56 protein-coding genes (2 of these 56 cut by a window edge) are annotated in these 57,351 nt (G+C 53.0%); 35 read left to right on the plus strand and 21 right to left on the minus strand.

Features of this window, described 5'->3' with window-relative positions:
• The 3 genes in view from G3M78_14480 to tpx are tightly spaced (at most 24 nt apart) and all read left to right on the plus strand, a layout consistent with a single transcriptional unit that may run on beyond the window.
• Positions 1–322, plus strand: partial view of a hypothetical protein gene (locus tag G3M78_14480; GenBank protein QPJ66541.1) — the 3' end only. It extends 1,022 nt beyond the left edge of the window; only the last 322 of its 1,344 coding nucleotides appear in the window; its start codon lies off the left edge, out of view; the stop codon is at positions 320–322.
• Entirely contained in the window at positions 319–2,700 is a 2,382-nt protein-coding gene (locus tag G3M78_14485) for an endonuclease MutS2 (protein QPJ66542.1), read from the plus strand. Before G3M78_14480 ends, G3M78_14485 begins: the two co-directional genes overlap by 4 nt.
• 24 nt (positions 2,701–2,724) lie before the next feature.
• The gene (gene tpx / locus G3M78_14490) at positions 2,725–3,303 is read left to right on the plus strand and encodes a thiol peroxidase (GenBank protein ID QPJ66543.1); all 579 of its coding nucleotides are present in this window, start codon (positions 2,725–2,727) and stop codon (positions 3,301–3,303) included.
• 20 nt (positions 3,304–3,323) lie between these two features.
• Here the strand turns inward: tpx and G3M78_14495 are convergent, their stop codons facing one another.
• Together G3M78_14495 and xth are read right to left on the minus strand one after the other, a co-directional pair.
• Positions 3,324–6,251: a peptidase M16 gene (locus tag G3M78_14495; GenBank protein QPJ66544.1), complete on the minus strand. Its 2,928-nt coding sequence runs from the start codon at positions 6,249–6,251 to the stop codon at positions 3,324–3,326.
• 53 nt (positions 6,252–6,304) lie between these two features.
• Positions 6,305–7,075 carry an exodeoxyribonuclease III gene (xth, locus tag G3M78_14500; protein ID QPJ66870.1) on the minus strand — a complete coding sequence of 257 codons (771 nt, stop codon included), beginning with the start codon at positions 7,073–7,075 and terminating at the stop codon, positions 6,305–6,307.
• Positions 7,076–7,224: 149 nt separating this feature from the next.
• Here xth and G3M78_14505 point away from each other — a divergent pair, with 149 nt between their 5' ends.
• Complete coding sequence (locus G3M78_14505; GenBank protein ID QPJ66545.1) at positions 7,225–8,208, plus strand: ABC transporter ATP-binding protein; 984 nt, start codon at positions 7,225–7,227, stop codon at positions 8,206–8,208.
• Positions 8,205–9,161, plus strand: a complete 957-nt coding sequence (locus G3M78_14510; GenBank protein ID QPJ66546.1) for an ATP-binding cassette domain-containing protein — start codon at positions 8,205–8,207, stop codon at positions 9,159–9,161. Before G3M78_14505 ends, G3M78_14510 begins: the two co-directional genes overlap by 4 nt.
• A 12-nt stretch (positions 9,162–9,173) precedes the next feature.
• Here G3M78_14510 and G3M78_14515 read toward each other — a convergent pair whose 3' ends face one another.
• The 10 genes from G3M78_14515 to G3M78_14560 form a co-directional block, all read right to left on the minus strand.
• A complete protein-coding gene (locus G3M78_14515) occupies positions 9,174–9,569 on the minus strand; it encodes a nuclear transport factor 2 family protein (protein ID QPJ66547.1) in 396 nt (131 codons plus the stop codon).
• A 15-nt stretch (positions 9,570–9,584) separates the two neighbouring features.
• Entirely contained in the window at positions 9,585–10,211 is a 627-nt protein-coding gene (locus tag G3M78_14520; protein QPJ66548.1) for a TlpA family protein disulfide reductase, read from the minus strand.
• Positions 10,168–10,887 carry a cytochrome c biogenesis protein CcsA gene (gene ccsA / locus G3M78_14525; protein ID QPJ66549.1) on the minus strand — a complete coding sequence of 240 codons (720 nt, stop codon included), beginning with the start codon at positions 10,885–10,887 and terminating at the stop codon, positions 10,168–10,170. Before ccsA ends, G3M78_14520 begins: the two co-directional genes overlap by 44 nt.
• On the minus strand, positions 10,884–11,030 hold the full coding sequence (locus G3M78_14530) for a CcmD family protein (GenBank protein QPJ66550.1): 147 nt from the start codon (positions 11,028–11,030) through the stop codon (positions 10,884–10,886). The genes ccsA and G3M78_14530 overlap by 4 nt, the downstream gene beginning before the upstream one ends.
• Before the next feature lie 5 nt (positions 11,031–11,035).
• Positions 11,036–11,716, minus strand: a complete 681-nt coding sequence (locus tag G3M78_14535; GenBank protein ID QPJ66551.1) for an ABC transporter permease — start codon at positions 11,714–11,716, stop codon at positions 11,036–11,038.
• A 39-nt stretch (positions 11,717–11,755) separates the two neighbouring features.
• Entirely contained in the window at positions 11,756–12,490 is a 735-nt protein-coding gene (locus G3M78_14540) for an ABC transporter ATP-binding protein (GenBank protein QPJ66552.1), read from the minus strand.
• Between the two features lie 33 nt (positions 12,491–12,523).
• Complete coding sequence (locus tag G3M78_14545) at positions 12,524–12,838, minus strand: hypothetical protein (protein ID QPJ66553.1); 315 nt, start codon at positions 12,836–12,838, stop codon at positions 12,524–12,526.
• A gap of 3 nt (positions 12,839–12,841) precedes the next feature.
• Positions 12,842–13,321, minus strand: a complete 480-nt coding sequence (locus tag G3M78_14550) for a hypothetical protein (GenBank protein ID QPJ66554.1) — start codon at positions 13,319–13,321, stop codon at positions 12,842–12,844.
• Between the two features lie 5 nt (positions 13,322–13,326).
• Positions 13,327–15,339 carry a heme lyase CcmF/NrfE family subunit gene (locus G3M78_14555; GenBank protein QPJ66555.1) on the minus strand — a complete coding sequence of 671 codons (2,013 nt, stop codon included), beginning with the start codon at positions 15,337–15,339 and terminating at the stop codon, positions 13,327–13,329.
• A 99-nt stretch (positions 15,340–15,438) separates the two neighbouring features.
• Positions 15,439–15,927, minus strand: a complete 489-nt coding sequence (locus tag G3M78_14560; GenBank protein ID QPJ66556.1) for a cytochrome c maturation protein CcmE — start codon at positions 15,925–15,927, stop codon at positions 15,439–15,441.
• A gap of 363 nt (positions 15,928–16,290) precedes the next feature.
• On the opposite strand from G3M78_14560, the gene G3M78_14565 reads away from it, so the two are divergent.
• From G3M78_14565 to ftsZ, 16 genes are all read left to right on the plus strand, one after another.
• Positions 16,291–16,689: a division/cell wall cluster transcriptional repressor MraZ gene (locus tag G3M78_14565; GenBank protein ID QPJ66557.1), complete on the plus strand. Its 399-nt coding sequence runs from the start codon at positions 16,291–16,293 to the stop codon at positions 16,687–16,689.
• Positions 16,690–16,745: 56 nt separating this feature from the next.
• Positions 16,746–17,684: a 16S rRNA (cytosine(1402)-N(4))-methyltransferase RsmH gene (gene rsmH / locus G3M78_14570; protein QPJ66558.1), complete on the plus strand. Its 939-nt coding sequence runs from the start codon at positions 16,746–16,748 to the stop codon at positions 17,682–17,684.
• Positions 17,677–17,994, plus strand: a complete 318-nt coding sequence (locus G3M78_14575; protein QPJ66559.1) for a cell division protein FtsL — start codon at positions 17,677–17,679, stop codon at positions 17,992–17,994. The genes rsmH and G3M78_14575 overlap by 8 nt, the downstream gene beginning before the upstream one ends.
• A gap of 2 nt (positions 17,995–17,996) precedes the next feature.
• A complete protein-coding gene (locus G3M78_14580; protein ID QPJ66560.1) occupies positions 17,997–19,745 on the plus strand; it encodes a penicillin-binding protein 2 in 1,749 nt (582 codons plus the stop codon).
• Entirely contained in the window at positions 19,745–21,313 is a 1,569-nt protein-coding gene (locus tag G3M78_14585; protein QPJ66561.1) for a UDP-N-acetylmuramoyl-L-alanyl-D-glutamate--2,6-diaminopimelate ligase, read from the plus strand. Before G3M78_14580 ends, G3M78_14585 begins: the two co-directional genes overlap by 1 nt.
• Positions 21,306–22,718: a UDP-N-acetylmuramoyl-tripeptide--D-alanyl-D-alanine ligase gene (locus tag G3M78_14590; GenBank protein QPJ66562.1), complete on the plus strand. Its 1,413-nt coding sequence runs from the start codon at positions 21,306–21,308 to the stop codon at positions 22,716–22,718. The genes G3M78_14585 and G3M78_14590 overlap by 8 nt, the downstream gene beginning before the upstream one ends.
• 3 nt (positions 22,719–22,721) lie before the next feature.
• Positions 22,722–23,807, plus strand: a complete 1,086-nt coding sequence (locus tag G3M78_14595; protein QPJ66563.1) for a phospho-N-acetylmuramoyl-pentapeptide-transferase — start codon at positions 22,722–22,724, stop codon at positions 23,805–23,807.
• Between the two features lie 3 nt (positions 23,808–23,810).
• Positions 23,811–25,157 (plus strand): UDP-N-acetylmuramoyl-L-alanine--D-glutamate ligase, encoded by a 1,347-nt coding sequence (murD, locus tag G3M78_14600; protein QPJ66564.1) that lies wholly within the window; start codon positions 23,811–23,813, stop codon positions 25,155–25,157.
• 3 nt (positions 25,158–25,160) lie between these two features.
• Positions 25,161–26,276, plus strand: coding sequence for a putative lipid II flippase FtsW (ftsW, locus tag G3M78_14605; GenBank protein ID QPJ66565.1), 1,116 nt, complete (start codon positions 25,161–25,163; stop codon positions 26,274–26,276).
• 15 nt (positions 26,277–26,291) lie between these two features.
• Positions 26,292–27,437 (plus strand): undecaprenyldiphospho-muramoylpentapeptide beta-N-acetylglucosaminyltransferase, encoded by a 1,146-nt coding sequence (gene murG / locus G3M78_14610; protein ID QPJ66566.1) that lies wholly within the window; start codon positions 26,292–26,294, stop codon positions 27,435–27,437.
• On the plus strand, positions 27,428–28,804 hold the full coding sequence (locus G3M78_14615; protein ID QPJ66567.1) for a UDP-N-acetylmuramate--L-alanine ligase: 1,377 nt from the start codon (positions 27,428–27,430) through the stop codon (positions 28,802–28,804). Before murG ends, G3M78_14615 begins: the two co-directional genes overlap by 10 nt.
• A 33-nt stretch (positions 28,805–28,837) precedes the next feature.
• Positions 28,838–29,893, plus strand: a complete 1,056-nt coding sequence (gene murB / locus G3M78_14620) for a UDP-N-acetylmuramate dehydrogenase (protein QPJ66568.1) — start codon at positions 28,838–28,840, stop codon at positions 29,891–29,893.
• Positions 29,894–30,055: 162 nt separating this feature from the next.
• Positions 30,056–30,946 (plus strand): D-alanine--D-alanine ligase, encoded by an 891-nt coding sequence (locus G3M78_14625; protein ID QPJ66569.1) that lies wholly within the window; start codon positions 30,056–30,058, stop codon positions 30,944–30,946.
• Positions 30,943–31,842, plus strand: coding sequence for an FtsQ-type POTRA domain-containing protein (locus G3M78_14630; GenBank protein QPJ66570.1), 900 nt, complete (start codon positions 30,943–30,945; stop codon positions 31,840–31,842). Before G3M78_14625 ends, G3M78_14630 begins: the two co-directional genes overlap by 4 nt.
• Positions 31,843–31,865: 23 nt before the next feature.
• Positions 31,866–33,098, plus strand: coding sequence for a cell division protein FtsA (gene ftsA / locus G3M78_14635; GenBank protein ID QPJ66571.1), 1,233 nt, complete (start codon positions 31,866–31,868; stop codon positions 33,096–33,098).
• 21 nt (positions 33,099–33,119) lie between these two features.
• Entirely contained in the window at positions 33,120–34,286 is a 1,167-nt protein-coding gene (gene ftsZ, locus G3M78_14640) for a cell division protein FtsZ (GenBank protein QPJ66572.1), read from the plus strand.
• A 55-nt stretch (positions 34,287–34,341) separates the two neighbouring features.
• On the opposite strand, the gene G3M78_14645 is transcribed toward ftsZ, so the two are convergent.
• Positions 34,342–35,067: a sterol desaturase family protein gene (locus G3M78_14645; protein ID QPJ66871.1), complete on the minus strand. Its 726-nt coding sequence runs from the start codon at positions 35,065–35,067 to the stop codon at positions 34,342–34,344.
• A 73-nt stretch (positions 35,068–35,140) separates the two neighbouring features.
• Entirely contained in the window at positions 35,141–35,917 is a 777-nt protein-coding gene (locus G3M78_14650; GenBank protein ID QPJ66573.1) for a DUF547 domain-containing protein, read from the minus strand.
• Positions 35,918–36,154: 237 nt separating this feature from the next.
• Between G3M78_14650 and G3M78_14655 the strand changes: the two genes are divergently transcribed.
• Together G3M78_14655 and G3M78_14660 are read left to right on the plus strand one after the other, a co-directional pair.
• Positions 36,155–37,045, plus strand: coding sequence for an HAD family hydrolase (locus tag G3M78_14655; protein QPJ66574.1), 891 nt, complete (start codon positions 36,155–36,157; stop codon positions 37,043–37,045).
• 46 nt (positions 37,046–37,091) lie between these two features.
• Positions 37,092–37,691, plus strand: coding sequence for a hypothetical protein (locus G3M78_14660; protein QPJ66575.1), 600 nt, complete (start codon positions 37,092–37,094; stop codon positions 37,689–37,691).
• Positions 37,692–37,698: 7 nt separating this feature from the next.
• Here the strand turns inward: G3M78_14660 and G3M78_14665 are convergent, their stop codons facing one another.
• Positions 37,699–37,986, minus strand: coding sequence for an HNH endonuclease (locus tag G3M78_14665; GenBank protein QPJ66576.1), 288 nt, complete (start codon positions 37,984–37,986; stop codon positions 37,699–37,701).
• Between the two features lies 1 nt (position 37,987).
• Positions 37,988–38,455, minus strand: a complete 468-nt coding sequence (locus tag G3M78_14670; GenBank protein ID QPJ66577.1) for a DUF1566 domain-containing protein — start codon at positions 38,453–38,455, stop codon at positions 37,988–37,990.
• 173 nt (positions 38,456–38,628) lie between these two features.
• On the opposite strand from G3M78_14670, the gene G3M78_14675 reads away from it, so the two are divergent.
• Positions 38,629–39,081 carry a tetratricopeptide repeat protein gene (locus G3M78_14675; GenBank protein QPJ66578.1) on the plus strand — a complete coding sequence of 151 codons (453 nt, stop codon included), beginning with the start codon at positions 38,629–38,631 and terminating at the stop codon, positions 39,079–39,081.
• A gap of 10 nt (positions 39,082–39,091) precedes the next feature.
• On the opposite strand, the gene G3M78_14680 is transcribed toward G3M78_14675, so the two are convergent.
• A complete protein-coding gene (locus G3M78_14680; GenBank protein ID QPJ66579.1) occupies positions 39,092–39,955 on the minus strand; it encodes an HDOD domain-containing protein in 864 nt (287 codons plus the stop codon).
• Between the two features lie 198 nt (positions 39,956–40,153).
• Between G3M78_14680 and G3M78_14685 the strand changes: the two genes are divergently transcribed.
• From G3M78_14685 to G3M78_14715, 7 genes are all read left to right on the plus strand, one after another.
• Positions 40,154–41,320, plus strand: a complete 1,167-nt coding sequence (locus G3M78_14685; GenBank protein ID QPJ66580.1) for a threonine-phosphate decarboxylase — start codon at positions 40,154–40,156, stop codon at positions 41,318–41,320.
• A gap of 2 nt (positions 41,321–41,322) precedes the next feature.
• Positions 41,323–42,276 carry a cobalamin biosynthesis protein CobD gene (cobD, locus tag G3M78_14690; protein ID QPJ66581.1) on the plus strand — a complete coding sequence of 318 codons (954 nt, stop codon included), beginning with the start codon at positions 41,323–41,325 and terminating at the stop codon, positions 42,274–42,276.
• A 7-nt stretch (positions 42,277–42,283) separates the two neighbouring features.
• Positions 42,284–43,678 carry a cobyrinate a,c-diamide synthase gene (locus tag G3M78_14695; GenBank protein QPJ66582.1) on the plus strand — a complete coding sequence of 465 codons (1,395 nt, stop codon included), beginning with the start codon at positions 42,284–42,286 and terminating at the stop codon, positions 43,676–43,678.
• A 141-nt stretch (positions 43,679–43,819) separates the two neighbouring features.
• Positions 43,820–44,053, plus strand: a complete 234-nt coding sequence (locus tag G3M78_14700) for a hypothetical protein (GenBank protein ID QPJ66583.1) — start codon at positions 43,820–43,822, stop codon at positions 44,051–44,053.
• A gap of 32 nt (positions 44,054–44,085) precedes the next feature.
• On the plus strand, positions 44,086–44,496 hold the full coding sequence (locus tag G3M78_14705; protein QPJ66584.1) for a DUF1844 domain-containing protein: 411 nt from the start codon (positions 44,086–44,088) through the stop codon (positions 44,494–44,496).
• Between the two features lie 6 nt (positions 44,497–44,502).
• Positions 44,503–45,231 (plus strand): YkgJ family cysteine cluster protein, encoded by a 729-nt coding sequence (locus tag G3M78_14710; GenBank protein QPJ66585.1) that lies wholly within the window; start codon positions 44,503–44,505, stop codon positions 45,229–45,231.
• A 68-nt stretch (positions 45,232–45,299) separates the two neighbouring features.
• Positions 45,300–46,313, plus strand: coding sequence for an alcohol dehydrogenase catalytic domain-containing protein (locus G3M78_14715; protein QPJ66586.1), 1,014 nt, complete (start codon positions 45,300–45,302; stop codon positions 46,311–46,313).
• Between the two features lie 12 nt (positions 46,314–46,325).
• On the opposite strand, the gene G3M78_14720 is transcribed toward G3M78_14715, so the two are convergent.
• Positions 46,326–49,988, minus strand: a complete 3,663-nt coding sequence (locus tag G3M78_14720) for a 5-oxoprolinase (protein QPJ66587.1) — start codon at positions 49,986–49,988, stop codon at positions 46,326–46,328.
• A gap of 60 nt (positions 49,989–50,048) precedes the next feature.
• A complete protein-coding gene (locus G3M78_14725; GenBank protein ID QPJ66588.1) occupies positions 50,049–51,023 on the minus strand; it encodes an MBL fold metallo-hydrolase in 975 nt (324 codons plus the stop codon).
• A gap of 457 nt (positions 51,024–51,480) precedes the next feature.
• On the opposite strand from G3M78_14725, the gene G3M78_14730 reads away from it, so the two are divergent.
• The 4 genes from G3M78_14730 to G3M78_14745 are packed head-to-tail and all read left to right on the plus strand — an operon-like array spanning position 51,481 to position 55,866.
• Positions 51,481–51,966: a transcription elongation factor GreA gene (locus G3M78_14730; GenBank protein ID QPJ66589.1), complete on the plus strand. Its 486-nt coding sequence runs from the start codon at positions 51,481–51,483 to the stop codon at positions 51,964–51,966.
• Between the two features lie 14 nt (positions 51,967–51,980).
• A complete protein-coding gene (gene trmB / locus G3M78_14735; GenBank protein QPJ66590.1) occupies positions 51,981–52,613 on the plus strand; it encodes a tRNA (guanosine(46)-N7)-methyltransferase TrmB in 633 nt (210 codons plus the stop codon).
• Between the two features lie 43 nt (positions 52,614–52,656).
• On the plus strand, positions 52,657–54,855 hold the full coding sequence (lpxC, locus tag G3M78_14740) for a UDP-3-O-[3-hydroxymyristoyl] N-acetylglucosamine deacetylase (GenBank protein QPJ66591.1): 2,199 nt from the start codon (positions 52,657–52,659) through the stop codon (positions 54,853–54,855).
• A gap of 18 nt (positions 54,856–54,873) precedes the next feature.
• Positions 54,874–55,866: a methyltransferase gene (locus tag G3M78_14745; GenBank protein ID QPJ66592.1), complete on the plus strand. Its 993-nt coding sequence runs from the start codon at positions 54,874–54,876 to the stop codon at positions 55,864–55,866.
• On the opposite strand, the gene G3M78_14750 is transcribed toward G3M78_14745, so the two are convergent.
• Positions 55,863–56,792 (minus strand): DMT family transporter, encoded by a 930-nt coding sequence (locus tag G3M78_14750; GenBank protein ID QPJ66593.1) that lies wholly within the window; start codon positions 56,790–56,792, stop codon positions 55,863–55,865. The two genes, G3M78_14745 and G3M78_14750, sit on opposite strands and share 4 nt — an antisense overlap.
• 5 nt (positions 56,793–56,797) lie before the next feature.
• Positions 56,798–57,351 carry the 3' portion of an imidazole glycerol phosphate synthase subunit HisH gene (gene hisH, locus G3M78_14755; GenBank protein ID QPJ66594.1) on the minus strand. Its footprint extends 76 nt past the window's final position, so only the last 554 of its 630 coding nucleotides appear in the window; its start codon lies beyond the right edge, outside the window; it ends in the stop codon at positions 56,798–56,800.

Genomic DNA, 57,351 nt, shown 5'->3' on the forward strand with positions numbered 1-57,351 from the left:
AAAAATCGGCACTTTGTTCGCGCTTTTCAAAGGCGACAACCTCATTGAAGTCATGGGAAAGAACGTCGTCGAATGCGAACTGTATCTGAGCGAGGACATGATCGATTTCGACAAACCCGTGATCGTCACGCGCCAGACCATCGAAGACAGCAACAATCAGTTGATTCCCGGCCCCAAGCTCCCCGGTTATCATCAACGGGCGCGAAAGGATATCGGCGTTCTCCTCCGCCACTTCAAGGAGCGACGCGATCCCGAACTATTGTACGACGCTAAAATAAATGTCAGTTGGGAAGAAAGCGTCGGATTTGCTCAACGGCAATGACATCGACTCCTTACGAATCGGCCGCCTATTGGCTTGAAAAATCCAGACGCCTGCTGGGCTGGAACCTGATCCGCGACGCGCTGGCCGCTTACGCGCATTCGGAATCCACCCGCGAACTCTGCGCCACGCTGGAGCCTGCGGAGAGCCGCGAAGACGCTCAAACCCTGTCCCTCGAAACCGAGGAAATGCATGCCCTGCTGGAATCCGCCGAGGGCTTTCCCATCGCTCCCTTCGAGAACATGGAGCGTCTGCTGGAAGAAATCACCGACCAGGCCTTCATCGAACCGGAACAATGCCTGAACGTTAAAAAATTCCTCACCACAGTCGGCTCCGTCAAACGCCGGGTGGACAAACGCGAGCGAGCGCCTTTCCTCAAAGTGTACGCCGAACGACTCGATTCTCTGGGCGCCGTTTTTTCAGAACTGAACCGATGCATTGGCGACGATGGAGAGATCCGCGACGACGCATCGCCGGAATTGAAACAGGCCATTCGCGACGCCCAGCAAGCGCGCCAGAAACTGGAAGACTCCATTCGCAAAATGATGGCGAGCGCGACTCTCAAAGACGCCTTGCAGGACGATTATTTCACCGAACGGGAAGGCCGTCTCGTGTTCCCGGTGCGCACCGATCGCAGAACCAAAGTGCAGGGAATCGTTCACGACAGTTCCGCCAGCGGTCAGACGGTTTACATGGAACCTTCGACGCTGGTTCCTTTGAACAATCAAATGAAGATTGCGCGCCTCACCATCGAACGCGAAAAGGCGCGAATTCTCCAGGCCCTGGCATCTCTGATCCTGCAACAACATGGAACGATGATGGCAAATCTCGACGCGCTGATTCATCTCGATCAAATCCATTCACGCGCGCGACTGGGACGCGTCATGAACGCGACGCCCTGCAAACTCAACGATAACGGCCCCATGCATTTGCTTCAGGCGCGCAATCCAGAATTGCTTCTAAACCGAAGCCCCGTAGTCGCCAACGATATCTGCTGGGACGACACGGTCGGCACGCTCATCATCTCCGGCCCCAACACCGGAGGCAAAACGGTGACGCTGAAAACTGTCGGCCTGTTTTCTCTCATGGCGCGCGCGGGCTTGAGACTGCCCGTCGCCGAAAACTCGGAGATGCCGTTTTTCTCCCAGGTCTTCGCCGACATCGGAGACGACCAGAACATTCAGGAAAATCTCTCCACCTTTTCAGGACATCTCAAAAAAATCATTTATATTCTCGAACAGGCGTCGCCTGAAGCGCTCGTCCTGCTCGACGAATTGGGAATCGCCACCGACCCGCTGGAAGGCGCGGCGCTGGCAGAGTCCATCCTTCTCGAATTAAAGGACAAGGGCGCGACGACGCTGGTCTCCACGCATTACCTCGAACTGAAAATGATGGCGCAAACCCAAGCCGGGTTCCTCAACGCCTGCGCCGAGTTCAACCCGGAAACCCTCGCGCCGACCTACCGCCTGTTATTTGGAACTCCGGGGCAGAGCGCCGCTCTCGATACGGCAACGCGACTGGGACTGCCGGAGGCCATCATCCGCAAGGCGAGACTGATTTACGAACGCGGCGACAATCGCGCCGACGCGCTCTTGCAAACCCTGACCCAGCAACGCCTCGAACTGGAAAAGAAAGAAGCTCTGCTGAGAGAAGAGTTGGAAAAAGCGCAACGACTGGCGGAAGAGCAACGGCAAAGCGCCGAGCGTTTGAAAGAACAGGAAAGCGAATTCAAGAAAAATAAAGCCAAGCGTTTGCAAGCGCTGATACGAGAGGCCAAATCGCAAATCCGTCAATGGATGCTGGAAGCTAAAGGCAATCGCACGGCTCCGAACCTGAAAAAGATCGAGAAAAAAATTCACGAACTGGGCCGCGTTCCGGCGGCGCCTGCCGAAGCGCCCGCTGGCTGGGATCGTCCGGCGAACACCTTGAAGCAAGGGGACTCGGTATTGATCAAGAGCTACGGTAAAACCGGAGTCCTGCTGGACTCGCCGCAGGAGAAGAAAAAAGTGCGCGTCCAGATCGGCAACATGGTGTCCGTGGTGGAGTCCGCTCACCTGCTCGGCTCCAACACTCATCGCGCCGCACAGGTTTCGCAAGCGGAGTCGAGCGTCAAGGTTCATGCGGAAACCTTCGGTCAGGCAACCACGACCTGCGATTTGCGCGGTATGGAATCCGACGAGGCGCTATCGACTCTGGAAACCTTCATCAGCCGCGCCATCGTTAAAAAGACGGGACGTCTCACCATCATTCACGGGCACGGTCGGGGAACGATCAAAAATCTGGTTCGGGATTATTTAAGCGAAACGGGGATCTGTAAAAATTTTGTTCCCGGAGGTCGCTGGGAAGGCGGCGATGGCGTGACCATCGTCGAAACGGAGTAAGCAATCACTCACAGGGAGAAACTCATGATCGCATTAACGCGTATTTTCGGCTCGATTTTTCTACTCGCTTTATTGACCGCCCAAACGGTTCAGGCGGAAACGCCGCAGGTCTCTCTGCGCGGCAAGGCGCTGACCCTGCAGGGACAAACCATTCAGGTCGGGCAACCTTTACCGGACATCGCCTTGCCGGACACGGGACTGACCATGCGCCCACTGCGCGCATTCAACGGCAAAGTCACCATCCTCAGCGTGGTGCCGTCGATAGACACCCCGACCTGCGAGGAACAAACGCATATCCTCAGCGAAAAAAATGACGGCTTGGATGCTTCTGCGAATTTAATCACCGTCAGCCGGGACCTTCCTTTCGCGCAAAAACGATTCGCCAAGGAAGCCAAAATCCACAACCTGACTTTTCTCTCCGATTACCGGGACGCCGCGTTTGGAAAAAACATGGGTTTGCTCATTGAAGAAAACCGACTGCTGGCGCGCGCCGTCATGGTTCTGGACAAGGACGGCATCGTTCGTTATCTGGAAGTCGTCTCGGAACTGAGCCAACTGCCAGCAATGGCGAAAGCCTTTGAAACGGCGCGCGGCCTGCTCTAGCAATCAGAAGCGGAACGCGATTATTTGATCAGCTTTTCCACACGGTCGAATAATCCGTCCGCCTGTTTGATTTTTTCTTCACCGCCCAGCACGCAGATCATTCCCTGTTCCTTGACCTTCTGGAACAGACCGGCGTAATTGCGAAGGTCCGCCAGCGTGGTCGACAACAACTGATCGCGGTGTTTTTGTTTCAATGCGTGGGTTTTCCCGGACAAATGCTCGATCATCGCGATGGAGCCTTTGCGATCCGCGCTGAGCGGCGGGTCGAGCCGCCCCACGCAACCGATGATGATCTTGGTCAACTCATCGTCGCTCATCTCCAGGTTTTCCAGGTAAGAAGCGACGCCGTCATAGGCGTTGAGCGTCTCCTTTAAATTGGGATCGCGATAAGAAACGAAATTGAAATCGCCCGTCAGATAATCAAACGAACTCATGCTCCCGTATGCGCCGCCCTGCACGCGCACGCGCTCCCATAGATAACTGGAGCCCAACAAGGATTTCAACACCGACCATTGCCCGCTGAATTCAAAACCCAGGTCGTACAGGTTGGCGCCTTTGCCGACGTACTGAACCGAACTGGCGGTGAGAAAACCTTCATTGACCGGGGTTTTTGGGAATTCGAGTTTCACCGGCTCAGCCGCGACTTCCGGCAGAACGTCCTGCAAGCCTGAAATACCCGCCTCAAATTTTGCATAGTCTTCCGCTTCAGAAGTCACGTTGACCAGCATATTGTCTTTCGCAAACAAAGACTGCGCTAGCTCGAGAAACTCCGCCGCAACCGCTTGCGGATCTTTCTCAACGCGCTCCAGAAGCTCTTCGAGGAAACGGTAATAAGCAATGCCGTCGGTCAATTCATTGTAGAGCCCCAGTTTCGATTGATACGATTGCAGGCGCGACAGAACATACTGATTGCCGTGCGGAACCAGAGAATCTTCCATGTCCGATTTACTACTGCGAATCATATCGATCAGGCGTTTGGAATTCGAAAAATTATATTCTCCCAGAAGTTCTTTCAAAATCCCAAACAGGTCGTCGAGTTTCTCCATCAAGGCGCGTCCGCTAAAAAACAGATACGACACGATTTCGTTACGATCCCCTACCGGCGAGCAGGTGAAATGCCAACTGCGAACGCCACCCGTATGGATGCCTATATGTTTGGACATCGCCGCGTAATCGCGCTTGTTCGTTCCCATGCCCAGAATCATACGACCCAGAAGGGAAATATAAGGAATTTTTTCGAGCGGCACGCATTCCGTGTTGAAGCCGATCTGGATATAGGCGATCTTGTTGGTGAACAGGTCGTGAAACATGATCTGTGGGGACGATTCTTTTTTGATCTCGATAGGAAACTGTTCGCTTTCGCGCCCAATATCGTCGAGACTCAGCAGAGGAAGCGTCGCCAGCGCTTCAGGAGAATCAGGTTTGACCTGCAACTCCTGCAAGGTCTTTGTATCGTTCACCAACTGCTCCAACTCATCCGGCTTCAGTTTGGATTTCACATTCTGCAACTGCGCTTTGACCCTCGCATCCATCGCGTCGGCCATACCCGCGCGCGGCGTCATCACAATGCGGCTCTGATTGTTATTCGTGAGGAAATGCTCTCGAATCAAATTTTCAAAATAACCGTTCGTTGACTCCTGTTTGATCTTGGTCATCAACTCGTCGTAACGCAAGGGCATGAAGGGGTCCGCTTCATAAAGCCAGGAAGTCATGGACTGAATATTGTAGACGATACCCTTGGAGAAACCGCCGAAGTTCGCTTCGCGCAGTTTGAAGTCGATCGAATTGACGGCGGAAAGCACCATGTCCTCTTCAATGCCGTTATTGACCAGATCCTTCAGCACGTCTTTAACCAGAGTGATGATTTTCTCTTCGTGTTCTTTTTCCGTTCCCTTCAAACCCACCGCAAAAATCGTTTCCAGACGGTTGTCGTCAAAGCCGCCGCCGATCACTTCGCTTCCCAGACCGGAGTCGATCAGGGCCTTTCGCAAGGGCGATGCGGAAGTCCCCATCAATAGATAGCTGAGAATATTGAAAGCGAGGCAATGCTCGTGGTCCGTCGCCAGACCGAGCTTGTAGCCAAGGATCACAAAGGTTTTATTCTTGACGCTTTCATCGTTCGTGATCGGGTATTCCAGTTCACTGCGACGCGGCTCGGCAAAAGGCGCCTGTGGGCTGAGCGCCGAATTGACGGGAGCCTTGGAAAAACCTTTCAGATAATTTTCCTGCAGATACTCCAGATACTCCAAGGTGTCGCCATCGCCGTAGAGGAAAAAACGACCGTTGGACGGATGATAATATTTCTGGTGAAACTCCTTGAATTCTTCGTAAGTCAGATCAGGAATCGCCGCCGGGTCGCCGCCGGATTCATACCCGTATGCCGTGTCCGGGAACAGGGAATGCGCCAGATGGCGGTCGAGCAGGCTTTCAGGGCTGGAGAACACGCCCTTCATTTCGTTGAAGACCACGCCCTTGTATTCCAGCTCCTCCTGCACGGTCTCCAATTCATAATGCCAGCCTTCCTGCTTGAAGGTGTTTTCGGTCAACACTGGATACAAAACCGCGTCCAGATAAACGCCCATCAAATTGAAAAAATCTTTTTTGTTTCGGCTGGCGACGGGATACATCGTTTTATCCGGGAAGGTCATCGCGTTGAGGAAGGTTTGCAGACTGCCCTTCATCAACTCCATAAACGGTTCCTTGACCGGGTATTTTTTCGAACCGCACAGCACGCTGTGCTCCAGAATATGCGCCACGCCGCGGTCGTTGGCGGGAGGGGTTCGAAAGGTGACGCTGAAGACTTTATTGTCGTCGTCGTTTTCCAGAGAAATCACCTGCGCTCCGGTCGCCTCGTGAACGAACAACAGCGCGTTCGAATGCAATTCCGTAATGAAATCCTTTTTTTCCAGCTTGAAACCCGAATAGGTTTGATTCAATTCAAAGTCCATAAATTTCCTTTATTGGTTTATCAGGCGCCAAAGCGCCGATGGCTATTGTTGTTTCAGCTAGCGTCGAGTTGCAATCCAATGGGGCAATGATCCGATCCCATGACCGACGCTTCTATGAACGAATCTCTGACCTGATCCGTTAAATCTTCGGTAACGAAAAAATAATCGATCCGCCAACCCACGTTCTTGGCGCGGACATTGGCTCGGTAACTCCACCAGGTGTAATGGTCCGGCTCATCGGGATGCAGATTGCGAAAGGTGTCCACGTAGCCTTTTGCAATGAACTTGTCCATCCAGGCCCGCTCTTCAGGCAAAAACCCCGAGTTCTTCGCGTTGGCTTTTGGATTGCGCAGGTCGATCGCGCAATGCGCCGTGTTCACGTCTCCGGTAATCACCAGCTTTTTACCCTCGCGACGCAGTTGCTCGCAATGCTCCAGAAAAGCGTCGTAAAATTCCATTTTATATTGCAGTCGTTCCGGGCCGCTCGTGCCGTTCGGAAAATACACGCCGAACAGATCGAACTCCTCAAATTCCAGACGAATGACACGACCCTCCACGTCAAAGCGTTCGATCCCGATGCCCAGATGAATCCCCTTGGGCTGGATTTTTGAGAATATTGCAACTCCACTATACCCTTTTCTCTGGGCCGGATTCCACACCATATGGTATCCCTTGATATCGTCGATACTGCGACCCAACTGGTCCGGGGTCGCCTTGATTTCCTGCAGGCAAACGACATCGGGCGAGGCTGTTTCCAGCCAATCCAGAAATCCTTTTTTCATGACTGCGCGGATTCCGTTTACGTTCCAACTGTATATTTTCATCATTCAAGCCAGGAGTGATAGGATAAAACTGCAAACGCAAAGGATATAGGAATTCATCCACAGGATCAAGCGACGACGGCAGGGAGAACAAGACCGGGCGCAGAGAAATCTTGTATAATGCAAAGGTCAACAAACCGATTCACTTTCCAATGAACGTTCCAGAACTGATCGTAAAAAATTTAAAAATTGAGTTCAGCGGACGCCAGAAAACCGTTTCAGCCGTCAACGGCATCAGTTTTCATGTGAATGCAGGAGAAACCGTCGCCCTCGTCGGCGAATCCGGATGCGGGAAAACCGTCACCGCCCTGTCGATTCTGCGGTTGATCCCCAGTCCTCCTGGGAAAATTTCAGAGGGAGAAATTATTTTTCGCTCCCGGACTTTACTGAGTCTGCCTGCCAAGGAGATGCGAGCCTTGCGCGGCTCGGAGATCAGCATGGTCTTCCAGGACCCGCTCACGTCATTGAATCCCGTTCTCAGCATTGGCGAACAACTCATCGAAACCCTGCTACAACACAACGAAATCAGCCGCGGTGACGCCCGGATCAAAGCCGAAGAACTGCTCCGACGCGTCGAAATTCCCTCGCCTGCAAGCAAGCTGACGCAGTACCCGCATCAACTGTCCGGCGGCATGCGACAACGGGTTATGATCGCGATGGCCCTGTCCTGCGAACCGCGTCTGCTCATCGCCGACGAGCCGACCACCGCTCTCGACGTTCTGATTCAAGCGCAAATATTGAAACTACTCGTACAATTGAAAGAAGAAACGGGCATGTCCATGCTTCTCATCACCCACGATCTTGGCGTGGTCAAATCGCTGGCGCAACGGGTGATTATCATGTACGCCGGGGATATCGTGGAGATCGCTCCTGTCGCAGAACTGCTCGCTCATCCGCATCACCCCTACACGCGGGGCCTGATCGATTCCATCCCGCGACCGCAAAACGACCCGCAAGCGTCCAAACGCCTCAAGGCCATTAGCGGCAACGTGCCCGCGCCCGATGCGCGCCCTTCCGGTTGCGCCTTCCACCCCCGTTGCCCCATCGCTGTGGACCGTTGTCGCTCGGAGGTTCCGCCGCTGGCGGATATTGGGCCAGAGCGAAGCGTTCGTTGCTGGGAGGCGCCGTTCTCATGACCGAGCCTTTGCTGGAAGTGCGTCGCTTATGCAAAACATTTTACAAACGCAATAACAGTTCTCCAGACTTGCCGGTACGCGCCGTCCACGAAGTTTCCTTTCATCTCAACGCAGGCGAATCGCTGGGGCTGGTTGGCGAAAGCGGTTGCGGCAAATCCACGGTCGCGCGCTCCGTACTGCGTCTGACCGAACCCGATTCGGGCGACGTGTTGTTTCAAGGAGCGTCTTTACTTTCTCTGACGCCGGAGGCCCTGCGCGGATTCCGCAAGGAAATGCAGATCATCTTTCAGGACCCCTTTGCATCGCTCAACCCCAAATACAAAATTCGCGACATTTTGACGGAACCTTTCGCCATTCATGGAATCAAAGATCCCGAAATTCGACGCAAGCGCATTCTCGAACTGCTCGAGCAAGTCGGCCTGAACGAGCAACAGCTCGACCGTTACCCGCATGAATTCAGCGGCGGCCAATTGCAACGCATCGGCATCGCCCGAGCCATTGCGCTGGAGCCGCGCCTGATCGTCGCCGACGAACCGGTGTCAGCGCTCGACGTTTCAATCCAGGCGCAAATCATCAATTTATTAATGGATCTGAAAGATTCGGGAATTGCATTCTTATTCATTTCCCACGACATGGGAGTCGTCGAGAGATTTTGCGACCGGGTGGCCGTCATGTATCTTGGCAGGATCGTTGAGACGGCCCGCGCCGGGGCCTTGTACGCCGAGCCGCGTCACCCCTACAGCGAGGCCCTGATGGCCGCCGTACCCAGACTGGACGACACAAGAGCGATTCAGACAGAGATTCTCGGGGACTTGCCCGACCCCGCGCACATCCCGTCAGGGTGCGCCTTTCATACCCGATGCCCGATCAAGGAAGCGCAATGCGAGCGCTCCGTTCCCGAACTGAAGGAAGTCGCCCCGGGGCATTGGGTCGCCTGTCATCTAAGGAGTTGATGCGAACGGACTTCAGCCTGTCTGAGGCATTGACGAGGCATGGTGCAGGACCATGTACCAGCGACCTTTGATGCGCCGGAACAGATTGGTGGAAAAAACGCGCGAGGCGTGAACGCCGGACAGGGACATGGAAAACAGGTTTTCCTGACATCGCACCCATGCCATATCCTCCGACACGATGGACTCCATATCCGAGAGTTCGATTTCCAAGCCTTCTCCCGCCTTGAAAATCCCCTCCCAACTCATGATGATATCGTCAAAACCGACCAGGGGATCCCAGCCCGGGTGAATGCATACCGCCGAACTTTCCAAGGCCCACACCTGTTTCATCAACGTAATGTCCGCCTTGTTGAACGCCTGATAAAATGCCTGATTGGCATCCAGCGCGGATTGTTTTACATCATCCATACTCTTCCCCTGAAATCAATGTTCATGATCGTGCTCAGCTTCGCGAAGCCCCAGAAGGTACTCCACAGCTTCAAAGGTTTCCTCGGATTCCCAATTCTTGGCGCCATCCACACGCGAGACAATGCGCCCGGTGCGATCGATCACATAAGTGAAGGGAATCGTGAACGAAGGGTAAAGGCGCTCCGCCGTCCCTTCGGTATCCATGAGCACATCATAAGTCAAATGTCGCTCTTCCACAAATTGCGGAACTTTCTCCAACGCCATCTTGTCCAGACTCACCGCCAGCACCACCAAACCTTCGGAACGGTAGCGCTTGTACAAGGTTTCGAACGCCGGCATCTCCACGCGGCAGGGCGCGCACCAGGTCGCCCAGAAATTGAGGACGACCACTTGCCCCCGGTAATCCGCCAGATTCACGCGGTTGTTTTTCAAATTCCGCAGAGTAAAATCCGGCGCCATGAAGCCAACCTCCGACCGTTCCTGAATGTGGCTAGGCAGATTGGCGACATCCTCCGCGTCGAAGGGTTCTTCATTGAAATGCTCCATAAAAACCAGGAGCGTCCCGACAAAAAGAATACCAAACAGAGCCAGGTATTTCTTAACGGGAATAGAGTTTTTCTCGCTTGAGTCTATCGACTTCATCTTTCATTTTTTCCATTCCCACGCGCTGACTCATCAGGAGAAAATAAAGCAGGGTGAACGCGCCAAGGGATACACCCAAAGTGGCCAGCATGGAGGGGTCCATGCCCTGGCCCAGACCGTCGGCGCTGATGACTTTCGGTTTCGGATGAAAGGTGCGCCACCACAAAACAGAAAAATGGATCAGGGGAATATCCAGAAATCCCACGATGCCGACAACGGCGGCGTATCGCGCCCGCGTCGAATCCGATTCAGTCTGACTGCGTAACATCAGATAAGCGACATAGATCAACCACAATATCAGCGTAGAGGTCAGACGCGCATCCCAGACCCACCAGACGCCCCAGATAGGACGCGCCCAAAGCGGCCCGGTGATCAACACAAAGGTGCAGAACACCACGCCGATTTCTGCGGAACAGTGCGCGTAGATATCCCATTCGCGCTCTTTTTTCCAAAGAAAAAGAATACTGGAAACAAACACGATGAAAAATGCAAAAAAAGCGATCCAGGCGCTGGGAATATGAAAATACATGATCCGCTGAACCACGCCCTCGGTCTGCTCCGTCGGAACATAAATATAAATCGCGCCACTGGCGGCAAGAAAAGCCAGACAGGTCAACCAGAACAAACCGCCAACGCCGCTGGAGTCTTTGTCAGTTGCTTCCGACCCTTCGCTCATGATCCATCCTTCCTGCTGTCTTCCTGTAAAAGAGCCAGGTCTTTACGGAGAGCGCTCTGGCGTTTGCTCAATGTCAGAACATAAAAAAATATTCCGCCCCAAACGCAAACATTAGCCGCAAATAAATATCCAAGCGAATTCATAACTTCTACTCCTCCAATACGTGATCAATCGTCATCACCGCCGCGCCAATGAAAATGATATCAAAACACAAGGTCAGCCCGACCCAGTTCATCATGTCCGCCAGCGGTTCGCCGCTCAACACCTTACTCGTCATGCGAACGGACCCGATAGCGATGGGAACCATGAGCGGGTACAACAGGATGGGCAACATGATATCGCGCGTTTTCAAATTGCTGGCGAGAGACGCCAACAGCGTTCCGATCGCGCAAAATCCCAATGACCCCAAGAATATCACTAAAATCAACGGGAAGAAATGCGGCGCCAGATCGATGTTAAAAAAAATCATGAAAATGGGAAGAATGAACGCTTCCATGATCGTCAAAAACGCCAGGTTGCTGATCATCTTTCCAAAATAAATAGCGGTGCGATCGGCGGGAGTCAGGAGCAGTCCCTGCATGCACCCATTTTCCTTTTCCATCATGAAAGACCGGTTCAAACCGATGGTTCCCGCAAAAAAGAAAGCCACCCATAAAACACCCGGCCCCACTTCGGAAGAATTCGTGATGCTCAGGTCTACGGTGAATATGAAAATAACGATCACCAGCACCGCGAACACGAACATGGAACTGAAAAGCTCGCGCGTTTTCAACTCCGTCGCAAAATCCTTCCACACAATGGCGGAAATCTGCCTGAAATACGTTTGCATCGTCGCCAATCCAGTCGGATAGTTAAAGCGCGCCGCGTCTCATCCGCCGATCAGAGACAGATAGCGTTCCTCAAACTCCCGGGCATTGATATTCTCCACGGCCTCCATCAAAACAAAACGACCGTCCATTTGAACTGCTATGCGATCCCCCATTTCCAAACCGCAGGAAATGTCGTGAGTGGTCATCAGGATCGTACGACGCTCCGTATGCAATGAACGCAAATAGCTTTTGAGCGATTTCGACGCCAGCGGGTCGAGTCCGGTGAACGGCTCGTCCAGAAACAGAACGGGCGGATCGTGCAAGGTCGCGCGCGCGATCGTCAGCTTTTGCAACATCCCCCGCGAGAAGGTGCGCACGCGGTCATGACGCCGTTTACCCAGCCCCGCTTGATCGACAGCGCTTTCAGCGCGCTCCTGAGGCCGATCCAAACCATACATCTTAGCATAAAATAAAAGGTTCTCCAGCGGACTCAGATCCGGGTACAGGGAGGTCGCATGGGAAATAACGCCGATGGATTTTCTCATCCCCGGATTGGATGCGGAAACGTCGTAGCCCGCCACACGGGCGGCGCCTGATGTGGGGCGCGTCTTGCCTGAAAGGATATTGAGCAAGGTGGTTTTCCCCGCCCCGTTCGCGCCAAAAATGGTCAGGAATTCGCCGCATTTCAGCTCAAAACTCAAATCAGTTAAGGCGCGAATATAACCGAAACTTTTATATAGATGGGACGCTTCAATGGCCAGGTCGGATTGATTGTGTGGGGGGGTATCGGTCATTGAAGGAATTGGGGGAACAGAAGGCGCGAGATTTTATTTTTTGCGCTTTTTTCCTTCCTTTTCCAGTTGGTCAAGCCGTTCCAGAATTACCAGCGCCTCGCCTTCGAGTTTAACTTTCATATCTGCGTAATCGTTCTGGGAAACTTTGTCGGTTTTCCAATCAAACTCCAATTCCTTGATCGCCAGAAGGACTTCTTCCTTACGCACAAGAAGATGATTGAACTCCTCTCCAAGAGCATCCCTCGGGGCAAAGAGTCGATTGCGCGGCATCTTGCCAAACAAAGGCAGACCAATGACGATCAAAATAGAAACTACCAAAAGCAGTTCTGCGAAATGGACGAATTTCATCTATTATTCTAATTTATCCAATTCGTCCTGCAATCGACGGGAGTATTTGGCGGAATCCGCAGTCGGCTCAGCCGTTCCTGCGCCTTCGGGTTGATCGGACTTTTGTTTCTTTCCAGTCCACAATTGAATCACTTTCCTCACGCCAACGCCGCCAGCCACGAGGGCGACGAACGGTGTCAACCATGCGGTGATATTGAAGCCGCTTTTGGTCGGCGCGGAGAGGATCGTTTCCCCATATTTGTCGACTTCCTGCTGAATGATCTGTTCTACGGTGAGACCGGATTCCAGGCGTTTGGTATAGTCCGCGCGAATTTTATCCGATGTGTCGCAAGTGCAGTTGCCCAGCACCTTGCCGCATTTGTCGTCGCACTCGCACATCAGGGCGTTTTCAAGATCCGCCAGTAATGCGGAAGCCTGAACGCCTGACGACATTGCCAGCACCAGCGCAAGCGCTAAAGATAAAATCAAGCCTTTCATTTTCATGTCGGTCACTCCTGAGCCGGAGAAAAAACGGCTTCTTGAACTTTCATGCGCTCCAGACGACGGCGTAACTCCAAGCGATCCGGCCAGACGGAAACCATCGTGCCAAACGCGATCACCCAGCCGCCGAACCAGATCCAGCGAACCATCGGGTTCACGTAGACCTTGATTGTCGCCGATTCATCCTCAGCGAAATCCGCGAGGATCAGATAAACGTCCTCGCGCCAGGTCGAACGTACGTCGACTTCGGAAACGGGTTGGTTCTGTCCCTTGTAGAATTCTTTTTCTGGTTGCCCCGTCCACACGCGCTCGCCGTTCTTGTAGACGCCAATCTGAGCGATGGCGCGCGTTTTTGAAGCGTTCTCTTCGATAAATCCCAAACGCTCGTAAGTCAGCGTGAAACCTTTCAACTCGACGCTGTCGCCAATTTTAAAACGCTTTTCAACATTCTCGCTATAGGATTGCGATCCAGCGATTCCAGCGAAAATCAAAACGACGCCAATATGAACAATGTAACCGCCGTAACGCGACTTGCTTCTCCAAACCAGCGAACCCAAAGACTCCGTGACCGATTCATGATGTAAATCCATTCGAGCGCGCGTTCCCTTGAAAAACTCAATCAGGATGGTGGTCATAACAAATGCGCACAACACGAAAGTCAGATAAGAGTACATCTCGGAACGGTTGGTGAGCGGCAGAAACGGATACAAGATAGCGGCCGTCGCCAGACCCACCGTCAAGGGCTTCACAAAATTCTTTTTCAGATTGGACCAGCTCGCCCGTCTCCACGCGATGATCGGTCCGATGCCGATCAAGGCCAGCAGTACCATGCCGATGGGAACGTTGACCTGATTGTAAAAAGGCGGACCGACCGTGATCTTCACGCCGCGCACCGCTTCTGAAATGATCGGGAAAATGGTTCCCCAGAAGGTCGCAAAACCAATTCCAAGCAATACCAGATTATTGAATAGAAAACTGCTCTCACGCGACAGGAAGGAATCCAGCTCGTTATTACTGCGCAAGAGCGGAAGGCGCGTGAGAATCAAGGCCGTACAGATCACAATGATGACGCCGAGAAACCCGAGAAAATAAAAACCCAGAGTCGCCTCGTCGAAAGTGTGAACCGACTGGATCAAACCGCTACGGGTGATGAAGGTGCCGAAGATCGTCATGACAAAGGTGAGCAGAACCAGCGACATGTTCCAGACCTTCATCATGTCTTTTCTTTCCTGAATCATCACCGAATGCAGATACGCCGTCGCCACCAGCAAAGGCATGAAGGCCGCGTTCTCTACCGGATCCCAGGCCCAGTAACCGCCCCAACCCAGCTCCAGATAGGCCCATTGCGCGCCAAAAAGATTGCCCATGCACAGGAAGAACCAGGAGATCAAGGTCCATTTGCGCGTGAGGCGAATCCAGCTGTCATCCAGATTGCGGGTGATCAAGGCCGCCATCGCAAAAGCGAAGGGAACGGTGAAACCCACATAACCCAGATACAAGGTCGGGGGATGAATCACCATCCAGTAATTTTGCAGTAGAGGATTCAAGCCGCGCCCGTCTTCCGGCGCCACCGGGATGATCTCAAAGGGATTCGTCGAAAAATTGAGGAGCAAAAGAAAAAAGGTCGTGATGCTCATCAAAACCACCATGGCATAAGGCACCACCATGGCGTTGCGTTTTCTATTTTGGATGTGAACTACCAGCGAATAAGTCGTCAGAAGCAAGGTCCAGAAAAGTAGCGACCCTTTTTGACCGCCCCAGAAGGAGGAGATTTTATAGAAAGTATCCAGATCGCGACTGGAGTAAGCCCACACATATTGCAGACTGAAGTCGTCCGTCAACAAGGCTTTCCATAATGCCGCCGAAGAGATTGCGACGCAGGCCCATAAAATAAAAGGGATCTTCTCCGCGCTCAGATAAAGATCTATCCGGTTGCCGCGCGCCGCCATCACATAAGACACACAGCCGTAAAGCGACGTCGCCAGCGCGATCATTAACGCAAATTCGCCAATTTCATTCATTAGTTCAACCCTTTCGCATCAATGCGAAAAATCGCAGTCTTCGACTGCGAGTATGTTCCGTTACATAGACTGGGCTTACCAGATAGGAAAACCTGACTGCTAAACAGAGGTTTTAGGTTTGGAACCTGAACCTTCCGATTCCAATCCCTTCTTATTATCTAAAGGCAAACTGCCTGGGTGAGTTTTTCCGGCTTCCTTCTCCGCTTCGTATTTGGAAGGACAGCTTGTCATCAATACATTGGCGTGAAAGACCCCCTCTTTATCCAGAGTTCCCTCAACAACCACTTCGCCGCCGTCTTGAAACATATCGGGGGTGATCCCCTTATAGACCACCTGCAAATTCGATTCTTTCTCTTCGATTGCAAAGCGAACTTTCAAATAGTCGTCAGGGTCTCTATTGATCGAGCCATTAACAACGTTACCCTTGATCTTAAGCCCGGCGCCTTCATAGGAAACCGTCTGAGCCATCAATTCGTCTACGGTAAAGAAATACTGAGACGTCGTGCTGATGCCAGCGCTGATAAGGTAAGCGACCGCTCCCACAATCAACATACTGCCCACAATAAATTTTGTCTTTTTAGGATTCATTGGATTCGAAATTAACCAAAAAAGTGAATGAATTCAAAGTAAATACAGGATCAACTTAATACTATCATCCAGAATTTACCGTTGTCAAAGCAATTCCGACCTGTCGGAGCATCATAAATAAAAGGCCTCAAGCCCTTTTCCCTGCCAGTTTCACCCCTCTTTATAAGAATAGCATTTTGTCGTCAAACAGCGCTGATATTCCCACACTTTCAGCCAATTTTTCCCAATCAAAAGCTCTCCACTTAATTGGCTAACTAACAAATTTCATTGATTTTATATTGACAGGTGTCTTATTTATGCTAGTATCTGTCACAAAGTGTCATAAAGTGTACTTAAACTGTCACATAAAGGTTTCAACAGTTCATGAACGGGTTCCTGGGGACATACGAAATAAGCCTCGACGACAAGGGTCGCTTCAACGTTCCGGTCAAATTCCGAAATGTTTTGGAGAGGGAGAACAATCCCAACCTCGTCATGACGCATATGGACGGCTACCTGATCGTGTTCCCGCAGACCGAATGGACTCGCAACGAGGCCCGTCTAAAAGACCTGGATTCCTTTGAGCGCGAAGATCGCAACAAGAAAAGAAAAATATTTTCGAGAGCCGTCGAGATCGACATCAAATCAGGAAAGATTCTGGTGCCTTTGAAGCAACGCAACGTCGCCGGGCTGAACAAAGAAGTCGTGCTGGTGGGAATGTCTGAATCGTTTGAAATCTGGTCAAAAGACCTTTGGTTGGAAAATGAAGGCGAGGAGGATTGATCGCCAGGTAGCAACAGTCTGAAAGGAACACAGGGCGGTCAATTCCGAAAGGAACCATGGAGCAACATCACCGTCCGGTTTTATTAAAAGAATCGACGACATTTTTTAACTCCGTTGAGGAGGGTTGGATTGTGGATGCCACATTGGGGGATGGAGGCCACACGCAATACTTACTGGAACACTCCAGGCCGGGAGTGAAAGTTCTGGGCATTGATCGCGATCCCAGCGCTCTCGAACGCGCGCGCAAACGCTTGAGTCAATTCGGCGACCGCGTCGCCTTCGCGCATGGAAACTATAGCGAACTGGCTTCGCTCCTGCCTCAGGCGGGCATCCGCAAAATTCAAGGCCTGTTGATGGATCTGGGCGTTTCGTCTCCGCAGTTGGATGTGGCGGAACGCGGCTTCAGCTTTCGACACGACGGCCCCCTCGACATGAGAATGAATCCGCAAGACCCGCAAACGGCGGCGGACCTTCTGGTTTCGGCGAGCGACGCCGAACTGATGACTATTTTAAAAGACTATGGAGAAGAACGGAATTACAAACGAATTGTGCGGGAGATCCGCAAGGCGCAAAGCAAAAAGCCCATCGCAACAACCCTTCAATTAGCAGAAATCCTCTCTTCAGGGGCGTTCGCGTCCCGGCATGTCAAAATTCACCCCGCTACCCGCACCTTCCAGGCTTTGCGTATTGCAGTCAACAGCGAGCTGCGTCATTTGAAAATCGCATTGAGGGATTCGCTGGAATTCCTCAATGCGGCAGCCCGGGTTGCCGTGATCTCTTTTCACTCTCTTGAGGATCGCATTGTTAAGAATTTTTTTCGCGATCAGGAGGGCGCTTGCACCTGCCCTCCTAAATTACCGGTATGCGTGTGCGGAAACAAAGCGTCGCTTCGCGTGTTAACGCGTCGCCCCATTGTTCCCTCGCCTGAAGAGGCGAAAGAAAACCCCCGATCCTCCAGTTCCAAGCTGAGAGTCGCGGAAAAAGTGGATGTTTAAAAAACTGGGAAGCGTCGCGCGGCGACGTTTTCGTCTGTCCTCCAAGGAATTGAGGATCGCCCTCGCCTTCTCCGTTTTGTTTGGCGTCGGGGCGCTGGCATTCGTCTGGTCGAATGTAAAAATGATTCAACAATCTTACAACTACCAGGGGCAAATGATCGAACAAAAGCGTCTGCTGAACATCAACAAACGCCTCAAGCTGGAGCGGGAGAGCCTGCGCTCCCTGTCTCGCGTTCGAACCATTGCCGTCAACCAGCTCGGCTTTGTCGAGCCGGATCATTCGCAAACCGTCACCGTATTTTTGAAATAACCATGACTCGCTCTAAAAAGAAATCGCCAGAAAAAAATGAAGGCCAGGGATTCAATTTCCGCCTGGGACTGGTGACCTCGATCTTCATCCTGTTCGCGGGGGCTTTGAGCGCGCGTTTGTTTTATCTGCAGATCATCCAGCATGAAGAGCTGGTCGCCCAATCCGAAAAACAGTATCAAAGCGCCGTCAAAATCTACTATGGCAGAGGCGCCATTTTCGACCGCAACGGAACGCCGCTCGCGGCCAATATCGAAGCCGAGTCTGTCTATGTCTCTCCGGTTGAAATCTTCAACAAAAAGGAAGCGGCGCGTCATTTATCGAAAACGCTGAACCTGTCATTCGATTCGGTTCTGAAAAAAATATCCACCGACAAACAATTCGCGTGGATCAAACGCAAATGCGATCTACGTGAAATCGACGCCTTGCGGGCGCTCAATCTTGCCGGCGTCGGATTCATCGTCGAGCACAAACGCTATTATCCAAAGCGCGAGCTGGCCGCGAATGTGCTCGGCTTTGTCGGTCTGGACAATCAGGGTTTGTCCGGCGTAGAGCTTTACCACCACGAGCTTCTCAAGGGATTCACGCAACTCAAGGTCATGGAAAAAGACGCGCGCGGTCGACCTGTATCGGCGTTCTCCTCCATGATCAATGCGGACAGGGGAAGTAGCGACGTCGTCCTCACACTGGACGAAGTGATCCAGTTCACCGCCGAATATCATTTAAAGAAACAGGTCGAAGCCTACAAGGCGAAATCCGGCATCGCCGTGGTCATGGACCCGAACAGCGGGGAGATCCTGGCGCTGGCAAGCGCTCCGCAATTCAACCCCAATCAATATGGGTCCTATAAACCTGCGGCGTGGAGAAACAACATCGTCGGCAGTTCTTATGAGCCGGGATCGATTTTCAAACCGATCATCGCCGCCGCCGCTCTCGATCAGGGATTGGCGCGTCCGCAGGATATTTTCTTTTGCGAAAACGGTAGTTTCAAACTGGGTCGCACCCATATCGGAGAAGCCGCCAACCATAAATTCGGCTGGCTGACCCTGCGCGACATCATTTCGAAATCCAGCAATATCGGCTCCATCAAAATCGCTCAACAAGTCGGCGAACAAACTTTTTACGACTACATGAAAAAATTTGGCTTCGGCGAAAAATCCGGCATCGACCTTCCGGGTGAAGCGGGAGGTCAATTGAAAGAGCCGGAACGCTGGTCGAAACTGTCCCTCGCCTCGATTTCATTTGGCCAGGAAGTGGGCGTGACGCCGATTCAGATGATTTCCGCCCTGAGCAGCATCGCCAACGGCGGACGCCTCATGCAACCGCATGTCGCCAAAGCGGTCATGAAAAACGGTCAGAAGGTGAAAACCTTCCCCGCCCGTCCTGTGAAGCGCGTCATTTCAGAACGAGCCAGCAAACAGATGGTCGATATTCTGAAAACCGTCGTCAAAGAAGGCACCGGCGGCAACGCCGCTATTGACGGCTACGAGGTCGCAGGCAAAACCGGAACCGCGCAAAAATACAACCAACAGACAAAGTCCTATTCGCAAGACGACTACATCTCTTCGTTCATAGGCTTTGTGCCTGCGGATGCGCCGCGTCTGGCGATTCTCGTCATGATCGACGAGCCTCGCGGCAGTTACTGGGGAGGAACGGTAGCCGCTCCGGTTTTCAAGGACATCGCGGAGAAGGCCTTGCGCTACCTCAACGTTCCTTCAACAAAAGAAACAGTTTTCATTCTGGATCGCGCCTGATGAACTGCGCAACCGTTATAAAACCTGACTATGAGCCTAACGTCGAAACCTGCGTTGAAATCATGACCGAACAATTCAACATCAAGAATCTGGTGAACGGAGCGGGAGCGTTGCAAACGCTTGGCGATATGAATCGATCCGTCGCGTCCGTTGAATACGATTCGCGTCGCGTCGCGCCGGGTTCCCTGTTCGTGGCGATCTCAGGCTTTCGCCAGGACGGCGCGCGTTATATCAAAGACGCTATCGATAAGGGATGCGTCGCTGTCGTATCCGAAAAAGAACCCCTCGCCGTTCAAGCGGAACTTGGCGGGAACAAAGATATCGCCCTGATTCAAGTACAAGACGCCAGACAGGCCCTGGCTTGCATCTCGTCTAATTTTTACAACAATCCTTCGAACCGGCTGGCCCTCACCGGCATCACCGGAGCGAACGGCAAGACTACAACCGCCTACCTGATGGAATCGATTCTGCGGGAGGAAGGGAAACGCGCCGGCGTCATCGGAACCATTAATTACCGATACGCCGACACGATCATTCCCGCTCCTGTCACCACCCCGGAGTCGTTGGACCTCAACCGCCTGTTACAAGAGATGACGAGCCGGGGCGTCTCACACTGCGTGATGGAAGCGTCTTCACACGCCCTGTACTTGAAGCGCGTCTGGAATCTGGATTTTGAAGTCGGCATTTTCACCAACCTGAGCCGCGACCATCTGGACTTTCATGAGTCGATGGAAAATTACAAATCCGCAAAGAAACTCCTGTTCAAGGCCAACAATGTAAAAAAAGCCGTGCTCAATCTCGACGATCCGGTCGGTCGGGAAATCCAACAGGAACTGAACATCGAAACGATAGGCATCAGTCTGAACGGCCCTGCAGATGTGACCGCCGAAGACATACAACGAAAAGACAACGCGACGCATTTCACGCTGAAAACTCCCTGGGGTTCGGTTGCGATGCAAACCGCCTTGCTCGGCGCGCACAATCTTCAAAATATTCTGTCCGCCGCGTCCGCCGCTCTGCTTCAGGGAATCTCCCTCGAAACCGTCGCGCGCGGCATTGGCAAGGTTGAAAACGTTCCCGGTCGTTTCGAAGGCGTTCAGGAAGGACAAAAATTTCTCGTGGTCGTCGACTACGCGCACACCGACGACGCCCTGCGCAACGTGCTGGAAGCCGCGCGACAGTTGACCTCAAAGCGTCTGATCGTGGTGTTCGGTTGCGGCGGCGACCGGGATCGCGGCAAACGACCGCTGATGGGTTCCGTCGCCCTGAAACTGAGCGATTGCGCCATCATCACCTCCGACAACCCGAGGAGCGAAGACCCCGAAAGCATCATCAACGATATCGTCGAGGGAATGACCATCGAACTGAAGCAAACGCGTCGACACGAGATCATTGTCGACCGAAAGCAGGCGATCCAGCGCGCAATTGAACTGGCAGAAGAAGGCGATCTGGTTTTGATCGCGGGCAAGGGGCATGAAGATTATCAAATTCTGAAAAGCGGAACGATTCACTTTGACGACCGTGAAATAGCCCGCAATGCGATCCATAGGAGGTTACAAAATGATTGAAGGACTCGCATCGCAACTGCCCGAACTGACCGACGGCAAACTGGCTCAGGGAAACCCGGACGCGAGCTTTCGCGGCGTTTCCATCGACTCCAGAACCGCAGAGGCGGGCAACCTGTTCTTTTGCATCGAAGGCGACCGCTTCGACGGTCATGAATTCATACAAGACGCAATTTCGAAAATGGTCGCTGGGATCGTCCTGTCGAAGGATCGATTAATCCCCCCTCTTTCGACAGGCCCCAGCGGCTCTGAAAATCCGTTCATCATTCTTGTCGACGACACCCTGCTCGCATTGCAAACGCTGGCGCAGAATCGCAGACAGCAAAGCAAGGCGACCGTGGTCGCCATCACCGGCACCAACGGAAAGTCGACCACCAAAGAAATGCTCGCCGCTATCGCCGGAGCAAAATTCAAAACGCTAAAGAGCCGCGGCAATTTCAACAACCATATCGGATTGCCCCTAACCCTCATGGAACTCGCAGACGATCATGAAGTCGCCATCCTTGAAATGGGAATGAGCGCGAGCGGAGAAATCAAACGACTGGCGGAAATCGCGCGGCCCAACATCGGTTTGATCACGAATGTTTCCGAAGCGCATCTCGAAGAATTGAAGACGATAGAAAACGTGCAGGCCGCCAAAGGCGAGCTGTTCGAAGCGCTGAGCGAGCAGGACACCGCCGTGGTCAATGCAGACGATCCACTCGTCGCCGATCTGGCGAAGCGCCTGCGCGCGTCCAGCATTGTATACAGCGCCAAGAAGCAAGCCGAGGTCTGGGCGGAGAACATTCGACCGCGAGCGCCTATTGGTTACGACTTCACCTTGAATATCGCCGGAACAAAACTCGACCTGAGCCTGCCCTTTCCCGGTCAGTGCAATATCCAGAACGCCGTCGCCGCATTCGCCGCCGCCAGCGCTTTGGGAATGCAACCGGAAGCAATGCAGGAAGGTTTCAAAACTTATCAGGCCCCGCCACAGAGACAGGAAATGATTGAGTGGAATGAAATCCTCTTCATCAATGACAGCTACAACGCCAATCCGCAATCCATGCGCGAGGCTATCGACACGCTGAAAAATTTCAAAATCGAAGGCAAGCGCATTTTCGTCATGGGAGAAATGCTGGAATTGGCGGATCGCTCCCAGAGCGCGCACGAACAAATCGGTAAAGACGTGGCGGAAAACAAGATCGACCTCTTCATCACCAGCGGGGAAATACCGGCGATGGCCGCTCAAGCCGCCATCGCGTCGGGTATGGACGCCAGCCAGGTGATCGCATCGGCCAATGTCGCCGGAGCGGTTGAACTGTTGAAACTCCTGATCGCCCCTGGAGATTGCGTATTAGTGAAAGGATCGCGCGGCGCTCGAATGGAGCGCGTTATCGAAGCATTTATAACCAAGAACGGTTCCTGAATCATGCTCTATCACATTTTCTATCCATTGGCTGAAGACGTCTCGCTGTTCAACGTCTTCAAGTACATCACGTTCCGATCCGCCTACTCAGGAATCACCGCATTGGGCTTGAGTCTTTTGCTCGGCAAGGTCATGATCAAACTGCTCCAGAAATTGCAGATCGGAGAAAAGATCCGCGAAGACGGCCCGCAACAGCACCAGATCAAATCGGGCACGCCGACCATGGGCGGATTGCTGATCCTGTTCACATTCGGCCTCTCCACTTTGCTGTGGGCGAATCTTGCGAATCCTTATATCTGGTTGACGCTGTTCGCCGCCGTCGGATTTGGACTGCTGGGATTCGCCGACGACCTTATCAAGCTGAGGAGCGGTAAAGGCGTTTCGGTGCGCGGCAAACTCGTGGTGCAAATTCTTCTCAGCGCCGTCATCGGAATTTACATCATCTTCTTTGACGCCTCGCGCGCCGATTACGCGACCAAATTGCACGTTCCCTTTTTCAAGGAATTCCAACCCGATCTGGGTCTCTGGTATCTGCTCTTCATCATCTTCATCATTGTCGGCACCTCCAACGCCGTCAACCTGACCGACGGTCTGGACGGGCTCGCCATTGGGCCGATCATCATCGCGACGCTGACTTACACGGCGATCGTTTATCTGAGCGGTCATTTCAAATTCGCAGAATACCTGCAGATACAGCATATCAAGAGCGCCGGAGAACTTGCGGTGCTGAGTTCGGCGCTGGTGGGCGCCAGCCTCGGCTTTCTCTGGTACAACGCCTACCCCGCGCAAATGTTCATGGGCGACGTCGGTTCCCTGTCGCTGGGAGCCATCCTCGGCACGATAGCGGTGATCGCTAAACATGAGTTATTGCTGATTCTGGTCGGCGGAATTTTCGTCATCGAAGCGCTCTCGGTCATCATTCAGGTGGGTTATTTCAAATACACCAAAGGCAAACGGTTTTTCAAGATGGCTCCCATTCATCATCATTTTGAACACTGCGGCTGGGCGGAACCCAAGGTCATCGTCCGCTTCTGGATCGTCGCCGTCGTGCTGGCCATGATCGGCCTGAGCACGCTGAAACTGAGATAAGCCATGATACTCGCGAACAAACACACAACGGTTGTCGGTATGGGAAAGACGGGCCAGGCCCTCGCCCGATTCCTGACCGAACACGGCGCGAACGTAACGGTCGTCGACTCGAAATCCGAAGCGGAATTGAACGAAGCCATTTTGCAATTGCCCAACGGAACCCGGGTTCAATTCGACTCCTGTCAACCCGGCGACGACGCCGAGTTGATCATTCTGAGCCCCGGCGCCGCGATCGACGCGCCTTTCCTAGAGATTTCAAAAAGCAACGACGTGGAAATCATCGGAGAAATGGAACTGGCGTTTCGCTTCAACAAAACGCCCATCGTCGCGATCACGGGAACGAACGGAAAATCCACCGTCACCACGCTCACGGGGCAAATGATTCAAGACGCAGGATACAAAGCCAGGGTCGGGGGAAATCTGGGAACGCCGTTCATCGACATGATTGGCAACGACGACTTGGATTATCAAGTGCTCGAAACCTCCAGCTTCCAACTGGAAGGCGTAACGACCTTTCGACCGCATATCGCCGTCATTTTGAACATCACGCCCGATCATCTCGACCGGCACCACTCATTCGAAATTTACAAGGCCGCCAAGGAAAAGATCGCGACGAATCAGACCGAAGAAGATTATCTGGTCACAAACCTCGACGATCCGGAAACCGTGAAACTGACTTGCGGCAAACGCGCCCAAAAACTTTTCTTCAGCGCGCGTATGGCGGGAGATCAGGGCGCTTTTTTGATCGACGATCAATTCGTGGTTCGCTTTGAAGGCGAGGAGAAACGCGTCTGCAATCTGGACGAATTGCCGAATTGCCTGCAATGGCAACCGGAGAACGTCCTCGCCGCTCTCGCGGCAACGGCTCCGCTCAAAATCCCGGCGTCGGCGCTGTTAAAGACTCTGCAAGGATTCAAGGGGCTGGAGCACCGCATGGAATGGGTTCGTTCGATCAAGGGCGTCGATTATATCAACGACTCCAAGGGAACCAATATCGGCTCGATGATCAACTCGCTGGAACACATCAACGCCCCGATCATCTTGATTCTGGGAGGACGAGACAAGGCGGGAGATTTCGCCTCCGCCGTTCCCAAATTCAAGGAGAAAGTCAAAAGTCTGATCCTCATGGGCGAAGCCCGAGAACACATCCGTCGGTCGCTGAACGGAAGCCCGGACTATCAGGAAGTCGACAGCCTCGAAGAAGCGGTGCGTCTGGCGGCGGAAAAAGCCTACGCCGGCGACGTCGTATTGCTCAGTCCCGCATGCGCCAGCTTCGATATGTTTAAAAATTATGAAGACCGGGGACGACAGTTCAAAGCCCTCGTTAACTCGCTCGAACTCGACGCATAGATAATGAATTCATCCACGACAAATACAAAGACCTGCGACCCCATTTTGGGCATCGTCATTGGCGCGCTGATCATCATCGGCATCGTCATGGTCTATTCGTCAAGCGCGGTGTACGCGCTGGAAGAATACAAGGACCCTTATTATTTCCTGAAACGTCAGGTCCTGTGGGTGATCATCGGATTCGTCGCCCTGCGATGCACACGCAACATCGACTACCGTCTGCTGGAAAAATACGCCTATCCCATTTTACTGCTGGCCTTCCTTCTTCTGCTCGCCGTGATGATTCCCGGCATGGGCAAGGAAGTGGGCGGCGCGCGACGCTGGCTGTCGATTGGAGGTTTCAACTTTCAGCCCTCCGAAATCGCAAAGATCACATTGGTGATTTTCATCGCCAAATCGCTGGTCAAACGGTCCGACCAGTTAAAAAATTTCGCATACGGCTATTTGCCCAACATCATTGTTCTCGGATTCTTCTTCATCCCAATCCTGTTTCAACCGGATTTTGGGACGGCCATGATCATCGGCATCGTCGCCATCTCCATGCTGTTCATCGCCGGAATCCGAACCAAGTTTCTGGTCTATTCCGTGCTGGCCGTCATCCCGCTCCTCGTATCGGCGGTGACGGGCGCCGAATACCGCATGCGACGCATTCTGGCTTTTCTCGATCCCTGGCAAGATCCATCCGACTCTGGATTTCAGGCCATTCAATCATTTTACGCTTTTGGGCGCGGCGGAATCTGGGGCGTGGGATTGGGCGATGGCAGTCAGAAACTATTCTATCTGCCCGAAGCGCACACTGATTTCATTTTCTCCGTCATCGGCGAAGAACTGGGATTTGTCGGCGCCATGGCGATCGTCGCACTATTTTGCATTTTTATCTGGAGAGGTTTCAGCGTTGCGCTCAACGCCAAAGACGCTTTTGGAACAAACGTGGCGATCGGATTGACGCTTTTGATCGGCATTCAGGCGTTCACCAATATGGGAGTAGCCATCGGCCTGTTGCCGACCAAAGGGCTGACGCTCCCATTCATCAGCATGGGAGGTTCGTCTCTGGTCGCGGTCATGATCGCTTCCGGAGTGTTGCTCAACATTTCAGAACGACCTGTGGTCAAACGCTAAGGTTCGTTCATCACTATGCCCACGCGCGTTGTCATTGCTGGCGGAGGCACCGGGGGGCATTTGTTCCCCGCCATCGCTCTGGCGCGGGAATTGGAAAAATCTGTCATGGATATTGAAATCTCATTTGTAGGTTCAAAGCAGGGCCTGGAATCGAAAATCATTCCGCGCGAAGGGTGGAATTTAAAAACCATCTTCACGGCGGGTTTGATGGGGAAGAAAGGCCTGAATCGCTGGGTCTCCCTGAGCAAGCTTCCCGTCGGGATTTTGCAGTCCGTTTGCTTTCTTGTGCAGAAGAAGCCGGACCTGGTCGTCGGCGTCGGCGGCTACGCTTCCGGCCCTCTGGCCCTGTCCGCCTGGATGCTCAAAATCCCGATTCTGATCCATGAACAAAATTCCATACCGGGAATGACCAATCGCTGGCTCGGGAAGATCGCCGACAAGGTCGCCGTATCCTTCAAAGATTCAGAACGACATTTCCCTGCAGGAAAAGTGGTCGAGACCGGCAACATGATCCGCGAAGAATTCTGCGTCCCCAGAGAACAGGCGACCCAGAAACGAACGGACAAATTCTGCATTTTTGTGATGGGCGGCAGTCAGGGCGCCCATTCCATCAACGCCGCCATGATGGAGGCTTTGGAAAGCCTGCTCGAAGAAAAGGATCGCATCCATATTATTCACCAGACAGGGACCGCAGATTTTCAGGCGGTCAAACAAAGTTACGACGATTTTGGATTCAGCGCCGACGTGCGGCCCTTCTTTGAAAACATTGAGAAACCTTATCGCGAAGCGTCGCTTGTGATCTCGCGCGCCGGAGCGACGACCCTTGCTGAAGTCACGGCCTGCGGCAAGGTTTCCATCCTGATCCCGTTTCCTTATGCGGCGCACAATCATCAGGAAAAAAACGCGCGCATTCTCGAATCAGCAAACGCGGCTGAAATGATTCTGGATCAGGAATTAACGGGACAACAACTCGCTCAATCGATCCAGCGGGCATTGAGCGACGAACAACGACTTGAAACGATGGAAGCCAACAGTTATCGACTGGGCAATCGCGAAGCGACAAAAAACGTGCGCGACTTGTGCCTCGAGCTGATGAAAACAACCCAAAACCAGATGCGCAACGATAACGCGTCCAAACGCCATGAGCTGTCATGTTTCTAGGAAAAACCCAGAGGATCCATTTCATCGGGATAGGAGGCTCCGGTATGAGCGGCATTGCTGAAGTGCTCATCAATGAAGGCTTCGACGTCTCCGGCTCCGATCTGGCTTCGAGCGCCGTCACCGATCATCTGCAAAAACTCGGAGCGAAAATTCACTTCGAGCATTTGCGCGAGAACGTGGATCAGGCTCAAGTGATCGTGACCTCCAGCGCCGTCAAACAGGACAACCCGGAAGTGGTCTGCGCCAGAGAGCAGATGATCCCGGTCATTCCGCGCGCCGAAATGCTGGCGGAGTTGATGCGCATGAAATACGGCATCGCCGTCGCCGGAACGCATGGCAAAACGACGACGACCTCGCTGATCTCCACCGCCCTCGCCGGCGGCGGACTCGACCCCACAGTCGTCGTCGGCGGGCGCCTCAAACAAACGGGCGGACACGCGAAACTCGGGCAGAGCCAGTTTCTGGTCGCCGAGGCGGATGAGAGCGACGGATCCTTTCTACATCTGTCTCCGACCATCGCCGTCGTCACGACGCTGGATGAAGAACATATGGATTTTTACAAAACTCTCGACCGCATGAAGAAAACCTTTCTCGACTTCATCAACAAGGTGCCTTTTTACGGGGCGGCGGTTCTGTGCCTGGACGATCCCAATATCCAGTCCATGCTTCCGCAGGTTCAGAAACGCTACATCACTTACGGACTCGCCAGCCAGGCCGATTACACCGCGCGCAATATCGTGATCGAGGGATTGAAAACCTATTTCAACGTTTACCTGCACGGCGAGGAACTGGGAACGATACAGTCCGGCGCCTCCGGCAGACACAACGCCTGCAACACCCTGGCCGCCGTTGCGGTCGGCATGGAATTGAATCTCGACTTTAAAACCATCGCGCAAGCGCTGGAAACATTTGAAGGCGTGCAGAGACGTTTTGAAATCCTGCACGATTCCGACGACCTGATCTGGATGGACGATTACGGGCACCACCCTGCGGAGATCAGGGCCACCCTGCGCGCCGCCAAAGAAGTCTGGCCGAACCGGGAACTGGCGGTCGTGTTTCAGCCGCATCGTTATTCCCGAACCCAGTTTTCAATGGAAGATTTCTGGACCGCCTTCAACGACGCCGACTTGTTGGTCGTCACCGATATCTACGGCGCGGGAGAAACGCCGATTGCGGGGATCGACTCAAGTCAAATCGTCGAAGGCGCGCGCAAGCACGGTCATAAACGCGCGTTCTACATTAAAGAATTTGAAGAGATCGTAGAATTTTTAAGAAAAAACCTGGCTCCGGGCGCGGTATCGGCAACCCTGGGCGCGGGCAATGTCTGGAAACTCGCCGAGTTATTTTTCAACCGCGCCGTCCGCTGACAGACGGGGCCGCTGATTAAGGAATAAACATCAATGCTCATCGAACCTTGGAAACGCAAGTTAATCAACCTCTCCCGCAACGGCGCGGTTTCTAAAGTCACTCGCCCTCATTCGCTGGGTTCGGAAATCACTGTCCTGGGACGCAAACTTTATCAGAGCCAAACCATGAATCCTTCTTATTTGTGGCTTCAAAAAATCCAGGGTGAAGTGCGCACGGATGAACTGATGTCCGAGCACACCACCATTCGAATCGGCGGACCGGCGGACGTCTTCATATTGCCCAAGGACGTTGCGGATTTGCAGAAAATCATGAAGCATCGCGGAACCGCTCCCTGCTTTATTTTAGGCGAGGGAAGCAATCTGCTGGTGCGCGACAGCGGCATTCGCGGCATCGTCGTTTCTTTGAAGAAAGGCTTTCGAAACGTCGGACGCCCCCTCTTCTTTAAAACGGCGGATGGCAAAGAAAAAGCGGTCATCAAGGTTCAAGCGGGCGTCAAGATGTCTTATCTCGCCAAATACGCGGCTCGTTATTCCTTGACCGGCATCGAACATCTGGCGGGAATCCCAGGATCGCTTGGCGGCGCATGGACGATGAACGCGGGAGCGGAAGGCGTCGAGATCGGGCAGGTAACAAGAAGCGTTTCACGAGTGAACGAAAAAGGCGAGTTGGAGAAATTAACGAAGGACCAAATCGAGTTCCAATACCGCAAGACGCTGTTTCCCGACGGCGGCGGCATTCTGTTTGAAGGCGAACTGGAACTGGAAAAAGGCGACGCGAACGAAATTCAAAACAAAATGGAAAGCCATCTGACGCGACGCAGCGCCAAGCAACCTCTGACCACCCCGAACTCCGGGTCGATTTTCAAGAACCCGAGCGGAGACGCGGCGGGTCGGCTGATCGAAGCCGCAGGATTGAAAGGGTTTTCTATCGGCGGCGCGGCGATCTCTCTCAAGCACGCCAATTTCATCGTCAACAAAGGCGGCGCCAAAGCGAGCGAGGTATTGCGATTGATCGAACTGGTCAAGGAAAAAGTAAAAACCGAATCCGGCGTCGAGCTGGAAACAGAACTGGTAATCAGCGGTGAGTGAGATGAACGCGCGAAGCAATCATTTTTATGGTCCGCAAACAAAGGTACCCCCCCCCTTCCTTTGTCCCTGGCCTTACGGCCTAAGGCCAGGGGCGGACCGGTCTTTCTTGTCATTGAGTTGGGGGAACGAGTGGATTTAAAAGGAAAAAAAATTGGAGTCCTCATGGGAGGCCTTTCTTCCGAAAGGGAGATTTCTCTCATCACGGGAAAATCCGTGGCCGAGTCTTTACGAAGGCAGGGTCTTGACATCATTGAAATCGATGTGGGACGCGACATCATGGCTGTTTTGACAGAGAAAAAAATTGATCTGGTCTTTCTTGCCTTGCATGGAACCTATGGCGAAGACGGAACCATTCAGGGTCTGCTGGAGTATGCGCGGATTCCCTACACAGGCTCCGGGGTTTTAGGAAGCGCTTTGGCCTATGACAAGATCAAGTCCAAAGAAATTTTTCTCGCCAATCGCATTCCAACGCCGGATTTTCAGGTGATGCGCAAAGGCGAAACCGCCAAGCGATGCCTGAATTTTCCTGTCGTCGTGAAACCCAACCGGCAAGGGTCGAGCCTTGGGATCAGCATCGCGCACAACGATGCCGAATGGGACAACGCTCTCGAATCCGCGTTCTCGTACTCTGATGAAATACTGATCGAAGAATTCATCGACGGGCGACTTCTGGCGATCGGCATGAATGGAGAGCAGGCCTTTCCCATTGTCGAAATCAAACCGAAGTCCGGCTTCTATGATTACGAAGCCAAATACACGAAAGGGAAAACCGACTACATCTGCCCTGCGGAGTTGACGGACAAGGAAGAGCAGGACTGCAAGGAAACCGCCGCGCGGGTCTTCAGATCGCTTCAGGGGAGAGGCGTCCCGCGTATCGATTTCATTCTGGACGCTAGCGGCTGTCCCTACGTTTTGGAAATGAACACCATTCCCGGCATGACGCCCACCAGCTTACTGCCGATGGGAGCGAAACAAGCCGGATGGGACTTTGACGCACTGGCTTTGGAAATTTTGAAAAGAGCGCAACTGGACGAAGAGGCGATCGAGCAATGAATCTGGCAATCACAGGAAACCGAAGCGCGGCGGGCACGCTGGGGAAACTCAGTTCGCGGCATGGGTCGAGAACCCAGAAGAGAAAGACTTCGGCGTCCGCCAAAAAAACCAATGCGCGCCTTGACTGGAAAGAGAATATAAAATTCCTGTTCAACTGCTTCATGAAAGCGCTGGTGATCGTGATTTTCGGAGCGGGATGTTTCGCCGGATACAACCTGTTCATGGAGTCTCCCTACTTTAAAGTCGACCGGGTTCATTTTTCAGGACAGGGCGGCATTGACAAATCCGAATTATTGGAACTGACCGGCCCCATTGAAGGAGAAAACATATTGATGTTGAACCTGGGCCAGGTCAGCGAACAACTCGCGTCGCACCCGTGGATCAAGCGCGTCTCTGCGCAACGCGCCTTTCCGCAAAGCGTTCAGATCACCATCGAACGGAGGATTCCTTTTGTTCGAATCCAACTGGAAAAAGTGTATGTGATGGATAATTTTGGCGTGCTCTTGCAAGAGGATGCGCCTGCATTCAAAAACCTTCCCATCGTTTCCGGCCTGTCTTACAAGGACGCGGCCCCCGGCGACAATGTCGCGACGGAGGAAATGATACTGGGATTGAAGACCATGGATTATTTCAACCGACACCCTTATTTTGAGGGCAACCCGATCGTCAAAGCGTCTTTGCAGGGGAACAATCAGATTCGTTTCATATCCAAAAACGAAAATGTAGCGGTAGCGGCGGCGCTGGATTCCATGTCGGAAAGTTTGCAGAAATTCATGATCGTGCTGGATACGATGGATGATGGCGGCAAGGATGTCGAATGGTTCGACCTCTCCTTCACAAATCGCGTCATCGTAAAACATAGAACGGACCCCGCCGCTCCGGGACCTACATCCTAGATTTATATAGAAGGGGAAACTAAATGGCCAAAAATCATCCTTATCTGGTCGGCCTCGACATAGGCACCACCAAGATCGTTTGCATCATCGGCGAAGCGACGCCTGAAGGCGATATCGACATCATCGGGCTGGGGCAATACCCGTCCCGGGGACTGCGCAAGGGCGTCGTCGTGAACATCGACGGCACCGTGGAGTCGATCAAAAGCGCCGTCGAAGAAGCCGAACTGATGGCGGGTTGCGAAATCGATTCCGTGTTCGTGGGCATCGCCGGAGGGCATATCAACAGTCTGAACAGTCACGGCATCATCGCCGTCAAGGGCAAGGAAATCGACCAGAGCGACGTCGACCGCGTCATTGAAGCGGCGAAAGCCATCGCCATTCCGCTGGACCGGGAAGTGGTGCATGTACTTCCTCAGGAATTCATCGTCGACAATCAGGACGGCATCAAAACGCCGCTTGGCATGGCGGGCGTTCGGCTCGAAGCCAAAGTTCATATCGTGACCGCGGCGGTGACTTCAGCGCAAAATATCGTCCGTTGCGTGAACAAGGCGGGACTGGAGGTTCAAGACATCGTCCTCGAACAACTGGCGTCGAGCGAATCGGTCCTCTCCTCCGACGAGAAGGAACTGGGAGCGGCGTTGATTGATATCGGCGGCGGAACTTCCGACCTGGCGATTTTTTATCAGGGCTCGATCAAACACACTTCGGTGCTCACAATCGCCGGATCGCAAATGACGAACGATATCGCCATCGGCCTGAGAACGCCGAACGACGAAGCGGAAAAGATAAAACACAATTATGGCTGCGCGTTGGCTTCGCAAGTCGGCGAAGATGAAATGATCGAAGTCTCCAGCATGGGTGGACGCGAATCCAAAAAAATCTCTCGTCAAATTCTCAGCGAAATCATCGAAGCGCGCGCTCGTGAAATGTTCGAAATCCTGAACAACGAAATCACAAGCTCCGGCTTTCGCGAAATCATATCGTCCGGCATCGTCCTGACAGGCGGCGCCGCTTGCATGCAAGGCATGTCGGAATTGGCAGAAGAAGTTTTTCAACTTCCGGTTCGGGTCGGTTCGCCCGTCCGACTGGGGGGTCTCGTCGATGTAGTGAACAATCCAATGTACGCCACAAGCACCGGGCTTTTGCAGTACGGTCTGCGCGCTTACAAAACCGGAACCAATCGCGACCTGAAAGGTCGTCACTTATTCGATAAAATTTTCAGCCGCATGAAGGATTGGGCTGATGAATTCTTTTAATCAACCTGGGAGGGTATTTTTATGGCTTTGATAGAATTTGAACACGAAAACAATTACTCCGCCTGCATCAAGGTAGTGGGAATCGGCGGAGGCGGCACCAACGCCGTCAACTCAATGGTTCGGGATAACATCCGGGGCGTTGAATTTCTCGTCGCCAACACCGACGTGCAGTCGCTGGAAGCGTCGGATTGCCCTGGAAAGATTCAGGTCGGACTGGAACTGACGCGCGGACTCGGCGCTGGCTCCAACCCCGAAGTGGGACAACGGGCTGCGCTGGAAAGCGAAGATCAGATTCGCGAAGCGCTGGAAGGCGCGGACATGGTCTTCATCACCGCAGGCATGGGCGGCGGCACCGGTACCGGCGGCGCGCCCATCATTTCAAGAATCGCAAAGGAAACCGGCGCGTTAACGGTCGGCGTGGTGACCAAGCCCTTCAGCTTTGAAGGCAAACGTCGCATCCTTCAGGCGGAGGCTGGCATTCGGGAATTACAGGAGGCTGTGGATACGCTGATCGTCATCCCCAATCAAAAATTGCTCAGCTTCGTCGGCAAGCAAACTTCGCTCACCGGAGCCTTCGGCATTGTCGACGACGTGCTGAAACAGGCGGTGTGCAGTATCTCTGATCTGATCGTGATTCCGGGTCTGATCAACCTCGACTTCGCGGACGTGCGCGCCATCATGTGCGATATGGGCAAAGCGCTGATGGGAAGCGGAACCGCCGCAGGGGAGAATCGCGCGGTGGAAGCGGCTCAAAAAGCCATCTCCAGCCCGCTTCTGGATGAAGCGACGGTGGAAGGCGCTCGCGGGATTTTGATCAACGTGACCGGCGGCGAGGACATGACGCTACTGGAAGTGAACGAGGCGTCGACCTTGATCCAGAAAAGCGCGCATGAAGATGCGCATATCATCTTTGGATCGGTCATCGACAATACGCTGGACGGGCAAATGCGCGTGACGGTGATTGCGACGGGATTTGAGCAGAATAAAAAATCGGAATCGACGGTGGAACCGGCTAAGGAAGAACCTCAATCCATCGAAAAAGCCTCAGAAGCAAAGGTCGATCGCTCGATTCCTTACAAACATCTGAAGAGTCTGGTCAATGCGATGAAAGAAGAGAATCCGGAAGAGTTTCCGCCCATGGCGGTCAACTTTGACATCCCGACCTTCTTGAGAAAACACGCGGACTGAGCAATCACAACCCCTCCCAGGTCAGTGGTTCAGTCCAAACATCTCCTCCTGGCCGTCAGCCCTTCGGGTTGGCCGGTTCAGGAGGATTTTTTTCGCCCTCCTGCAAGGCGCTCTGCCCCGTCAACTCAGCCACCCAGGGAAAGCGCTCGTATTCCGCGCCAACGTAACCCAGATTGAAAACCGTAGGACTTCTGGGAATGTCTCCCGCTCCGGCGTAAAAGGTGCCGAGCAAATGATCCCACCAAAAATTGGTGATCCCGTAATTGCCGTTTTCATTATGGAAATGGTGGGCCATGTGCAATTTTTTCATTTTCTTAAGCGTCGGCGACTTCGGAACATAAGCCAAATGCTGAATACAGTGGCAGAACTCATAAAAACAGGTCACCAGCATTCCCATCGTGAGCGCCGCGACGGCTCCGTTGAGTCCGCCGATCAAGCCGCCCACCGGCAGAGTGATCATCAATATTGTGGGAAGCGTGGTGGGTAGCGCGCCAAACAAAACTTCAAGATCGTTCGGGTCGCGATGGTGATCAAAATGAATACGTTTCCATAAAGAAGCGGTGCGCGGCGATTTGTAAAGGAAACTGCCATGCAGAACAAAACGATGAAGCAGGTACCAAGACAAGGCGTAGGCCATCGGAGTCACCGCGACTGCGATGACTACAGGAAGCCAGTCTTTCGTCATCACAACCGTAAAGACGGCGCCTGTCAGCGCAAAGAACAGATACGCGCGTATCGCAGGATAACTGAAGTAAGCCTCCACCAGATCGGAGAAGCTCATCCGATCCAGATAATGTTTTCGTCCATCCCACAACTTAGAGCCAAAAAACAATCCCGCCCCCCTTCAACATTTTTTAATGTTCGTTCACGCCCCAATCATAGTCCAGATAATCGATTGAAACGTCTTTCTGATTAATAAAAGACCGCTCTTTCGGCGGCAGATAAGCGCCTATAAAAGCGCGAACCCCGCCCTTCGCGTCAAAGTCTTCCTCAAACCATTTGAAGATGGAAGACACATATATTTTACGTTGCTTGCGGTCGATCTTCAGACCTTTTTTCTCATTGCCAAGAAACAGCGCCGTCTGCCGTTCCAACTGCTGGTTCAAACTCTCGGCAGTGTAGGCTTCCATAGCAAGATCCGGGCAACTGACCGAAGCGCAAACGATAGCGACATGAATGCGCGGCTCTCCCATTTTGCGGAGAATCTCATGCTCGACGTCATTGAGCGTGTATTCTTTTCCGCCCACGATCCCGGCGGGACGATTCCATACGGATTTAAAAATACTCCCGATGTCTCGAATACTGTCCAGCGGGTGATGATCCACGATCATTTTCACCGCGAGGATATTGTAGACGTTGATCCAGAACGCAAGCGCCGGATCGCCCTGTTTAATGGACGACAGATTCGCCGTTTTCAGACGACTTAAAAGTTGCTCGAACTTTTCGTCGCCCTTCAAACCGCCGTAGTCAACCGTGTAAAGAGAGATGCCGCGAATGCTTCCCGGCTTCACCCTCTGCTTCAGAATCTGGTCCCAATCGGAAAAATCAAAGGCCCATGACGTTGAAACCAAAACGCACCAGAACGCCAGGGTCAACGATAGCACAAATATTTTTGATACGTCAGATCGCATTGCATCTCTTTGACAAATTCGCTTTTTCATGAATAGAATACCCCACTTATTTTAGACTCGAAGATTTTTTTAGGCCCTCTATTAAGATTCATCTAAGATTCATCGCGCCAGACGGTAAATTATCGCGCGGACCGCATGATTAGATATTCCCTTAAAATTTCTTTTTAGTATAATTTTGGCGCAAGCCCTTACACACAAAGCGCTCCCAAATCGTTCAATCCCTCAAAATAATAAATCATGAATAACGATAGCAACACTCGCCCGGAAGACTGCCTGTTCATCTCGGACCTGGACGGCACATTGCTCGACCCAAGCGGCTCCATCTCGCAAAACAGCATACAACGCTTGAACCGCCTGATCGATTGCGGCATGCAGTTCACCATCGCAACGGCGCGAAGCCATGAATCCGCATTCGCCATATTGGAAGGGCTGAAACTCAAAGTCCCCGCCGTATTATTCAACGGCGTCTTTTTAACGGATTTTTCATCCGGGAAAGACATCATCGCTTCCGCCTTCATTGAACAAAGCATCGTGTCCGATATGTTGCAATGCGTCCGCCCTCTCGAGCTCGACCCGTTCATCTACACGGTGTCGGACCAGCATCGCCTCTATTACAGAAATCCTTCGAACGCCGGATCGCAGGCCTATTTCGAAAGTTTAAAAGGCGATGTACGTTTAAAATACACCGCTGATTTTGACATCGCTTCGGAAGAAAAGATATCCGGCTTCCTCCTCATTGCCGATCAGAAAACATTGGAACCCGTTTATGTGGAGCTGAAGGCGAAACACCCGGACGACCTCAGCCTCTATTTCGCGCAGGACATCTCGAACCCCGACTTCTACTGGCTCCAGACTTATAATAAAGAAGCTACCAAGGGTCGCATGGTGACAAAACTGGCGGCGCACGAGCAAATTCCTCTTGAGCGCGTTGTCGTGTTCGGCGACTATCTCAACGATCTGGATATGTTTCGCATTGCAGGAAAAGCGGTTGCGATGGGCAACGCCCTGCCGGAGGTAAAGGCGGCGGCGCATGAAGTCATTGGCAATAACGCCGATCTTGCCGTCATCAATTATCTCGAATCGTTACCCTGGGCCAAGTCTCCGTTGTCAAAAGCGTTATCTGACTGATATAATCGTTCATTATAGAATACTAACTCATAAGCCCCGGCACGCCATGTCTGACAAAGAATTTCCAGAAGAGTCCAAAGACACCGTCTACGAGAGAGACAAAACGGCCAAAGAACCTGTCGTTCCAGCCCCCTCTGCGCCGGTCAAACCGAAGCCTAAACCGCGCAAGGTATTCGTCGCCAAGAAAGTCAAACTGGACAAACCGATGGAGCGGCGCGTCCGCCATATCCTCATCTCCACAAAAGAAGCGGCGGCCATGTTCAGAGACACCCTGCTGGAATTTCAAAAAGAATTGGCGGAGAAACCGTCGGAGGAAGCGGAAAAAGAATACGAGGATTGGAAAAAACTGGAAAACCTGTTCTCCCGTCTGGCTAAAAAATACAGTTGTTGCACGACCAAAACCATCGGCGGAAGTCTGGACTGGATTTACAAAGACATGCCTATTTCAGAACATATGAACGTGTTGAACCCTGAACTGGTCGAAGCCATCATGGAAGCGGACACGTCTACAATTCCCGAACCGGTTAAATCACCGTCGGGCTACCACCTCATCATGATCTGCGAAACGCAGATCCACACGCCGCGCGTTAAAAACACCGGGCCTTCCGGGCCAACGACCAAATCCATCCCCGGAGTTCCTAACTGACGAGGGATTAGAAGCTGACGTCTTTCCCCAACTGGTTTTTAAGGATCATCTCTGCAGGGGTGAGGTATTTCTTTTCATTATTGCAGGGTTTGCAACAGGGAACCACATTGCCTTTGGAACTGGAGCCGCCGCGCGACACCGGAACCAGATGGTCCATAGTCAACTCCGTACGATCAAATATTTTTCCGCAAAAATGGCATTCGCCGCGGGCCAGCAAATTTTGCCACCATTGCGTCTTTTTCAGTTTCTTCGCTTTCTCGCGCTCCCGGCGGTAGGCGCTGTCCTGAGCATCCATCTCAGGCGCCCGCCGCGATAGAAGCCCACTGTGCGCCCAGCATCACTTCAATATTACCCTGCCCTCGCACCGCGCGCACGCAACCGGAAATACTGCCGCGCGGATACCAGTGCATGTCGCCGCGATCAAACTCAAATCCCAGGGCGGCGGAAAGTCGGGTTTCCCGCGTCCAGAAACAACTCCCGTAACTGAACTCAAAAATAGGGTCGATATGAAGAATGAAGGTTTTACCGCGCGACTGAAAGGGTTTTGCAATCTCATACAAACTCTGAATCTCCCAGCGCGAGGGCAGGCGCCAATCGCTCCAGCCGCCTTCTTTGGTTTCGTTCAACCTGTCGATGTATTCGTTGGCGTCGTACCAGCTGAAATAAGCCCCCTTCTCCGGGTAGGAATAGGCCTCCTGCCACATCAAACCGGTGATTTGGTCCGTGATAGTGCCGTTTCCATTATCTATAAATCGTTCTGCCATGAGTGGTCCATGTAAGTGAAACGTTATCAAAATTTTATTTTAACGGGACTTCTTCTCCCGGGCAAGCCTTCTTAGCTGATTCGCCAATCATCCACCCCTTAAGTTCTTCACAATCCTGCCGTTAAATTATTACAACCAAAAAACAACACACTCAGGAAACGTCTATGGTCGGCATGATTCGAACAGTCACGGCTTATTGCTTCTCACCCCTTCTGGTCGTCTATTTTCTATTGTTTTTACTGGTCTCGGTTCCTCATGCCTCGGATGAAATCGACATTCGGCAGGCGGACGCGCTGAATCACCAGGTCATGGAATTGTATCGGGCGGGATCGTACTCGAAGGCAGTCCCTCTGGCGGTGAACGCATTAGAAATGAGGAAGGAAATTCTCGGTCCGACGCATCCCAATGTGGCAGTCAGCATGAACAACCTCGCTCTGCTGTATGTCAGCCTGGGTCGTTACCAGCAAGCCGAGCGGCTTTACTTAAAAGCGCTGAAAATTTTTCAGATGCATCTGAGCATGGAACACGAGCACGTTTCAGCGACGCTCAAAAATCTGGAAGCGCTGTACAAAGCCCTCGATGAAGGCGAAAAGGAACGCGACTCGAAAACCGTTCTGATGGTTTGATCGCTAGCGGTTAATTTGCGACCAGCATCTCCGCCGCCTGAACGCTTTCGCGGGTTTCCTCTGCCAGATTTTCAATCGCCTCATCCGACAATTCCCAGGCGTCCAGAATTTCATCGGCGACGCTTGATGGATTCACAACATCAATTCCATTCGACATTTCATGGTTCTTGGCGATCCAGTTGGCGACGTAAATAACCGACGTCAATTCGTAAGGAGACTGCGCCGCCTTGTCTTCGGAATGATGCTCTGCAACGGATAAAATCACTTCCGGCGACATCGGCCAGGCTTTCTTGATATAAAGAGCTCCCAACTCGGCATGCGAAACGCCGAAAGTCGCAATTTCCTGATCAATCAACGCCTCGTCGGCCTTCCGCTCTTTGAGGAATGCTCCATAATGATCGGGAATCAAAAAATCAAAAATGAGTATTCCCATATCATGCACAAGCCCCGCCATATAAACGTCGTCCAGAATATTGACCTTAACTTCAGATGAGCCTCGCTTCGCAATGCTCCGCGCCAGGCACCCGACCGCCAGAGAATGCCTCCAGAACTGAATCTGGTTGAAGGATTGCGACGGCTTTAGCAAACCGGGCAAGGTGACGGTGAACACCAGTTCCACCACCATTTTGACGCCGAGACGGAGAACCGCCGATTGAAGGTCCTGGGCCTTTTCGCGACCCGCCCCGAAAAAAACGCTGTTCGCCAGTTTCACCAGTTTTCCCGCCAATACCGGCTCGGTGTCGATCAATCTGGAAATGGTGCTGATGTCCGAATCGGGGTTGTTCACTTCCTCATCAATGCGCCCAAGGATATCGGGCAAAGGAGGCGGATCGCCCTTTTCCTTTAAAAGATTCAGAATCGCTTCTTTATTCACATCGATGTCCGGTTGGTTTATGATGGTTCGCTGACAAAGGCCGTATGATTAGAAACGCCCTTCGGAGTATATAATCTGACGGCATTCAGCCTCTCATACACACTCGACTACCGAGTTTCCTTTTACACTTTTTAACAGGCAATTCCAAGGGCTTTCCTTTCGCAAACTCTTCTGACAATACTTCGCTATTATTCAATAATGACATCGCAAACCGACAAGGCATCGCCAGATCAGAACCCGAACGACTCGCAAGCTACAAGTTCGTTTCCCTTGCACGGAGGCAACCCTCAAAGGGCGGCGGAAGCCTTTAAGGTTAACGTCGACACCCTGATCGACTTCAGCGCCAGCGTCAACCAAATGGGGCCGCCCAAATGCGTGATGGAACAACTCGGACAGAGTTTCCCCCAAATACTCGAATACCCCGACCCTGCGAATACGGCTTTGAAATCGGCTCTCTCGAATTATTGCGCGCTTCCCGCAGAACGGATCATCGTCGGCAACGGATCGTCGGAACTGATCCACGCCCTGCCCTGTCTGCTCCGCGAAGGCAAAAGCGTGGCGTTGATTGAACCCGCGTTTTCAGAATATCGACGCGCTTTCGAAATTGCAGACCGCCCCATCATCACGTTCACCGGGGCGGCTGAACATCAATTCCTGATTCCCTTAAACGCTCTATTACACAAACTCGATCAGGCGCCTGAGATTGCCATGCTGGTATTGGGGAACCCGACCTGTCCTGCCGGAACGTTATGGCCCAGGCAGGATATCGAAACATTGCTGAGCTATTGCGAAACCCGGAAAATTCTTCTCGTCATTGATGAAACCTTCATCGAATTCACCGACGGCGACAACAGTCTGGTTGGAAAAGTTCCTGAAAGTCATTCATTGATCCTGATCCGTAGCATGACCAAATTTCACGCGCTCCCCGGTTTGCGCATCGGATATGGTTTGATGTCGCCAGAGCATATTGCCAATATCGAAAAAGGCCGCGTCCCCTGGTCGGTCAACGGACTGGCGCAAAGCCTTGGCGTCGCCGCCCTGCAGGACAAAGAATTTCCTTCTCAATCGAGAGAATGGAATCGCGATCAAAGAAAACGCTTGCTGAGCGGATTTGCCGAAATTGAAAACATCGAAACTTTTCCCTCGCAAACAAACTTCATCCTGTTCCGGATCCAGTCCAACAATCCATCTCATCCGGCGGCCTTGTATGAAAGGCTGATCCGGGACGGCGTTCTGCTGAGAAACTGCGGTAATTTCCCCGGACTCGACATCAATTATTTTCGATGCGGCGTGCGCAAGGAGGCCGACAACCGACAATTGCTCCACAGTCTTCGAGAGCAGTGCGCTCGACTCGCCTCCCCATAATCATGGAATTGTCCCAGCAAATCTTCATCGCCTTTTATCTCGACCTCGCTCTCGGAGATCCGCGCGGCTACCCGCATCCCGTCGTCTTGATCGGAAGATTCGCCAGTCGCCTCGAAAGCATTTTCAGAAAACGGTTTTCCAATTTGCTATTCGCGGGCGCCCTGACCGCTGTTCTGGTCGTGTGCGGCGCTTACCTCAGCGTCGCCGCCCTGCTCCATGCGCTCAGAAGCATCGCGCCCTTGCTGGAAGATATTGGAAGCATTCTCCTGATTTACGCCGCCTTATCCACGCGGTGCCTGTTCGATGAAAGCCGACCCGTTGAAGTCGCGCTGAAACGCGGTCGCCTGGATGAAGCCCGCCGCTGTCTTTCATATATCGTGGGACGGGATACGCAAAACATGGAGGAGCCACAGATCATTCGCGCGACGGTTGAAACCGTCGCCGAAAATACTTCGGACGGCGTCGTCGCGCCCTTGTTCTACGCCTTCATCGGCGGCGCTCCTTTGGCGATCGCCTACAAAGCGGTCAACACGCTCGACTCGCAATTCGGCTACAAGAACGAACGCTACCTGTTGTTCGGTCGCTTCTCTGCGCGTCTCGACGATGCCGCCAACTGGCTTCCGGCGCGCATCACAGGCGCGCTCATGACGCTCAGCGCTTTTGTCTGCGGATTCAACGGCAAGGCGTCGGCAACGATCCTCATGAGAGATCATGCCAATCATGCCAGTCCCAATTCAGGCTGGCCGGAAGCCGCCGTCGCCGGCGCGCTGTCGATTCAACTCGGCGGCCCCAGTTCTTATCAGGGAACGCTTCTGGAAAAACCGTTCATCGGCGACTCGCTCCAGCCTGCGCATCCGCGACATATTTCGCACAGCCAGAAAATCATGCTCATGACGGCGACGCTCGCGCTCGCTATTTTTTTTGCGCTGAGACATTTCATTCAACTCAATTTTTGAAGGCCCAATGAAAGCAAACCGAAAAACTCTACCTGGATTCATGATATCCGCCCCCGCCTCCGGCTCGGGCAAATCATCCGTCACCTGCGGCCTCATGCGCCTGCTGACGCAACAAGGTTATACCGTCGCCCCCTACAAGACCGGCCCGGATTATATCGACGCCAGCCACCACAGTCGAGCCTGCCGCCGACCGAGTTACAATCTCGATTCATGGATGTGCTCTAAGCAATACATCGCTTCATTGTTCAGGGAGACGTCGCGAGGCGCGGACATCGCCGTCGCCGAAGGCGTCATGGGCTTGTTTGACGGGGCGGCGTCGCGAACGGGCAAGGGAAGCACGGCGGAAATCGCAAAACTCCTGCGCCTGCCCGTCATTTTAGTGATCGACGCTCGGGCCATGGCGCAATCCGCCGCGGCGATCGCCAAAGGATTCGCCGAACTCGACCCCGACCTCCCTTTTCTCGGAGTGATCGCCAACCGGGTGAACAGCGCCGGTCATGAAAAACTGATCAAGGACGCTCTGACGCAAAAAACCGACATTCCCTTTCTCGGACGACTCCCCTACGATGCGCAATTGAAAATCGCAGACCGCCATCTTGGTCTTCACACAAGCATGGAACAACAGGAAGAATGGTACGACCAGTGGGCGGCGCATATCGAAAAACATATCGACGTCAAAACGCTTGTGCGTCGCGCCCGCCGCGATGTCTCGGACCTTCCGCAACTAAACGCAAGCAAAGCGCGCTGGGCTTCGGTCAAGCCGCGCCCCTTCACAGTGGCGGTCGCCCGCGATATCGCCTTTCAATTCGTCTATCAGGACACGCTCGACCTGTTCCGGCATTACGGCGGAACGGTTCGCTTCTTCTCGCCGATCAACGACAAACAACTTCCCGCCGGAACCGACTGGGTCTACCTGCCCGGCGGCTACCCGGAGTTGCACGCAAAATCGCTGGCAAAAAACAAACGCTTGATGGCCCAGTTGCGCAAGCGCATCGACGACGGAATCCCCGTGGTCGCGGAATGCGGCGGCCTCATGTATCTGGGAAAGGATTTGATCGACGAGTCCGGCAAGAAATTCAACATGACAGGCGTCTTTGACTATGGCGTCACCCTGCATCCCAAGAAATTGACGCTGGGCTATCGTAATCTCAAAAACGTTGATACAGACTCACAACAGGTCGCAATGAAGGGGCATGAGTTTCATTACTCCCAGTTCAGCGTCAACAAGGAATCCGCGTCGATGATGCACCATCCCTCCCGAACGGAAGAGACGATTCAGGATGGATGGCGACGCGACAATTGTCGGGCCTTTTACACGCATCTCTATTGGGGCGCTTCGCCGAAATGGTTGAAATTGATCCTCGATCAGGTCGATTTAAAACGCTCCCAAACTTCCAAATAGAACAGCCGTAGGCTCAGGAAATGAACCGCGAGCGGCGTGCCGCGCCAGCGCATATGCTTTGACAAGCCCATGCCAATTTGCTAGCATTTCCTCATTATAATTTCCCCAATTGGCGGAACCTCCAAAAGGCCCATCCCGCTCATGAAACGCGATTCCAATCAACATAATGAAAGTCCGGCGCAATGGCCGCGAAGGATTTTATTGATCGGCGGCAGTCTCTTTGCGCTTGTGGGACTGGCAAGGCAATGGCCGATTGCGGGGAAATCCTATATGGAATTTATTGAAGGGGACGGCTATCTCTCCCTCATCCTTGGATTGGTGATGATCGTGCTGGGATTTTCAGCGCATCTTTTAATCGGTCTTGAAGACCGCTAAATCGTCGGCTTCGTCGCGAGAGGACATTTCAAATGGACAGTGAAAAAGAAGGTGAAGGCTTCGTAATCAAAGATAAACGCTCTTCGCAATTATCAGAGGAAGAGGCCACTGAAAAAGGCGCGGCTGAAGAAACCGCCAGAAAAGAACAGGCCAGCCAGGGCGCCGCATCGCAGGGATCGAACGCCGGACCGATGGGAAATTTTGAAATTGATTTTTCCACCTTTGTGCTTTCGCTCACCTCATCCGCCTTTTATCATCTCGGCGACATGGCCGACCCGGAGACAGGACAGAAGGAAGTCAACCTTCCCGCCGTCAAACAAACCATCGACATGCTTTTGATGCTGAAAATAAAAACAAAAGGCAATTTGACGCAGGAAGAACATCAGCTTCTGGAGCAGTTGATTTACGAACTGCAAATGAAGTACGTCTCCAAGAACAAGTAAGCCGCCATGTCCATTTTCTCCGACCAGCTCGGCGTTTTCATTCAGGGCATGACGCGCCCGGATCTGCTCCAGCAATACCTCAAATCGAAATTCAACGAGACCCAGATCCAGACCGCTTACCACGCCCGGATCGCCGAAGCCAAGGAACTCGCCAAGGAAGAAGGAATCACCGCGCTTCAGGCTTTCTGGAAACTGCTGGAACGCACCTACGAAAAAACCCTGCCGCCGCGCACCTGCGAAAAAGGTTGCGGCTACTGCTGTTATCAGGGCGTCGCCCTCACCCAACTGGAGTGGGACGGCATTCTCAAGCTGGCCAAGGAAAAAAATATCGACTTCAATGCGATCATCGAACGCTCGCAACGCACCATCGACCGCGTTGAGAAAACGATCCAGTCAGACAAGGCGCTCGACCAGATCGACTGGCACAACCTCGTTGTCAATCAGCCCTGCCCCTTTCTGGAAGAGGATCACTCCTGCGCCGTTTACGAGGCGCGACCTTTAGACTGTCGGCTGGTCGTGGCCTTTCGTGATGTCTGCGGCTCCAAAAAACTGGAGCACGCGCAACGCGGTTCCGTGATCGACGAAGCCGTGGGCGCAACCGTCATCGCCCGACTGCAATACGATCAGACGCCGAAGTTCAAACGCCGTAAATTCACCGGCGATCAACCGCTCCGTTTGATTCAGCACTGGTTGATCCTGTGGCGCGACAAGCAAGGCAAAAAGAAACGTCGCTGACACGCGCCTTTCAGCTTCGATAGCTGAAACAATTTGTATTTCATTCTCTCGTTTGAACGGATTCCCTCATGCCCGCATTCGCTCGACTCATACACCCCGGCTCCATTCGAATCGAAGACGCCCCGTCCCTGCAACCCGGACCGGGTGAAGTCATCGTCAAAACAGAACTCGCCGGAGTTTGCGGCACCGACCTCGCCTTGTATGCCGGCGACTACGCCACGCCCCTGCCGCTGGTGATCGGCCACGAATACGTCGGCTCCGTCGGCTCCGTCGGAGAAGGCGTCGACAAGCAATGGATCGGGAAACGGGTCGCGCCCGAAATCAACAACACCTGCGCGGCCCTGCGCCTCAAAACGCAATGCGTCGCCTGTCGCAAGGGAATGTCGGGGCATTGCCTGACCCGCACCGTCACCGGAATCGTCAACAGCGACGGCGCTTTCGCCGAACAGACGCGCACCGCATCGGGCAATCTTCACCACGTCCCGGACTCTCTCGACTCAAACATTGCGGTGTTGGCCGAACCCCTCGCGGCGGCTCTGCAAACCTTCGAAACCTTGTCCCTCGCTGGAGATGAAACCGTTGTCGTGCTTGGGCCCGGACGACTGGGAATACTGATCGTCTTCGCCGCTCATTTGAAAGGGCTGAAAGTCATCGCGGTTTCCAGAAGCGATCACAAACGCCAACGCGCTCTCAAGTTTGGAGCCGCTCACGCCTGCGCTCCCGAACACGCGGTCGATCAGGTGATGGAACTCACAGAAGATTTTGGCGCCGACATTGTCGTCGATGCGACCGGACAGCCCGGCGGTCTGGCGCAGGCGCAGGATCTGGTGCGCCCGCGCGGCGTGATCGCGGCGAAGACCACCTGCGGTCTGCCTTCGGATGGACTGGATTTGACCCGTCTGATCGTCAACGAAATTCGCATTCAGGGATCGCGATGCGGTCCCTTTGCGCCTGCCTTGAAGATATTGGAGAGCCATCAGGAAAGATTGCGTTCATTGATCACGGCCTCCTACCCGCTTCAGAAAATCAATGAAGCCTTGAGTGCCGCCAACAGGGAAGATAAGATCACGATCCGGATTTGATGTACTCCCGCATCAGGGAGCGCCGTAGCCTCCGCCGCCGGGAGTGAGTATGCGAATCCGCTCCCCACGTTCGGCGACATAGCCCGCTTTCCCGCCCAGCTTGACGCGTCGACCATCGGCACGAATTCTCCAGTTCTCGCCGCAAGCGCCCGGTTCCCCGCCTTCCAGGCCATAGGGAGCGACATCGCGGCGTTCGCTCAATAAAGAAACGTCGAGTGGGACCAGAAACTCGATCTCCCGCACCAAGCCGTCTCCGCCCGCAAAACGTCCCGCTCCGCCCGAACCGTTGCGCAATGAAAATTCTCTCAGCAGTACCGGGTATCGCGTTTCCAGAATCTCCGGATCGGTGATTCGCGTGTTCGTCATATGCGTGTGAACGCCCGACGCGCCGCGCCAGTCCGGCCCCGCCCCCGCGCCGCCGCCTATCGTTTCGTAATAACCAAAGGTCTCGTTTCCAAACGTCAGGTTGTTCATACATCCCTGGCTGGCCGCGCACACGCCCAGCGCCTTGAAAATAACGTCGACCAGACGTTGCGAGGTCAGCACATTCCCCGCCGCAACCGCCGCGTCGGCATTGGGAGTGATCAACGTGCCCGCTTCTGAAATGATGCGCACCGGCGCCATGCACCCCTGATTCAGCGGCATCTCCTGAAGGGTCAAGCAACGCAGGCAATACAAAATCACCGAAGCGGTCACCGCCTGCGGCGCGTTCAGATTCCCAGACGATTGCGGCCCTGTTCCTGAGAAATCAAAAACTATCGAGCCATCGGTTCGATCCAGCGTCAAGCGGAGGCACAGAGGAATGCCCTCATCCATTCGGTCTTCAGCCGTCAGCGCATCCACATCTTCAAGATGTCGGGCTAACGATATACGGCGCACAGCGGAACGCACCGAAGTTTCCGCCGCCTCCTGAATATGCTTCATATAAGCCTGTACCGTCGCCAGCGAATATTGCAACGCCAGCTCCTGCAATAAACGAACGCCGCGTTCATTCGCCGCCACCTGCGCCTTCAGGTCCGAAAGATTATCCGACAAGCGACGGCTTCCCTTTAATAAACGAGAGACCCCCTCTTCCTGAAACACGCCGTCCCGAACCAGTCGGAACGAATTGATGAGCGCTCCCTCTTCCTCAATCGAAGTGGAAAACGGCGGCATCGAACCCGGAACGGAACCGCCAATGTCTGCGTGATGCCCGCGATTCGCCACGTAAAACGCCGCCTTTCCCTCGACCCAAACGGGAGTGACGACGGTGATGTCGGGCAAATGACTGCCGCCCATCTGCGGACTGTTCGACACCCAGACGTCGCCGGGCGATACGTCCTCTCCAAAAACTTCCATCTGTTTGCGAACCGCCTCGCCCATCGCCCCGAGGTGAACCGGCTGATGAGGCGCGTTGGCCGCAAGGCATCCGTCGCGATCAAACACGGCGCAGGAAAAATCCTGACGTTCCTTGATATTCGTCGAGATCGCCGTCTTTTGCAAAACCACGCCCATCTGTTCGGCGATGGACATGAAGCGATTGGAAAAAATCGCCAGTTGAACCGGATCGACCTGCGCGCCGACCGCTTCCGGCGCATGCAATGGAACCGTTATTTTGAGGTCGCCGTATTCAGTGACCCGACACCGACACAAAGGCTCGATTAAAATTGTCGAACTTTCCTGCAGGATGATCGCCGGCCCTTCAATCTTTTCGCCCGGCCCCAGATCGTTCAGATCGTAAACCGGCGTCCTCAGCCAGCCTTCGCGGAAATAGCAGGAGCTATTCGTTACAGGAGTCGCATCTTCTGTTTTACTGGGCAGTTTGATCTTACGCGCCGGATCGGAAGAACCCACGACCCTCACGCGCGCGTCGTCAATGATGATCGTTTTTCCCTCCGGCGCAAAGCCGAATTCCCTTCGATACAATTTCAAAAATTCGTCTTGCAGGTCTACGCCCTCTTCCAGCTTCACCATCAATGCCGTGTCGGTTCCGGCGAAACGCAGGTTCAGATAATGCGTCGCTTCGGTTCGACGGCTCCCCTGACGGCGCAAGCGGGATGACGCTGATTCGCTCATTGCATCGAGTCTTCCCAACAATTCGGGCATTACATCAGCGCTATAAATTTCACCCACGGCCTGGCTCCTGTCCTCTGTCACGTCCGCCAGCCCCATGCCATAGGCGGAAAGAACGCCTGAAAAACGATGAATGAACACATCCTGAATTCCAAGCGAGCGCGCCAGAGCGCAAGCGTGTTGCCCACCCGCCCCGCCGAAGCAGGAGAGAATATGATCTTTCGGGTCGCGTCCCTTTTGCAAGGTGATCTCTCGAATGGGCCGCGCCATCGCTTCGTTCGCCACCTCGATGAAGCCGAGGGCAAAGGCTTCGACATCTTTCAAAGGCGGACGTTCATCATCAAACCATTGCTGAAATGCATTTCGCGCTGATTCGAGATCGAGCGCCTGATCTTCTTTCGGACCAAATACTTTTGGAAAATGTTCCGGCAAGAGACGACCGAGAAGCAGGTTGGCGTCGGTCAAAGAGAGCGGGCCTCCTTTGCGATAACACACCGGCCCCGGGTGCGCCCCGGAAGACTCCGGGCCGACCGCCAACATTCCGTTCCTATAGAACAAGCGGGAACCGCCGCCAGACGCGACGGTGCGGATGTCCAGTTGCGGCGTTTGCAAATGTACGTTGGCCAGTTCGGATTCATGACGCCATTCCAGTTCGCCGTCGTAACGCGACACGTCGGTCGATGTGCCGCCCATGTCGAATCCAATCACAGGACGCGGCGATTGCGGATCATAAGCCGTCCGCGCGCAACCAACCACGCCGCCCGCAGGCCCCGATAACACGGCGCGGCTTCCGCTGAAAGCAGACGCGGGCGCCAGACCGCCGTCGGACTGCATGAAATAAATCTCAGGCATGTCCCCTTTGAACCCGGATCGAAAATTATCAATGTAGCGTTGGATCGGAGGCGTTAAATAGGCGTCCACGCAACAGGTCTGGCCGCGCCCCACAATTTTGATTCGGTTCATCACCTGCGAGGATAGGGAAACGTGACGAAAACCCAGCTCCAGCGCCAGTTCGCCGATGCGGCGTTCGTGTTCCGGGAACGCATAGGCATGCATCAACACAACGGCGAGGCTTTCGACGCCCTGCTCCAGCAGATTCAACAAGCCCGCGCGCACCGCTTCGATATCGAGAGGCTTCAAAACGACAATTTCTTGCGTTGCGTCCGTCTGCCTGGAAGTCGCGCTGTTCAATCCCGACAGGGCTTGCACCCGTTCGTCGATTTCAAGCGCCGACTGATATAAGGGAGGGAATTTTTCGATCTTCAGGTCAAACAGACTGGGACGATTCTGGTAGCCGATTTCGAGCAGGTCGCGGAATCCTTTGGTGATCGCCAGACCCACCCGCGCGCCTTTGCGTTCCAGCAGGGCGTTGGTCGCCACCGTAGTTCCCATGCGAATCCATTCGACGTCCTTCGCCTCAAAACCTTCTGGCGTCAAAGGGAGGCCCGTCGTCTCCTGCAAAATACGGCGAATGCCTTCCCGTGGCGCGTCTTCGTAAACGCCGGGATTGTCCGAAAGGAGTTTCAGAACGCGATAGCCCGGCTCGCCGGGAATCTCTGCGTAGATATCGGTGAATGTACCGCCGCGATCAATGGAAAAACGAAATGCATTGGGAACGGACATTGAATGAGCGCGTTAGCGAATGGATGGGACGTTGTAAAAATGTGCGGGAGCTACGACTTCTTAATCTGCCAGCAGATCAAAGGTCAGGCCTTCCTGCGCCAGAAACATTTTAAGCGGCGAGCGCGGCCCCACCATCTGGCGATACTTCTCAGTCTGCTTGTAGATATTCATCAACTTGAAATCATCGTAAGTGGGTTCATGATGATAAAAAGCAATGTTCTTGACGTTGGCCGCTACGGCAAGATCGACGCCGATGAACGTGGAACTGTGGCCCCAGTCTTCTTTCTCCATCCCTTCGCTGAAAGTGTATTGCGAATCGAAGACCAGCAGGTCGGCGTCCTGAAAGAAATCAACCGTCGGTTGCAAATCTTTCGGTCCGAGTTTTTTATATTCGGAATCGGTGGCATAGATAAAGGATTTTCCTCCGTAATCCACGCGATACGCGATACTTCCCCCCGGATGGTACATCGCTTTCCAGGAAATTCGCGCGTCGTCAATATCGCATTCCGATTTGTTCTTTAAAATATCAAAGGAAATGTCCGCAGAAAATGCGTCAAAGGGAACCGGGAAAAATTCCTTGGATTGCTGACGCACCAGGCGTTCCTGCATATCTTCGAACACCGAATGGAATACGAATTTATTACCGGGAACATAAAAAGGAATGAAAAAAGGTATCCCCATAATATGGTCCCAATGAAAATGAGAGATAAAAATATGAGCTTGTCCTTTACCCTGCCCATACTCCTTTTTCATTAAATCCAGCCCTAATGGGCGAACCCCCGTGCCGCAGTCGAAGATCAGCCGCGTCTCGCCAAACTGAATTTCAACGCAGGATGAATTGCCGCCAAAACAACCGCGAAGCTCCACCGGCAAAGCGTCGATAAATTGCTGGCGGGTCGTTGCATCAACAAGGTCTTCGGGCTTCACCCGTTCAAGGGTCTTTGAAATTTTCTCACGGATTTGCGAGGAAGATGTTGGAGTAGGAATGGAACCGCGCACACCCCAAAAAGTTGCGCTAAACCGATTTTTTTCCATAAAGCGAAGGAACTCCAAATAAAAGAGAGTGATCCGCAAAGCGCCCACATCCCCGAGGCCCACAATAACGCCGCCAGTTTCGTTCAAAAACCGAAGACTAGATTTACACTCGCATTATACCCAAAATTTTATTTTCTCACAAGGAAATGCTAAGCATATATTCATCAATGAGTTAGTTAATTCCAAGCGTTGTCATTAAAATCAGTAAAAATCCTTTAAAAATGGAATTTTCTATTGACCTTTGAGTGAGCCTAACCCTAAAATTGACGGGAGGTCAGCGGACCACTCTATTGTCGAAGATTCGACCCCATCCGCCCGTAATTTACCCAGACTCCTGTTAAACGTCCTGATACATTTAAAGTAATCAGTAACGCTTTCTAATGATTAATCTAAAAGCGCGCGGTCTTTGATTTCGTTAAATTCCGGCGCCCCCTTTCCAAAGGGAGTATATTCAGACATGGCTCAATTGCCCATTTTAGGTAAACTGGAAACCCAGTTGAAAGAAGCAAGAAAAGAATTAAACGTGGACATTCCCCAGGCGCTTAAAACAGCGATGGCCCACGGCGACTTGAGCGAAAATGCAGAATTTAAAGCCGCAAAGGAAAGACAGGCTTTTCTGGAATCGCGCGTTTCGCAATTGCAAAAAAGAATCAGCGATATCACCAGCATCGATTTGAGTCGCATTCCCAAAGACCGTTCCGGGCTGGGAAGCACCCTCCATTTGCGCGACCTCAATTCTGGAGAAGAAAAACAGTATCGGCTGGTTTTTCCAGAGGAAGTGAATCCGGAAGAAGGCAAAATTTCCGGCGCGTCTCCGGTCGGTCGGTCGCTCATTAACAAACAAGAAGGCGATGAAATCACGATTCCGCTTCCCGACGAACGCAAGGAATATGAAGTCATCAAAATCATCACGATTCATGACGAATCCGCCCAACTGGACTGATTCGAGACGCCCCCATGTCATTTAAAAATTTAATATCGTTCGACGTCATCGCCGAGACCAGCCCGCTTTTTCTGGATGTGGACGAACGTCCCGACTGGCCCGCGCTTTTCGATAACGCCAACCCGCTGAAACTTGAAATCGGATTTGGCGGCGGCAGTTTTTTGATCGAAATGGCGGCAAAGGAAAGAGACAGCAATTTTATCGGAATGGATTTTTACCACAAGGGCATCCGAAAAACAGTCACCCGCCTGGAAAAATTGAAGATGAACAATGTACGGATCGCTTACGGCGATGCCAGAGAGAAAATTCCCGCCATGTTCACGCGCGGGGATTTATCCGAAATCTTCATCAACTTCCCCGACCCCTGGCCCAAAAAAAGACACGCCAAGCGGCGCCTTGTGAAGCCGGAAATGTTGAGCATTCTTTCGGAAAAACTGATTCAGGGAGGCCGTCTCCGGCTGGCCACGGACTGCGCCCCCTACGCAATGGAAATGATGGAACATCTGGAAGCGGAATCCACGCTTCACAACAAAACCGGCAAGGGAAAGTTTCTGGAATTGCGGGACGACCTTCCCAAGACAAAGTATGAAAAAAACTTCATACGCGCCGGAGACCGTATTTATTACATGGATTTTCAAAAAGTTTGACCAACAGTCTGCTATAATCTTGTTCGAGCTAGTGGAGGACATTGTGCCCAAAGAACGCATCCTCATCGTCGAAGACGAAACAAATATCGCCGCCTCCCTGAAAGGCATCCTTTCAGACGAAGGCTATCATGTCGACGTCACCTCTGACGGACTGGAATCGCTTGATAAAATTCAGTCCGATCCCCCTGATTTATTGATTCTCGATATCTGGCTTCCCAGCATGGATGGAATCGAGGTTCTCAAATCCGTCAAGACCTTTCACCCCGAAGTGGAGGCTCTCATCATTTCGGGTCATGGCACCATCGACACCGCCGTGAAAGCCACCAAACTCGGGGCCTTTGATTTCATAGAGAAACCTTTCTCGCTCGAACACATCACCCAGTCCGTCAAAGCCGCATTGGAACACCGCAAACGCGCGACCAACAAAGCCGATCTGTTGAAAAACATTGGACTGCCCCTGGGCTTTGAGGCGATGGTCGACGTCAAAAAGAACATCAAGCGACTTGCCGGCAATCTCAAACCCGTGTTGATCCTTGGCGAAAAAGGAACCGGCAAGGAATTTGTCGCGCAAGCGATCCATCAGCAAAGCCGTAAATCCGACCTGCCCTTCGTTAAAGTGAATTGTAATGTGCGCAAGATGGTGGAGGTGGAGGCGCAATTGTTCCACTCAACGCGCCGACGTTCCAACAAAAAAGATTCAGAGGAATCCAACAAGGTCGTTCTCCTGACCAATGCGGACAGCTTGTCCACAGGGCTTCAGGAGCGTCTGGTTCAAGCCCTGAAGCGCGAGGGCGGCTCCGAGAACAAAGAGAAACTGCTTCCGGCGCGCGTTTATTTTTCTACGTCCAAAGACCTGGTCGCCTTGGCCGAGGCGGAGAAATTCAATCAGGATCTTCTCGATCAATTGAGCAATAACGTCATCAAGACGCCGCCTTTGAGAGACTACAGCGAAAACATTCCGTCCATGGTGCAAAGTTTCTTTGAGGAATACGCGCTGAAAACCGGCTCGACGCCCATCCTCATCGAGCAGGAAGTTCTCGACGCATTGCGCAAATACGACTGGCCCGGAAACGCCAAAGAACTGAGATCGATTCTCGACAAAATCATCATCGCCCCCACGTCGCGCGAACGCATCACCCTGCAGGATCTTCCATCCAGCCTGCGTCATGCATCGCAGGTGTGGAACGCTGGCATGCTGGACAATGGCGACGAGCAGACCGGCAACGAACTGGAATGGGAAAAACAATTCATCATCCATCATTTGCGCAACAACTCCTGGGATATGGCAAAAACCGGGAAATCCCTGAAAACCACTAAAAAGCAACTCGAAAACAAAATCAAGAAACACGGGATACAATTACCGGCGCGCCCCAGCAAGGATACACCCAATCAGTTTCTGCAACGAACCTTAAAGCGTAGCATGGTGCTTTGCGGGAGCGGTCTCCATTCGGGAATCAAAACCGGTTTGATCCTGCAACCGCTACCGCCCGGAAGCGGCATCATCTTCGGCGATATATCCAGCGGCCAGGCGATTCCCGCCCATTTGAAGAATGTCCAATCCACCGACTACTCCACCTGCCTCAGAAAAGGTCGAGCCTCGGTGGGAACGATCGAACACATCATGGCCTGCCTGCACATGTACCGCATCACCAACCTGCTCATCAAGATCGGCGATGAGGCGCCTGTGATGGACGGTTCGGCGAAAGATTTTTGCGCATTGATTGAAGATGGCGAGTTTGAAGAGCAGGACGCTTTTTATGAAGAAATCGTGATCGACAAAACCTATACCTTCGGCCCGAAACCCGGCGGCAGCGCCTGCATCCGTATGGAACCCTGCGACGGTTTCAAAGTCACCTATCACATGGATTATCCCGCGCCCATCGGTATTCAGGATTACACCTTTGAGTTCAAGGGACATGAGAGTTTCAAAGAAGAAATCGCTCCGGCCCGCACTTTTGGCTTCATGGAAGACGTGGCGCAACTCACCAAAATGGGATTCGCATCGGGCGGAAAGCTGGACAACTTCATTCTCCTTGGAGACGACAAGGTGCTGAATACCAAGCTGCGTTATCCCGACGAATTTGTTCGCCATAAAATCCTCGATATCATCGGCGATTTTTATCTGTTGGGCAAACCCATTCGCGGTCATATTCACGCCTACAAATCCGGGCACACGCAGAATATCGGGCTGATGAAAACCTATCTCGAATCCAAAACACAAGACGCCTTGCAGGCTTCCTGACAGCGTTCCAGCGAACCAATGGATATTGAAAAAACTCTCGCGGCTATCCTCAGCGGAATGGAACCCGCCTGCGTTTTGACTACGGCGAATTCACTGGGCATTTTTGATTTGCTTGAAGAAGCGCCGATGACCGCGCAACAGGTCGCGGCAAAACTGAACGTCCCCGAAAAAGGCGTCGTGCGATTGCTCGACGCGCTGGCCAGCCTTCAACTCATCAGCAAACAGGAAGCGAACTATTCCCTGCCGGAAGAAGCGCGCGAATACTTAACGCGAAACGGCGCGCGATCCATGAAAGACTGGATCGACCTCTACGCCAATCTCATGCCGGTATGGCTTCGCTTGCCGACCTTCATCGAAACGGGATCACAAATCCAAAGCATCATGGAAATGCTCGGTTCAGACCCGCAACGCAAACGAGCATTCACCCACGCCATGCACGACAAGGCTCTGAAAGCGACGCAGGTTCTCGCCAGAGAACTGCCGCTTTCCGAAGCCAGACGCATGATCGACGTCGGAGGCGGCCCCGGCACCTACGCGCTCGAATGGTGCAAAATCTTTCCCGATCTTTCCGCTACAGTTTTCGACATCGCCCCGGTTCTCGAAATCGCGTCCGAGTATATTAAAAAATACCATCTGGAAGATCGCGTCGACACCCGCGCTGGAGACGCATTGAAAGGCGATTTTGGGAGCGGTTACGATCTGGCCCTCGTCGCCAATATCCTGCACATGTACAGCGAAACAGACGCGCAACAGATTTTGGCAAACGTCACCCGTTCGCTCGTTCCCGGCGGACGCATCGTCATCCACGGTTTCTGCACCGATCCCGGAGAGATTGCGCCGACGAAAGACGTAATGTTCAGTCTGAATATTGGAATGCTGACAGAGGGGGGCAGAGCGCACCCCGTAGAAGAAAAAATCGGCTGGTTGCAGGAACTGGGTTATCAGGACATCATCCACTTTCGAATCGACGCGATGCCCACGGGCGTCATCACTGCCTTGAAAGCGCGCTAACTTTCCTTAAGCGCTTCTTGTTTATTTTTACCCGCCCACACCACGAGAACCACTCCGCTGATAGCTAAAAACGCGCCGACATAGCCGCTCGTTGTGATCAATTCTACCGGCAAATGACCGGGGAAATACGTCGACAGCAATTGCATGCCCAGCATCGTCAGCAAAGGATTCAAGGCCGTTATCACGCTGATGAGCGTCAACGAAATGTGTTTGACCGCTTCCGCCAATGCGCCGTAGGCGATCAGCGTGTTGGCTCCAAGAAAGATCAACAAGGCGGCATCTCGCCAGTCCAGGGAAATCAGAGAGGCGACATTGGCGAAGGGCGCAAGCGCAAGCGCCGCTGTTCCATAGAACAGCATGCTGAGAAGCGGCAGGTCAAAACGCTGGCTCAATAATTTCTGACAAATCATGAAGCCCACCCATGAAACCGCCGCCGCAACAATTAAAATACTCGACCATGAATAGAGCGCCGGATCGAGAGAAGCCCCGTTCTGTTCATTAAAAAAAAGTAGAAATCCCAGCGCGCACACGCCAAGCCCCATTGCCTGTCGTGCGGTCAAACGTTCGCCAAAAAATAACACGCCCACCAGCGTCAAAAGAACAGGAGCTATTTGGATCAGGACCGCAGAGTTGGAAGGTCCGCTCAAATGGATCCCCTCTGTCATCATATAATAATTACCCGCCAGAAAGAGGCCGCCAAGCGCTCCCAGAACCGGAGGCCGGTAGGCAACGCTCCAAAGGCGTCGACCGGTGATGAGAAAAAATCCAAGCAATGCAGAAAATGCAAAAGTGAATCGAAACCAGGCGATGGTTTCAGGGGCAAATTCTTTCAGCCCAAATTTCAAAAATATTGGCAGGAATCCCCACAGACAGGTAGTAACGCAAACCATCAACACCCCGCGCAACCAAAGTTTATCGGGTTTCACCGCGACTATTGAAGTTTTGAAAAGTTTTTCAGAAGGGCCAGACCTTGTTGCTGACTTTTCTCAGGGTGGAACTGAAAGGCGTGGATGTTTTCATGGAAGACTGCAGAAACAAAATCTCCTCCATAAGGAGTTATGCCGCTCACCACATCAGAATTTTCTGGAGCGACATAATAGGAGTGAACGAAATAAAAATAGGAATCGTTGGGAATGCCCTCAAACAGCGGATCATTTTTTTTAAATTGAACCGTGTTCCATCCCATATGAGGCACTTTCATTTTCTCGTCGCCGCTCTGGGTCGCCTCGTCGAATTTGAAACGCCGGGTGTTGCCGGGAAAAATATCCAGCCCGGAAACCGTTCCAAATTCTTCGCTCTGACTGAATAACAATTGCAGTCCCAGACAAATACCGAGAAAAGGCTTTCCCGTTTGAATGAATTTTTTGGGAATTTCAGAGAGACCGTATTTTTCAAGATTGTCCATACAATCCTTGAACGCGCCGACGCCTGGCAAGACAGCGGACTGAGCGCCCAGTATTTCCGAGGGATCGCGGGTGACGATCG

It is taken from the genome of Candidatus Nitrohelix vancouverensis (genome assembly GCA_015698305.1).
GTDB lineage: Bacteria > Nitrospinota > Nitrospinia > Nitrospinales > VA-1 > Nitrohelix > Nitrohelix vancouverensis.

What these genes read in the sequence shown, in the direction of transcription:
- G3M78_14485 (QPJ66542.1), top strand. Translation starts at nt 319, where the DNA reads ATGACATCGACTCCTTACGAATCGGCCGCCTATTGGCTTGAAAAATCC.
- tpx (QPJ66543.1), top strand. Translation starts at nt 2,725, where the DNA reads ATGATCGCATTAACGCGTATTTTCGGCTCGATTTTTCTACTCGCTTTA.
- G3M78_14495 (QPJ66544.1), bottom strand. Translation starts at nt 6,251, where the DNA reads ATGGACTTTGAATTGAATCAAACCTATTCGGGTTTCAAGCTGGAAAAA.
- xth (QPJ66870.1), bottom strand. Translation starts at nt 7,075, where the DNA reads ATGAAAATATACAGTTGGAACGTAAACGGAATCCGCGCAGTCATGAAA.
- G3M78_14505 (QPJ66545.1), top strand. Translation starts at nt 7,225, where the DNA reads ATGAACGTTCCAGAACTGATCGTAAAAAATTTAAAAATTGAGTTCAGC.
- G3M78_14510 (QPJ66546.1), top strand. Translation starts at nt 8,205, where the DNA reads ATGACCGAGCCTTTGCTGGAAGTGCGTCGCTTATGCAAAACATTTTAC.
- G3M78_14515 (QPJ66547.1), bottom strand. Translation starts at nt 9,569, where the DNA reads ATGGATGATGTAAAACAATCCGCGCTGGATGCCAATCAGGCATTTTAT.
- G3M78_14520 (QPJ66548.1), bottom strand. Translation starts at nt 10,211, where the DNA reads ATGAAGTCGATAGACTCAAGCGAGAAAAACTCTATTCCCGTTAAGAAA.
- ccsA (QPJ66549.1), bottom strand. Translation starts at nt 10,887, where the DNA reads ATGAGCGAAGGGTCGGAAGCAACTGACAAAGACTCCAGCGGCGTTGGC.
- G3M78_14530 (QPJ66550.1), bottom strand. Translation starts at nt 11,030, where the DNA reads ATGAATTCGCTTGGATATTTATTTGCGGCTAATGTTTGCGTTTGGGGC.
- G3M78_14535 (QPJ66551.1), bottom strand. Translation starts at nt 11,716, where the DNA reads ATGCAAACGTATTTCAGGCAGATTTCCGCCATTGTGTGGAAGGATTTT.
- G3M78_14540 (QPJ66552.1), bottom strand. Translation starts at nt 12,490, where the DNA reads ATGACCGATACCCCCCCACACAATCAATCCGACCTGGCCATTGAAGCG.
- G3M78_14545 (QPJ66553.1), bottom strand. Translation starts at nt 12,838, where the DNA reads ATGAAATTCGTCCATTTCGCAGAACTGCTTTTGGTAGTTTCTATTTTG.
- G3M78_14550 (QPJ66554.1), bottom strand. Translation starts at nt 13,321, where the DNA reads ATGAAAATGAAAGGCTTGATTTTATCTTTAGCGCTTGCGCTGGTGCTG.
- G3M78_14555 (QPJ66555.1), bottom strand. Translation starts at nt 15,339, where the DNA reads ATGAATGAAATTGGCGAATTTGCGTTAATGATCGCGCTGGCGACGTCG.
- G3M78_14560 (QPJ66556.1), bottom strand. Translation starts at nt 15,927, where the DNA reads ATGAATCCTAAAAAGACAAAATTTATTGTGGGCAGTATGTTGATTGTG.
- G3M78_14565 (QPJ66557.1), top strand. Translation starts at nt 16,291, where the DNA reads ATGAACGGGTTCCTGGGGACATACGAAATAAGCCTCGACGACAAGGGT.
- rsmH (QPJ66558.1), top strand. Translation starts at nt 16,746, where the DNA reads ATGGAGCAACATCACCGTCCGGTTTTATTAAAAGAATCGACGACATTT.
- G3M78_14575 (QPJ66559.1), top strand. Translation starts at nt 17,677, where the DNA reads ATGTTTAAAAAACTGGGAAGCGTCGCGCGGCGACGTTTTCGTCTGTCC.
- G3M78_14580 (QPJ66560.1), top strand. Translation starts at nt 17,997, where the DNA reads ATGACTCGCTCTAAAAAGAAATCGCCAGAAAAAAATGAAGGCCAGGGA.
- G3M78_14585 (QPJ66561.1), top strand. Translation starts at nt 19,745, where the DNA reads ATGAACTGCGCAACCGTTATAAAACCTGACTATGAGCCTAACGTCGAA.
- G3M78_14590 (QPJ66562.1), top strand. Translation starts at nt 21,306, where the DNA reads ATGATTGAAGGACTCGCATCGCAACTGCCCGAACTGACCGACGGCAAA.
- G3M78_14595 (QPJ66563.1), top strand. Translation starts at nt 22,722, where the DNA reads ATGCTCTATCACATTTTCTATCCATTGGCTGAAGACGTCTCGCTGTTC.
- murD (QPJ66564.1), top strand. Translation starts at nt 23,811, where the DNA reads ATGATACTCGCGAACAAACACACAACGGTTGTCGGTATGGGAAAGACG.
- ftsW (QPJ66565.1), top strand. Translation starts at nt 25,161, where the DNA reads ATGAATTCATCCACGACAAATACAAAGACCTGCGACCCCATTTTGGGC.
- murG (QPJ66566.1), top strand. Translation starts at nt 26,292, where the DNA reads ATGCCCACGCGCGTTGTCATTGCTGGCGGAGGCACCGGGGGGCATTTG.
- G3M78_14615 (QPJ66567.1), top strand. Translation starts at nt 27,428, where the DNA reads ATGTTTCTAGGAAAAACCCAGAGGATCCATTTCATCGGGATAGGAGGC.
- murB (QPJ66568.1), top strand. Translation starts at nt 28,838, where the DNA reads ATGCTCATCGAACCTTGGAAACGCAAGTTAATCAACCTCTCCCGCAAC.
- G3M78_14625 (QPJ66569.1), top strand. Translation starts at nt 30,056, where the DNA reads ATGGGAGGCCTTTCTTCCGAAAGGGAGATTTCTCTCATCACGGGAAAA.
- G3M78_14630 (QPJ66570.1), top strand. Translation starts at nt 30,943, where the DNA reads ATGAATCTGGCAATCACAGGAAACCGAAGCGCGGCGGGCACGCTGGGG.
- ftsA (QPJ66571.1), top strand. Translation starts at nt 31,866, where the DNA reads ATGGCCAAAAATCATCCTTATCTGGTCGGCCTCGACATAGGCACCACC.
- ftsZ (QPJ66572.1), top strand. Translation starts at nt 33,120, where the DNA reads ATGGCTTTGATAGAATTTGAACACGAAAACAATTACTCCGCCTGCATC.
- G3M78_14645 (QPJ66871.1), bottom strand. Translation starts at nt 35,067, where the DNA reads ATGAGCTTCTCCGATCTGGTGGAGGCTTACTTCAGTTATCCTGCGATA.
- G3M78_14650 (QPJ66573.1), bottom strand. Translation starts at nt 35,917, where the DNA reads ATGCGATCTGACGTATCAAAAATATTTGTGCTATCGTTGACCCTGGCG.
- G3M78_14655 (QPJ66574.1), top strand. Translation starts at nt 36,155, where the DNA reads ATGAATAACGATAGCAACACTCGCCCGGAAGACTGCCTGTTCATCTCG.
- G3M78_14660 (QPJ66575.1), top strand. Translation starts at nt 37,092, where the DNA reads ATGTCTGACAAAGAATTTCCAGAAGAGTCCAAAGACACCGTCTACGAG.
- G3M78_14665 (QPJ66576.1), bottom strand. Translation starts at nt 37,986, where the DNA reads ATGGATGCTCAGGACAGCGCCTACCGCCGGGAGCGCGAGAAAGCGAAG.
- G3M78_14670 (QPJ66577.1), bottom strand. Translation starts at nt 38,455, where the DNA reads ATGGCAGAACGATTTATAGATAATGGAAACGGCACTATCACGGACCAA.
- G3M78_14675 (QPJ66578.1), top strand. Translation starts at nt 38,629, where the DNA reads ATGATTCGAACAGTCACGGCTTATTGCTTCTCACCCCTTCTGGTCGTC.
- G3M78_14685 (QPJ66580.1), top strand. Translation starts at nt 40,154, where the DNA reads ATGACATCGCAAACCGACAAGGCATCGCCAGATCAGAACCCGAACGAC.
- cobD (QPJ66581.1), top strand. Translation starts at nt 41,323, where the DNA reads ATGGAATTGTCCCAGCAAATCTTCATCGCCTTTTATCTCGACCTCGCT.
- G3M78_14695 (QPJ66582.1), top strand. Translation starts at nt 42,284, where the DNA reads ATGAAAGCAAACCGAAAAACTCTACCTGGATTCATGATATCCGCCCCC.
- G3M78_14700 (QPJ66583.1), top strand. Translation starts at nt 43,820, where the DNA reads ATGAAACGCGATTCCAATCAACATAATGAAAGTCCGGCGCAATGGCCG.
- G3M78_14705 (QPJ66584.1), top strand. Translation starts at nt 44,086, where the DNA reads ATGGACAGTGAAAAAGAAGGTGAAGGCTTCGTAATCAAAGATAAACGC.
- G3M78_14710 (QPJ66585.1), top strand. Translation starts at nt 44,503, where the DNA reads ATGTCCATTTTCTCCGACCAGCTCGGCGTTTTCATTCAGGGCATGACG.
- G3M78_14715 (QPJ66586.1), top strand. Translation starts at nt 45,300, where the DNA reads ATGCCCGCATTCGCTCGACTCATACACCCCGGCTCCATTCGAATCGAA.
- G3M78_14720 (QPJ66587.1), bottom strand. Translation starts at nt 49,988, where the DNA reads ATGTCCGTTCCCAATGCATTTCGTTTTTCCATTGATCGCGGCGGTACA.
- G3M78_14725 (QPJ66588.1), bottom strand. Translation starts at nt 51,023, where the DNA reads ATGGAAAAAAATCGGTTTAGCGCAACTTTTTGGGGTGTGCGCGGTTCC.
- G3M78_14730 (QPJ66589.1), top strand. Translation starts at nt 51,481, where the DNA reads ATGGCTCAATTGCCCATTTTAGGTAAACTGGAAACCCAGTTGAAAGAA.
- trmB (QPJ66590.1), top strand. Translation starts at nt 51,981, where the DNA reads ATGTCATTTAAAAATTTAATATCGTTCGACGTCATCGCCGAGACCAGC.
- G3M78_14745 (QPJ66592.1), top strand. Translation starts at nt 54,874, where the DNA reads ATGGATATTGAAAAAACTCTCGCGGCTATCCTCAGCGGAATGGAACCC.